This window comes from Raoultibacter timonensis, from assembly GCF_022845715.1.
GTDB lineage: Bacteria > Actinomycetota > Coriobacteriia > Coriobacteriales > Eggerthellaceae > Raoultibacter > Raoultibacter timonensis.
The window spans coordinates 2,652,885-2,710,555 of record NZ_AP025564.1 but is presented as its reverse complement, the minus strand read 5'-3'; the positions used below and the strand labels follow the sequence as shown (position 1 = coordinate 2,710,555).

42 protein-coding genes (2 of these 42 cut by a window edge) are annotated in these 57,671 nt (G+C 59.3%); 29 read left to right on the top strand and 13 right to left on the bottom strand.

The window, feature by feature from the left end:
• The 4 genes from MWL89_RS11135 to MWL89_RS11120 form a co-directional block, all read right to left on the bottom strand.
• Positions 1-243: the 5' portion of an acyl carrier protein gene (locus MWL89_RS11135; protein WP_244386044.1), read on the bottom strand. It extends 219 nt beyond the left edge of the window; only the first 243 of its 462 coding nucleotides appear in the window; it begins with the start codon at positions 241-243; the stop codon falls past the left edge of the window.
• 67 nt (positions 244-310) lie between these two features.
• A complete protein-coding gene (locus MWL89_RS11130) occupies positions 311-1,855 on the bottom strand; it encodes a hypothetical protein (RefSeq protein WP_244386043.1) in 1,545 nt (514 codons plus the stop codon).
• Positions 1,856-1,982: 127 nt separating this feature from the next.
• On the bottom strand, positions 1,983-3,545 hold the full coding sequence (locus tag MWL89_RS11125; RefSeq protein WP_244386042.1) for a hypothetical protein: 1,563 nt from the start codon (positions 3,543-3,545) through the stop codon (positions 1,983-1,985).
• Between the two features lie 42 nt (positions 3,546-3,587).
• A complete protein-coding gene (locus MWL89_RS11120; protein ID WP_244386041.1) occupies positions 3,588-3,992 on the bottom strand; it encodes a hypothetical protein in 405 nt (134 codons plus the stop codon).
• 130 nt (positions 3,993-4,122) lie between these two features.
• Between MWL89_RS11120 and MWL89_RS11115 the strand changes: the two genes are divergently transcribed.
• Entirely contained in the window at positions 4,123-5,754 is a 1,632-nt protein-coding gene (locus MWL89_RS11115) for a PucR family transcriptional regulator (protein WP_180994973.1), read from the top strand.
• Positions 5,755-5,814: 60 nt separating this feature from the next.
• On the opposite strand, the gene MWL89_RS11110 is transcribed toward MWL89_RS11115, so the two are convergent.
• From MWL89_RS11110 to MWL89_RS11100, 3 genes are all read right to left on the bottom strand, one after another.
• Positions 5,815-6,114, bottom strand: coding sequence for a hypothetical protein (locus MWL89_RS11110; RefSeq protein ID WP_244386040.1), 300 nt, complete (start codon positions 6,112-6,114; stop codon positions 5,815-5,817).
• A gap of 81 nt (positions 6,115-6,195) precedes the next feature.
• The gene (locus MWL89_RS11105) at positions 6,196-6,546 is read right to left on the bottom strand and encodes a 4Fe-4S dicluster domain-containing protein (protein WP_102377628.1); all 351 of its coding nucleotides are present in this window, start codon (positions 6,544-6,546) and stop codon (positions 6,196-6,198) included.
• Positions 6,547-6,556: 10 nt separating this feature from the next.
• Positions 6,557-8,980 (bottom strand): molybdopterin-dependent oxidoreductase, encoded by a 2,424-nt coding sequence (locus tag MWL89_RS11100; protein WP_244386039.1) that lies wholly within the window; start codon positions 8,978-8,980, stop codon positions 6,557-6,559.
• A gap of 896 nt (positions 8,981-9,876) precedes the next feature.
• Between MWL89_RS11100 and MWL89_RS11095 the strand changes: the two genes are divergently transcribed.
• The 9 genes from MWL89_RS11095 to MWL89_RS11055 all read left to right on the top strand — a co-directional run bounded on the left by MWL89_RS11095 (position 9,877) and on the right by MWL89_RS11055 (position 24,170).
• Positions 9,877-11,466, top strand: a complete 1,590-nt coding sequence (locus tag MWL89_RS11095; RefSeq protein WP_244386038.1) for a response regulator transcription factor — start codon at positions 9,877-9,879, stop codon at positions 11,464-11,466.
• A gap of 190 nt (positions 11,467-11,656) precedes the next feature.
• Complete coding sequence (locus MWL89_RS11090) at positions 11,657-14,194, top strand: molybdopterin-dependent oxidoreductase (protein ID WP_102377631.1); 2,538 nt, start codon at positions 11,657-11,659, stop codon at positions 14,192-14,194.
• A complete protein-coding gene (locus MWL89_RS11085; protein WP_102377632.1) occupies positions 14,195-14,533 on the top strand; it encodes a 4Fe-4S dicluster domain-containing protein in 339 nt (112 codons plus the stop codon). It begins immediately after the preceding gene.
• 335 nt (positions 14,534-14,868) lie between these two features.
• Positions 14,869-16,185 carry an MFS transporter gene (locus MWL89_RS11080; protein ID WP_102377633.1) on the top strand — a complete coding sequence of 439 codons (1,317 nt, stop codon included), beginning with the start codon at positions 14,869-14,871 and terminating at the stop codon, positions 16,183-16,185.
• 215 nt (positions 16,186-16,400) lie between these two features.
• Positions 16,401-17,705 carry an MFS transporter gene (locus MWL89_RS11075; RefSeq protein WP_244386037.1) on the top strand — a complete coding sequence of 435 codons (1,305 nt, stop codon included), beginning with the start codon at positions 16,401-16,403 and terminating at the stop codon, positions 17,703-17,705.
• A gap of 304 nt (positions 17,706-18,009) precedes the next feature.
• Positions 18,010-20,574 carry a molybdopterin dinucleotide binding domain-containing protein gene (locus MWL89_RS11070; protein WP_244386036.1) on the top strand — a complete coding sequence of 855 codons (2,565 nt, stop codon included), beginning with the start codon at positions 18,010-18,012 and terminating at the stop codon, positions 20,572-20,574.
• Between the two features lie 2 nt (positions 20,575-20,576).
• Positions 20,577-20,930, top strand: a complete 354-nt coding sequence (locus tag MWL89_RS11065; RefSeq protein ID WP_102377636.1) for an oxidoreductase — start codon at positions 20,577-20,579, stop codon at positions 20,928-20,930.
• Between the two features lie 960 nt (positions 20,931-21,890).
• On the top strand, positions 21,891-22,469 hold the full coding sequence (locus MWL89_RS11060; protein ID WP_102377637.1) for a helix-turn-helix domain-containing protein: 579 nt from the start codon (positions 21,891-21,893) through the stop codon (positions 22,467-22,469).
• 9 nt (positions 22,470-22,478) lie between these two features.
• Positions 22,479-24,170, top strand: a complete 1,692-nt coding sequence (locus tag MWL89_RS11055) for an AMP-binding protein (protein WP_244386035.1) — start codon at positions 22,479-22,481, stop codon at positions 24,168-24,170.
• Positions 24,171-24,238: 68 nt separating this feature from the next.
• Here MWL89_RS11055 and MWL89_RS11050 read toward each other — a convergent pair whose 3' ends face one another.
• The 3 genes from MWL89_RS11050 to MWL89_RS11040 form a co-directional block, all read right to left on the bottom strand.
• Positions 24,239-24,676: a helix-turn-helix transcriptional regulator gene (locus MWL89_RS11050; protein ID WP_244386034.1), complete on the bottom strand. Its 438-nt coding sequence runs from the start codon at positions 24,674-24,676 to the stop codon at positions 24,239-24,241.
• A gap of 237 nt (positions 24,677-24,913) precedes the next feature.
• A complete protein-coding gene (locus MWL89_RS11045; RefSeq protein ID WP_244386033.1) occupies positions 24,914-25,246 on the bottom strand; it encodes an oxidoreductase in 333 nt (110 codons plus the stop codon).
• 1 nt (position 25,247) lies between these two features.
• Positions 25,248-27,578 (bottom strand): molybdopterin-dependent oxidoreductase, encoded by a 2,331-nt coding sequence (locus MWL89_RS11040; protein ID WP_244386032.1) that lies wholly within the window; start codon positions 27,576-27,578, stop codon positions 25,248-25,250.
• Between the two features lie 734 nt (positions 27,579-28,312).
• Here MWL89_RS11040 and MWL89_RS11035 point away from each other — a divergent pair.
• From MWL89_RS11035 to MWL89_RS10985, 11 genes are all read left to right on the top strand, one after another.
• On the top strand, positions 28,313-28,552 hold the full coding sequence (locus MWL89_RS11035) for a zinc-ribbon domain-containing protein (protein ID WP_219724262.1): 240 nt from the start codon (positions 28,313-28,315) through the stop codon (positions 28,550-28,552).
• A gap of 105 nt (positions 28,553-28,657) precedes the next feature.
• Positions 28,658-31,186 carry a molybdopterin-dependent oxidoreductase gene (locus MWL89_RS11030; protein ID WP_102377643.1) on the top strand — a complete coding sequence of 843 codons (2,529 nt, stop codon included), beginning with the start codon at positions 28,658-28,660 and terminating at the stop codon, positions 31,184-31,186.
• A gap of 36 nt (positions 31,187-31,222) precedes the next feature.
• Positions 31,223-31,573 carry a 4Fe-4S dicluster domain-containing protein gene (locus MWL89_RS11025; protein ID WP_102377644.1) on the top strand — a complete coding sequence of 117 codons (351 nt, stop codon included), beginning with the start codon at positions 31,223-31,225 and terminating at the stop codon, positions 31,571-31,573.
• A gap of 150 nt (positions 31,574-31,723) precedes the next feature.
• Positions 31,724-33,094 (top strand): MmgE/PrpD family protein, encoded by a 1,371-nt coding sequence (locus MWL89_RS11020; protein WP_244386031.1) that lies wholly within the window; start codon positions 31,724-31,726, stop codon positions 33,092-33,094.
• Between the two features lie 43 nt (positions 33,095-33,137).
• Positions 33,138-34,430 carry an MFS transporter gene (locus MWL89_RS11015; RefSeq protein WP_244386030.1) on the top strand — a complete coding sequence of 431 codons (1,293 nt, stop codon included), beginning with the start codon at positions 33,138-33,140 and terminating at the stop codon, positions 34,428-34,430.
• A gap of 166 nt (positions 34,431-34,596) precedes the next feature.
• Positions 34,597-35,931, top strand: coding sequence for an MFS transporter (locus tag MWL89_RS11010; RefSeq protein ID WP_102377648.1), 1,335 nt, complete (start codon positions 34,597-34,599; stop codon positions 35,929-35,931).
• Positions 35,932-36,243: 312 nt separating this feature from the next.
• The gene (locus MWL89_RS11005; protein WP_244386029.1) at positions 36,244-37,791 is read left to right on the top strand and encodes a hypothetical protein; all 1,548 of its coding nucleotides are present in this window, start codon (positions 36,244-36,246) and stop codon (positions 37,789-37,791) included.
• 31 nt (positions 37,792-37,822) lie between these two features.
• Entirely contained in the window at positions 37,823-38,245 is a 423-nt protein-coding gene (locus tag MWL89_RS11000; protein ID WP_244386028.1) for a hypothetical protein, read from the top strand.
• A 304-nt stretch (positions 38,246-38,549) separates the two neighbouring features.
• Positions 38,550-40,184 (top strand): LuxR C-terminal-related transcriptional regulator, encoded by a 1,635-nt coding sequence (locus tag MWL89_RS10995; protein ID WP_244386027.1) that lies wholly within the window; start codon positions 38,550-38,552, stop codon positions 40,182-40,184.
• 130 nt (positions 40,185-40,314) lie between these two features.
• Entirely contained in the window at positions 40,315-41,529 is a 1,215-nt protein-coding gene (locus tag MWL89_RS10990) for an MFS transporter (RefSeq protein WP_244386026.1), read from the top strand.
• A 196-nt stretch (positions 41,530-41,725) separates the two neighbouring features.
• Entirely contained in the window at positions 41,726-42,109 is a 384-nt protein-coding gene (locus tag MWL89_RS10985; protein WP_244386025.1) for a 4Fe-4S dicluster domain-containing protein, read from the top strand.
• Here MWL89_RS10985 and MWL89_RS10980 read toward each other — a convergent pair.
• Entirely contained in the window at positions 42,106-42,789 is a 684-nt protein-coding gene (locus MWL89_RS10980; protein WP_102377654.1) for a TetR/AcrR family transcriptional regulator, read from the bottom strand. The two genes, MWL89_RS10985 and MWL89_RS10980, sit on opposite strands and share 4 nt — an antisense overlap.
• A 532-nt stretch (positions 42,790-43,321) precedes the next feature.
• Here MWL89_RS10980 and MWL89_RS10975 point away from each other — a divergent pair.
• From MWL89_RS10975 to MWL89_RS10950, 6 genes are all read left to right on the top strand, one after another.
• Positions 43,322-43,465, top strand: a complete 144-nt coding sequence (locus tag MWL89_RS10975; protein ID WP_180994975.1) for a hypothetical protein — start codon at positions 43,322-43,324, stop codon at positions 43,463-43,465.
• A gap of 123 nt (positions 43,466-43,588) precedes the next feature.
• The gene (locus tag MWL89_RS10970) at positions 43,589-46,195 is read left to right on the top strand and encodes a molybdopterin-dependent oxidoreductase (RefSeq protein ID WP_244386024.1); all 2,607 of its coding nucleotides are present in this window, start codon (positions 43,589-43,591) and stop codon (positions 46,193-46,195) included.
• Positions 46,195-47,001, top strand: a complete 807-nt coding sequence (locus MWL89_RS10965; RefSeq protein ID WP_102377655.1) for a 4Fe-4S dicluster domain-containing protein — start codon at positions 46,195-46,197, stop codon at positions 46,999-47,001. Before MWL89_RS10970 ends, MWL89_RS10965 begins: the two co-directional genes overlap by 1 nt.
• Before the next feature lie 126 nt (positions 47,002-47,127).
• Entirely contained in the window at positions 47,128-49,422 is a 2,295-nt protein-coding gene (locus tag MWL89_RS10960) for a molybdopterin-dependent oxidoreductase (protein ID WP_244386023.1), read from the top strand.
• Positions 49,423-49,430: 8 nt separating this feature from the next.
• Positions 49,431-49,769 carry a 4Fe-4S dicluster domain-containing protein gene (locus MWL89_RS10955; protein WP_244386022.1) on the top strand — a complete coding sequence of 113 codons (339 nt, stop codon included), beginning with the start codon at positions 49,431-49,433 and terminating at the stop codon, positions 49,767-49,769.
• Positions 49,770-50,170: 401 nt separating this feature from the next.
• Positions 50,171-51,406: an MFS transporter gene (locus MWL89_RS10950; RefSeq protein ID WP_102377658.1), complete on the top strand. Its 1,236-nt coding sequence runs from the start codon at positions 50,171-50,173 to the stop codon at positions 51,404-51,406.
• An 814-nt stretch (positions 51,407-52,220) separates the two neighbouring features.
• Here the strand turns inward: MWL89_RS10950 and MWL89_RS10945 are convergent.
• Complete coding sequence (locus MWL89_RS10945; RefSeq protein ID WP_244386021.1) at positions 52,221-52,556, bottom strand: 4Fe-4S dicluster domain-containing protein; 336 nt, start codon at positions 52,554-52,556, stop codon at positions 52,221-52,223.
• Positions 52,557-52,566: 10 nt separating this feature from the next.
• Positions 52,567-54,855, bottom strand: a complete 2,289-nt coding sequence (locus MWL89_RS10940) for a molybdopterin-containing oxidoreductase family protein (RefSeq protein ID WP_244386020.1) — start codon at positions 54,853-54,855, stop codon at positions 52,567-52,569.
• Between the two features lie 402 nt (positions 54,856-55,257).
• Here MWL89_RS10940 and MWL89_RS10935 point away from each other — a divergent pair, with 402 nt between their 5' ends.
• Positions 55,258-57,666 carry a molybdopterin-dependent oxidoreductase gene (locus tag MWL89_RS10935; RefSeq protein ID WP_244386019.1) on the top strand — a complete coding sequence of 803 codons (2,409 nt, stop codon included), beginning with the start codon at positions 55,258-55,260 and terminating at the stop codon, positions 57,664-57,666.
• On the top strand, positions 57,667-57,671 hold the 5' end (the start) of the coding sequence (locus tag MWL89_RS10930; protein WP_102377661.1) for a 4Fe-4S dicluster domain-containing protein. The gene runs 355 nt beyond the window's last position; the window shows 5 of its 360 coding nt (coding positions 1-5); the start codon lies at positions 57,667-57,669; its stop codon lies beyond the right edge, outside the window. It begins immediately after the preceding gene.

Here is a 57,671-nt window from a genome sequence, read left to right as displayed (position 1 = left end):
AATGCCGAGTCCCCGCGCGACGCTCATCTCGCCGAGGCGGTTGAGGTACGCGGTCTGCCGCATATCGGACGGCTCCAAGAGATACCGTATCCTCAGGTATTCACCGACGATTTCGCATGCCGTCGTTTCGCCGGCATGCTCGAGCGGATGAGCGGAGATGAGGGCATCGGCCCGAGCCGCTGCATCCCTCATCCGCTCCTTGAGCGCATGGTCGGGGTTTCGCGCGCTGACGTTGTATTCCATACCGTCCTCCGTTCAGATGGTTGCGGGCGGATCCGAAGCAGGTTTCGGATCCGCCCGATTCGGGAAGCTAATCGAACACGAGAACTTCGACGCCCATCATCGCGCCGAGCTCGACGAGCTGATCGGCGTAATCGCCGTATACAAGCGGCATATGGCAGCCGAACTCGAGCTGAGCGTGGAACAGGCCGTCGCGATCCTGAACCTTGAAGTAGATCCCCTCGGGGCACCCGTAGCGGTCGTAGCCGGTGCCGCCCACGATTTCGCCTTTGATCACGAGCATCTTGGTCCCTGCGGGGTTGAAGCGCATGAGCGTGACGACTTTGTCTTCGTCTTCGGCAAATTTGTAGCGCAGCGTTGCCCCGAAGCGCTCGTTCGCGGCAAAGGGCCCGATTGCATAGGGGGCGGGATCGGCGTCATAGCCTTCCATGTAGCGGTTCGGCACGGCATGCCAGGTGCAGTAGAGCTGGTTGGGATACTTCTGGATGCAGGGCTGGTCGCTGAACCAGTTCTTCGACACGATTTCGCCGTCTTCGAGCACGACGGGCGTCGTGTTGGACTGGTACGGCGCCTTGTGCGACAGGCAGCTGAGGATGGTGATGGCGTGCAGGGCGTTCATGTCGCCTTCGCAGGCCGACGCGATGCCGCACTCGTTGTTGAGGGAATGCCCGAGGCAGTAGGTGACCTGCTCCTCGTTAATGCGCGTCGTCGCACAGCATTCCTTGCACTGCGCGGTGAAGGCGTTGCACTGGAAGTGCTCCATGAGCTTGCGGGTAAGCACGTTGAAGCGGACGCTCTTGAGGATCTTGTCGCGGTCCATCCAGCACTCTTCGGCTTCGGCCATCAGCTCGTCGGTAACGCGGGCCGCTTCCGCCTCTTCCTCCTCGGTCAGATTGCAGACGGTCCGCAGCGGCAGCGTGTAGTTGCCGGTGCCGTCGCCGGGATGCAGCTGATCCATCATCTCGTGCATGTTGATCGACATGGCCTGTACGCCGAAGTCGGCTTCGACCTCGAAGTCGTCGGTCAGGAACAAGGGGCCTTCATGGCGCACCATCTTGAGCACGCGGGTTTTCTTGAGCGCTTTCATGGTCTTGAAGCAGTGGGCTTTACGTACGACTTCGTTCCAGTCGATGCAGCCGTAAGCGTGGGGGTAGTTGCGGTTTTTGAGTTCGGACAGTTCCGAAAGCGTGATCGCGCCCGAATTCGTGAGGATCATGATGGGCTTCTGATAGCGGCCGGCGATCTCGCGTACCAGACGGGGCATGGGGTTGCCGTACAGGAAGAACACGTCCACGTCGCCGAGGACGGCGTCGATCTTTTTGAAGTGGGCTTCGTCGAAATAGAACTCGTCCGAGCAGGCGATGCACATCGGCTCGAGCGTATTGACGTCAGGGTCGTCGCCGAAGGTCTTCTCGAGTCGTTCGCCGAACGCCTTGAAGCCGATGGCGGTGGCCTTCGTATCGAACTCCTTGGTGAGCTCGTCTTTGTCGCCGAATCGGCAGGGGCCCTCGTAGGCCACCTCGTGGATCAACGAGCCGAAAATAGGAAGGATATTCACCTTCACGTCGATCGGTTTCTCGATGGTTTCCAACGCCTTGGTTACTGCTTTGACCATACTAGTCTCCTTCTCGTCTAGCCACCGGCTTGTGCCGAGTGGATGGGGCCTTGTTTGCGCAACTCGCCGCGGGCATGCGGGGTGCGGCGAGTTGCGTCATGCTTGCGTGAAACCCGAAGCCTTTGGCTTATTCGCACGTGAGCACTTCGAGTCCGAGCATCTTTGCGAGATCGACCGCGTTGTCGTACACGTCGCCGTACACGAGCGGAATGTGGTTGCCGACCTGCAGGGAGCATTCGTAGAATTTCTTCGAATCGGCTACCTCGAAGAACACGCCTTCGGTGCAGTTCTCGTCTTTGTATCCGATGCCGGCGACGATGGTGCCGCGGGCGATGAACAGCTTCTCGCACAGCGGATCGAAGCGGCACATGGTGACGGTTTTTCCGATGTCGCGGTTGAAGTCGTAGCGGATGGTGGCTCCCCAGCGTCCGCCCATAGCGAACGGCCTGATCGCATACGGTGCCTTGTCGGCGTCGAATCCTTCGAGCAGACGGTTCGGGGTAGCGTGGAACGTGTAGGCGATGTTGTTCGCCTGAGCCATCGCGTCTGCCGCATCGGCGTAGGAATCCTTGTTGCGCATAAGCAGGGGAGACACTTCGAGCTCGGGGTCGTTCATCACCTTGCCGATGGAGGTGTTGCCCATATAGGGCGCACTGAACGAGAGGTTCGACAGAAGAACCATCGAGACGAGCGCCGAAAGGTCGTACTCGCATGCCGAGCATACGCCGTTCTCGTTGTTGAGCGAATGGTTGAGGCAGAGCGTGAAGCGGCCTTCGTTCAGGCGCCTTGTTGCGCACATGTCGGGGCAGGGAGCTGCAAACGCATTGCACTCGAGCTTGTTCAGAAGCTTGTTTACGAGGTAATGGGCCTTGACCGAGGGGAAGATGTCCTCGCGCTTCATGTCGCATTCGGCAGCCCCCGCAACGAGGGCGTCGACGATGGCGTGTATCTCCACCTCGTCCTCGTCGTTGATGTTGTCGCACGATCTACCGGGCAGCGTCGGGTTCGTAGTCGGATCGACGTTGTTGGTCTGATCCATGAACTCGTGGAGGTTGTAGTAGCGGAACTGCACGCCGAGCCGTTCGGTAACTTCGTCGTGATGGTAGAACGAATCGAGTGCGGAGAGCGAATTGTTCGAATTGTTCCGGGGAACGCAGAGCACCCTCGTGTTGGCAATTGCCTTGCGTGCACGCAGCACCTTCATGCCTTCGATTGCGTCTTCCCAGCTTGGCCAACCGTAAGCTTCGCATCCGCGCGGCCGCAGCGAAGCGACCATGCCCGAGTCGTTGCAGCATTGCAGAACCGAGGCGAGCGGTTTTTTGTATTTCTGGGCGAACGCGAGCGCGAAATCGATTCCGAAGGGATGGAATTTGATCAGGTACAGGTCGGCTATGTCGGCGTTTTTGCCCATTTCGTCGAGCAGTTCGTCGGTGACGGGAAACGTTTCGTCGCGCTTGATGACGATGGGCTCGAGGATGTTGACGAAGCCGACGCCGCCGAGCTCCTCGTTTACCTCATCGACGAAGCTCTTGTGGATCATGGCGATGCGCATGAGGTCGTACTCTTTGGTGAGCTGCTCGCCCTCGCCAAATCGGCAGGGGCCCTCGAACACGTACTCGTGGTAGATCGAAATCGTCACCGGCTGTACGTTGAGCACGATGTCCTTACCTTTTGTGAAGCTGTGTTTCATCGGCGTTGCTCCTGTTCTCGTCTGCGGGGCGCACATCCCGCGCTATCGGTGCGCTTTCAGCAGCGCCGCTCCGAGCAACGCTGCCAGTTCCCGTACGGTTTCTGCGCAAGCCGCTTCGTCGGGATCGAGGTCGATGCCGAGCCCTTTGCGCAGGGAGATGATGAGGAGAAGATGCTTGGTGGTTGCCGACGAGGAACCGGCGCAATTGACGCCGAGATCGCTCAGCTTTGCCGGATCGCCGGCCTGGTCGAGCGTTTTTCTGATGCTGTATCGGGTGAGGGCGGCTATGTCGTCATTCCAGTACGGATCGTCTTCGAGGAGGTAGCGCAGCCGTATGTAGCGTTGCAACCTGAGGTAGAAGCGTTCGGGATCCGCTTGCGTGCGGAGCTGATCGAGCTCTTCGCGTGCAAGCGCCTCGTTCCTCTTTACATGGGATTTGATGTCCACGATGCCCCCAAGCTATCGTCGATCTTTCTCGTCGCCGTCATTGTATGGAGCTTGCTAAGGGAATAGAATGGTACAAATGCCGAAAATGATGGCGTTATATGTCAAAATAACTGAGGGTTATGAGGTAACAATGTCGGTTACGATGCATATGCTGCTCGAGCATTGGGGAAATCGGGTTGTGAGCGCGCCCCGCATTGCGGATGCCCGTTTTTCCCAGGTTGCCCTTATCACGACCGATGCGGGCGGCCTTGCATCGGAGGACGGCTGGGAAAGCGCCGTAGAGGCGGAAACGATCTACTGCGGATACGAGCGCCAGGCAGCCGATTTTCTGGTGGCTCACCCCGAGGCGTTTGCGCTCGGCATCGGGGACGGATCGACGCTCGCCTCCATCTCTCCGAGTTGCGTTACCAGGTTCGTCATCGTGAAGGACGACCGGCCTTTTTCGGCTGTTTTCGAGGACGCGCGTCGCTTTCTTCTGAAATACGAGCGATGGACCGAACGCATGAGGGCTGTTTTGTTCGAACGCGGAGACTATCAGAGCATCCTCGATTGCGGTGCCGATGTCTTCGAGGACTTCATAACCATTACCGATTCGTCGTTTCGTCTGCTTGCCTACACGAAAGACGTGCCGATCGACGATCCGGTCGTGCTGCGTCTTATCGACGAGGGGTACCACGCGAAGGAGACGGTCGACAAGTTCAAAAGGTATGGAGCCGTTAAGCGCTGGCAGACGCAGGTCGGCATCGTGCGCGTCGAGCAGACGCGTATCGTCGAAAACCCTACGCTGAGCTACGTTTTCCGCATGCACGGAAGCTACTTCGTGCACGTAGTGCTGCAATGCACGAAAAATCCGATCAGCGATGCGCTCGTCGATACGTTTCAGATGCTGATCGACTATCTCGAACTGTACGTGCGCCACGATTGGACCGCTCGCCACCAGTTCGACAAAGATTACGCGGCTTTGCTCTCCGATCTGGTGATGCGGAGACCGCAGAACCGCGATCTATTGGGTAAGCGTCTCGAGCGGGCGCGGATACCCTACGAAGGCGAGTATCGGCTGTGCGTGATGGAGGTCGATCCCGAGGACGACGATGGGCAGCGCGTGCTCGGGTACTACGCCTGGAGGCTCCTTGAGATGGTTCCGCTCGGTAAGGCGAGCATATTCCAGGGACGGCTTCTGCTGCTTGTCGAGGGACGTGCAGTCCGGGGGGATGCGTACGGCGAGGCGCCCGATCCGGGAGACGGGCTCGCGTCGTTCCAGGAAGCGTACGGGGGAGTGTTCGGCGTTTCGGATCCGTTCCATTGCATCGTCGACATCTCCTTCGCGTATCGTCAGGCGCGTTTGGCTATCGAATACGGCCAGCAAGATGCCAAGACGCTGGGCGACTTTTTCTCCATCGAGCCTCCCGAGGTGCCGGTGTATCGGTTCAGGACCTATTTTTCAACCTACGTGTACGAGCACGGGAACCAAGACCCGTCGTTCATCGCGTACTGCGTGCGAAAGAGCGTCGTCGCCGACATCGTCCGTTTTGATTGCGAGCACGGCACCGACGACGCGAGGATCCTCTATACCTATCTGATGTGCGAAAGACGGGCCAACGAAGCGGCACAGCGGCTCCATATGCATCGCAACACGCTCGTCTATCGGATCGATAGACTGCAAGAACGCTTCGCCGTCGATCTTTCATCGGAAGGGGAGCGGGAGGAGATCATGCTGGCGTTTCGCTTGCTGCCGGCCGGTTTGGCGATGAAAGGCGAATAGGCGCCGAGCGGCCTTGCCCGCCTGACGCCTATTCGCCCGAACCGCAGAGCGGCGCGGCGCTTACATGAACACGATGGTGATATCCTTGCGCGCCGGTTCCTGCCCCTTATCGAGGTAGGCTTTGCCGCCGCCGATCTGGGTTCCTTGGGCGTCGTAGGTCAGGCAAACGCCCATGTACGCCTTGGTGTGCTCTTGGCCGTCTTTGGATTTGTCGGCTGCGAGCACGTACTTATTCGCCTTCTCGTCGGCGAGAAACTGCTCTTGGAGATCCTGCTTTGCCGCTTCAAGATCGATCGTTGCGTTCTCTTCGATAAACGCCTGAAACTTCTCTTCTCCCCGGATGACTACATTCACTTCCATAGTATTTCCCCTTATGTCGGTCTGAACGAGAGGATGCCCGCCGACCTTTCGGGTGATCGGCGGGCGAGGGCATTGCATATGCTAGCTTTGCAGCGGGCTGTAAAGCGCCCAGCGGGTTTTGCCGTCCATCTTTTTCGCAAGCTCCTCGATATCGTCGTAGTACATGCACCAAGCTTGGCACGCTTGGACGCACGAGGGGAGCTTGCCTTCGGCCGTGCGCGCCTCGCACAGGTTGCAGGCTTTGGTGATCGTGGGGTTGTACACCCATTCGTACGGGGTATCCGCTTTGATGTCGGTAGCGTATTCGTAGGGGCCGACTTCGGTCAGCTTGATGCCGTATTCGCCTTGCGCGAGGCCGAGCTCGTTGCGGCACGCGACTTCGCAGGAGTGGCAACCGGTGCAGTATTCGTAGTTGATGAGAATGCCTTTCATGGTTCACTCCTTAGTTCATCACGGTAACGACGGGTTCTTCGACCGGCTCGTAGGGCTTGCCCGGCTCGTATTCGGCGAAGTCGCCTTTTTCTGCAATGACTTCGTGGGGCAGCACGTCGCCCTCTTGGCACGGGTAGATTTTGCACAGCATGCTCTTGATCGCCGAGCCGATGCCGCCTTGGCCGGTGCGGAACGCTTCGGTCATGTTGTTGAGGTTCGATTCGTAGGTGCCGTAGAAGTTCGGCTCCGCGCCCTCTTGCTCGGGGAACCACCAGCCGTGTTCTGCATGGACGCGGCCGGGGCGTACCTCGATGGTCTCCTTCACCTTCTGCTTGAACCGTGCGCCTCGGCTGTTCTCGACCCAGATCCACTCGCCGTCACGCACGCCGTATTTCTCGCAGTCGACAGGGTTCACCATGATGAGCGGCCAGGGATGGAACTCGCGCATGGTGGGCAGCTGACGGTGCTCCGAGTGGAAGAACTCGAACGAGCGGCCTCCGCCGGAGAGGATGATCGGATATTCCTTATACGTTTCGGGCGTCGAGAGCGGGCTCTCGGGCGGCTCGATATGATAGGGAAGCGGGTCGACGCCCCAGTGATCGTATCCGAACGACCACAGCTCGATGCGCCCGGTGGGGGTGTTGAAGCCGGGCTGCCCATCGGGGCGCAGCATGCCTTTCTCGTACTTGCGGTACGTGGCGTCCCAATCCCAGTAGGCGGTTCCGTTGCAGCTGTTCTCGCTCGGGTTCTGGACCGTTTCCTCCCAGGTCCTGTCGTACTCGGTGCCGCCCGGAGTGAGCTGATCGGTCAGATACCAGGTGCACCACTCCTTGTCGTCTTTCCACGGCCAGTGCTCGGGTTTGATGCGCTTTCCGAGCTCGAGACATATCTGCTCGTCAGACTTCGCCTCGTAGTAATCGGTCACCTTGACCATCGTGCGAACCGGCGTCCACCACGTACGGCAGGAATTGCGCTCGCAGCTCATGGCGACGGGCAGGACGATGTCGGCAAGCGCTTGGGCGGTCGGGGTCATGAACGGGTCGGCAACCACGATGAAGGGGACTTTCATGAGGGCTGCGCGCGTGCGTGCCGGATCCATCGAAGCGCAGGCAAGCGCGTTGGAGCTTTGAATCCAGAACATCTCGATGGGATAGGGTTCGCCCGTCTCGACGGCCGCGAGGATCGCATCCGAATCGGCGCAGGAGACGATGTTCGATTCGTTGATGCCCGACTTATCGGGAATGAGCTTCTTCGCATACACCTCGGGATCGATGTACTCGTCACCCAGCCCGTAGCGCTTCTCGATGAGGTACGCGCACCGGTACAGCGCATTGCCGCCCGGATTATCGATGTTGCCGGTGATGGCCATGATATCGGCGACCGCCTCGGTTACGCCGAGCGCTGCGATCTGCTGCTCGAAAGCGAGGCCCCACTGGCATGCGCAGCTCGACGAGGTTGCGATGAGCCGTGCGGCACCGCGTATGGCTTCGGGATCGACGTCGCAGATGGGGCTCGCCCATTCGGGCGTCTTGTCGGCAACGCGCTCGGCGAGCAGCTCGAAGCCGTACGTCCAGCAATCGACGAAGTCGTGATCGTAGAGGTCCTCGGTGACGATGACGTTGAGCATGGCCATGGCCACGACGGCGTCGGTCCCGGGCCTGACGGGAAGCCAGTAGGCTGCGCGAGCGCCCCACCAGGTCAGGCGGGGATCAACGGAGATGATCTTCGATCCCATCTGCACGCACTGCACGAGCCAGTGGCCAAGAAATCCGTCGGCGTTCGACTTGATCGGCTCGTTGCCCCATACGAGGATGACGCCCGGCGCCTGCCAGTCCTCGTTCGCGTAGCGGTTGTAATGCGCCTGGGAAGCGTCGACGATGATCATATCGCCGTACTTCGCCGAGGTTCCGATCATACGCGGGAGGTAGCAGGCGAATCCCGTGAATCCGAACGTCGAGACGTTGGGCGTCTCCATGCATGCGGAAGCGAAATAGGGGACTTGCCAGCCGATGTTGCGGCCCGTTCCGTGTACGACGACGATGGACTGGGATCCGTGCTCTTCCTTGATCTTGAGCACTTTCTCGGTGATTTCGTCGTACGCCTCATCCCAGCTGATGCGCTCCCATTTGCCTTCGCCCCGTTCGCCTGCGCGACGCATCGGGTACTTCAGCCGATCGGGATGGTTGACCGCCTCGGGCATATCGAGACAGCGCATGCAGAGCTTTCCGTTGGCGACGGCGTTGAGGGGGTCGCCTTCGACTTTCTCCAGCTTGTTGTCTTTGGTGTACAGCAAAACGCCGCAACCCATATGGCAGCCGGGGGGTGACCAATGCGTCGTGCGCGTTACGGTGAAATCCCCCTCTTGCCACTGCCATTCGCCTTCATGGTAAGCTTTGCGGTCGAGCTTATCCATATACTCCTTGTAGTCGGCCATAGTGCTCCTTCCTGTCGTCTGGCACCATCGGACGATGCCGTGCGTCGCGATGCGTGACGGTTTGATTCTAGGAAGCAAGGGGTTTTGCCCGCATGCCGAACGAAGCCCTATTTCGCCTCCGAGGGCTCGAAAAGCATTAGCAATGACGGCCTATTTCTCGGGAGAAGCACCTGCTGGGCGTATGCGCGCGGGAGCGTCGCGCAAAGGAGGCATCAAAAAAAAGAGACCCGTGGGGGTCTCTTTTCAGACGCGTCGTGCGCGATACGCTATTTCGGGGCTCCGGGAGCTTTGGGAGCGCCGGGTGCACCGGGTGCGCCGGGGGCACCCGGCGCTTTGGGGGCTCCAGGAGCTCCGGGTGCACCCGGAGCTGAGGCAACGGCGGGAAGTTTTTCTCCGCAGGAGGGGCATGATTCGGCATCGGCGGGGCAAGTGGCACCGCACTTCGGACAGTTTCGATCGAGCGAAACCGCAGCAGGTCTAAAACACATACGTGCATCCTTTCTCAATAACGTTCCGTCTCCGGGCGGGCCCGGGTCGTCCACATTATGGACATTGGCGTAACGGGGAAGCATGCACAGAGATGCCCTATATTTGCCGACGGTCTAATACCTGAGGTATTATGGTTCGCTCCTTCGGACCGTTGATTAGGATGTTTTGCCCCTTTGCTTCTCTGATCGGATATCTAAACTTAACCATAGCGAAACGATCGCGCTTGGGGCACCCGGGTACTGCCGAGGTACGGAGGTAGAAACAGCAATACATTACTTTTAGATGAGAGTGTGGGACGCGACGGGAGTTTTTCTTCGCCTTCGGGAAAGGCCGACCAGGGCGATGATCGTATGGGGGTGATACCGTTGGCTGAAAACGGAGTGAAGACGATGGGCGAGGAACGGAGCATGCCGGAGTTTCGTGTCGACCAAGCGCCGTCGAATGACGCGGGCGGCGGATGGATTCTCGTCAATGCGCGCATTCTGGTCGGGCTTATAGGCGCGATAGCGTGCTTTTCGTGGCTGTTCGTCATGCTGGGAACGTCGATATTCATACCTTTCGCGGATCTCGAAGGCGTTGCGACGGGTGCTGCCCACCTTTCGTTCTTGGCCGGATGCTGTACGGCGCTTTTGGCTTGCTGGAAATTTTCGGACTGGTTCTCGGCGCACCGGGTCGCGCAGGTGTGCTGCGCCGCCGTCTTCACCTTCGTCGGCTGCGCGGGTCTCTCGTTTTACGAGCTTGCCGCGTCGTGGTACGGGGCTTTCGGCTTTGCGCTCGGATGCGGTTTCTCGTTGGTGTACACCCTGTACGGCGAGTACATCTGCCTGTTTTTCAAGACCGACGTCAAGCCTTACATCGTCGGCATTTTCGCTGCAAGCGTTCTCATGTGCACGGGCATTCTGTTCGCCGGCCCCGATACGAGCTTCGTATTCGCGATCATCTTCCCAGCGATCGCGATCGTTGCCTACATCGTCGCCATGGCTCTGTTGCGCATCGATAAGGCGGAGGCGGTTAAGGCGAAGGTTTCCGACAAGCGCAGCCAGGTGGTGTGGCGTTCGTATCTTGCGACGGCGACGTCGGGCATGGCCCTCGGGTTCGCGCTCGGGTGCATCCTGTCGACGCAGTCGGCACAGTCGGGCGTATTCGTTTTGATCGAAGTGGCGCTGTTGGTGACGTGCATCGGGTTGCTCATCGATTCGCTGCACAAGAACGTAGCGAACGAAACCGCAACCATGCGGCTGTTCTTGCCTTTTTCCGCAGTGGTCGTGTTTCCCCTCCTGTTCGTGCAGGAAGAGATCCGCTTTGTTTTCGCCGTGCTGCTTTTGTGCGGCGCCATCTTCCCGACCACCTGCTCTCTTTCGGCCATCTGCCGCCATGTGGTGCTGTGCGATCTCTCGGCCATTCGGGCGTTCTCGTTCGGTCGCCTTATCAGCTTCGGCGGAGTTGCCCTCGGCATGGTAATTTCGTTTGCCGGGTTCTCGGAATCGGCGGTCGAGCAGTTCGGTTCTACGGCAACGACGCTCTCGGTCATTCTGTTCATGGCGCTCGTCATCTTCTCGGCATCGTTCGTCATGACCGAGGACAATTATCCCGACAAAAGCAGATTCAAGCAGGCGGAGGCGAAAGCCAACGCGGGCGAAGAGGAGCCGGTGCTCGTCGCAGGCCCCGGCACCCCTATCCGGCGCATCGCGAGCGAACAGGGCGAGCAGAGCGAAGCCGAAGGCGGTGACGAGACGAGGTTGACGCGCCCGGGGATATTCTATCTTAAATGCGAAGCCGTGGCCGAGCGCTACGACCTGTCGAACAGGCAGAAAGAGGTATTGGTCATGCTGGCAAAAGGCCGCAATGCCGAGTACATAACCGAGAAGCTCGTCATCTCGTCGCATACCGCCAAGGCGCATATCTACAACATCTACCAGAAAACCGGCGTTCATTCCCGGCAGGAGCTGATGAACCTTGTCGAGGAAACGGAAGTGGACGTTTCGAACTCCGAATGAAGCGCGCTCGGCTTCCTGCGGGGCGTGCGATTCATCTAACCCTTGGGGGCTTAGCTCGGGATAATTAATCTTTCTCGCCCCATGAAAGCCCATCTCCCATCTTCTATCGTTGCGGAAAAGGCGTTGTTCGCATCCGATTCGCTCGAGCGGACTGCGACTGCGTTCGAAGACGAAAAGGGAAGAGGTGCTTATGCTATTTGATTATCAAGCCTTCTTAGACGGGGTGGACCGCAAGGCTTACCATGAGGGCGAATGGCAGTGGGAGGAAGACGGCTACACCGTTACGCGTACCTATACGTATTCCGCTCCGGGGTGCCACGATTCGTGCGGCGTGCTCATGTACACGAAGGACGGCAAGCTCGAGAAGGTCGAGGGGGATCCGCTCGATCCCTGCGCAAACGGCAGGCTGTGCATGCGCTGCCTGAACCTCGTTGAGGGGGTAAACTACGCCGATAGGCCGAAGTACCCGCTCAGGCGAGCAGGCAAGCGCGGCGAGAACAAATGGGAGCGCATCACGTGGGAAGAGGCTCTCGATGAGATCGCCGACTGGATTCGCGTCAACATCGACGAGGCGGGCTTCGGACGCGAGTCGATTTTCGTGAACCACGGAACCGGCCGCAACATCTCGTCGTGGGTTCCGTTCCTCGGAGGCGCATGCCTCGGTACCCCCAACATCGGAGCCATCGGCTTCTCGGGCTACTCCTGCTATCTGCCCCGCACGTGCGGAACGGCAGCGGGTATCGGAGATTTCCCGATCGTGGATGCATCCGAGGGCCACGAAGACCGCTACGCGAACCCCGAGTGGGAGCGCCCCGACGTCGTCGTGATTTGGGGTTGCGAGCCGTTGCGCTCGAACGCGGATGGATATCTGGGCCACTGGCTCAACGTGTGCATGCAGATGGGCACCGAATTCATCTCGATCGACCCGCAGCTTACCTGGTGGGGTGCTCGCGCCGAATACTGGCTTCCCATCAGGCCTGCCACCGACCTTGCACTAGCGCTTGCGTGGCTGAACGTCATCACGCAGGAGGACCTTGTCGACCATGAGTTCATCGAATACTGGTGCGCCTATTACGACGAGCTCAAGGAACACGTAGCCCAGTACACGCCCGAATGGGCCGCCGAGATATGCGAGGTTCCCGCCGAGGACATCGCTGCGGCCGCCCGCTTCTATGCCAACGCCGAGCGCGGTGCCATCCAGTGGGGTCTTGCGTTCGATACGCAGGTCGACTCCATCCAGCTTTGCCAGACGGTTTCCAACCTCATGAGCGTATGCGGTAACATCGACAAGCCGGGAACCAACATCCTCGTGCGCAACGGGTTCGAGATCAACCCCGGGTATGCGACGGCGCAGCTGTACTGCGATCCCGACACGTTCGCGAAGAAGCTCACGGTCGATCTCGTGCATCCCGGATGCGTCCAGTTCATCGGCATGGCCGACTGCGACGCGGTCAACCGCGCCTTCGAGACCGGCGAGCCGTATCCTATCAAGATGTTCTGGTCGCAGGGGTCCAACGGCATCTCGTGCTCCGCGACGGCGGCCCCCCGCGTTCATAAGATGCTCGAAAACGTCGAGTTCTGCGTCGTGGCCGATCCGTATATGACGCCGACCGCCGTAGCGTACGCCGACATCTTCCTTCCCCTGAAAACCACTGCCGAGCGCGATTCGATGCGCGTGTGGTGGACTCCCTTGCGTGCGATGAAGGCCGTGAGCGAGTGGTACGAAGCGAAGTCGGACGAGGAGCTTATCGTGGCGCTCGGCAACAAGCTCAACCCCGAGCTCTTCCAGAAGCGCTGGCCGACGCTCGATGCGTTGCTCCAGGACTACCTCGACGTGGGTTTCAACATCTACGATCCCGACACCGGAAAGAGCTACAAGAGCGCAGGACGTTCGAAGGCGGGCATGATCGAAGTCGACGACGTTCATACCGACTACTGGAAGAAGCATCACGACGACGGAAACTGCTCGTTCGATGCTCTCGTGCAGAAGGGCGGCTACGAGTACGACGACTTCTGCGCGACCTACCGTAAGTACGAAAAGGGCCTGCTGCGCCCCGACGGGCAGCCCGGGTTCGCCACTCCCTCGGGCCGCATCGAACTCGTACCGTATGCGACGTTCGGCGCTTGGGGCATTCCGCCGCTTGCCGAGCATGTGGAATCGCTTTCGGCCAAAAGGTGGCTTACCGATCCGGAATTCAAGAAAGAGTATCCTTTCATCTGCATCAACGGATCCCGTTCGTACGAGTTCTTCCATTCCGAGAACCGCCAGCAGGCTACGATGCGCGAATTCCATCCCATGCCGCTCGTGAAGGTGTCGACGAAGACGGCCGAAGAGTACGGTCTTTCCGAGGGCGAGTGGATTTGGATCGAGAACACCGAGGGCAGGTGCCGTCAGAAGGTCACCATCGATCCGACGCTCAATCCCCAGTACATCCACGCGGAGCACGGATGGTGGTTCCCCGAGGAGGAGCCGGCGTTCCCCCATCTGTTCGGTACGTTCGAGTGCAACATCAACAACCTCACCGCTTCCTTCGAAACGGGGCAGGGCGGCATCGGCAATCCCCTCAAGAGCATCGTATGCAAGATCTACAAGTGCACCGAGGATGTGGCCGAGCCCACGCCGGGCGAGGTTGTCACGCAATTGGGCGGTTTCCGCAGCGATTACGTAGCCGGGCAGCCCTTTGCATGGACAACCGACAATACGACACGCGAGGGAGGTCGATTCTAAATGAAGGGGATACTCATCAACTACGAGTTCTGCACGGGCTGCCATTCCTGCGAGGTGGCGTGCAAGAAGCATCTTGATTTACCCGCTGGCGAGTTCGGCATCAAGCTCACCGAGACGGGACCGTTCGAGTACGAAGGCAAGACGGGCAAGGACCGCTGGGAGTGGACGTGGCTCCCGGTTATCACGAAAGCGTGCGACATGTGCGCGGATCGCACCGAGAAGGGAAAGCTTCCCATGTGCGTGCAGCACTGCCAGGCGTGGTGCATGTACTACGGCGAAGTGGACGAGCTTGCCAAGAAGATCGACGGGACGTCCCGTTGCGCGCTGTTTACGCGCTAGGCTCCTGATTCTGTGGTTCGAAGCGCGGCGGCCTCGGCTGCCGCGCTTTGTTTTGCTGCGGCAAAATGCCGTAAAACACCAGTTCAGAAGATCACATAATACTTCATTGCTTAGCTTCTGAACCTTATTTTCGGGCGTTTTCATCCAGATAGGAAACCACGCCCCATGCAAAACCCGTCGAATCGGAACAGAATCAGCCCAATTCGATCCCGGGTCGTACGGAACGGTTCCGGTGGCGCGTGCGGAGCGAGTGCGGGAGGTGAGGCGAAGCGGAATCCGGACGGTCAAATCGATCGAGATTCAATCCTGGAGGAATCCTGGGGAAAGGTGAAACAATGACTGAAGAAAAAAAGGGGATGCATCGGGCTTGGCTCGTCTTCATCGGCGTCTGCATGATGATGGCCGGCGGCATGGGCTTGGTGCTCAACGTCATGGGCAACTACTTCGCACCGATGGCGATGGCGTTTGGCTTGGTGAACCCTGAGACGGGCGGACCTGATGTTACACAGGTGACGCTGCTTATGACTGTGTATTCGTACGTCATGCTTGTTTGGCTGCCGTTCTGCGGCCGCTTGTTCGACAAGGTTGACGCACGCATTCTGTTCGGCGCGAGCGGCATCCTCATCGTTGTCGGCCTTCTTTTGATGACGGTGTGGACCGAAGTGTGGCAGATTTACATCTCCGGTGCGCTGTTCGGTTTGGCTGGTCCTGTGATTTTCCTGGTGGGTCCATCGGTTCTCATCAACAACTGGTTCGCTCCGAAGCAGGCTGGCAAGTTCCTCGGCATAGCTTCCGCTTTCACCGGGGTTGGCACCTTCGTGTGGTCGCCTACGTTTGCGGGCATCATTCAGTCGAGCGGGTATAAGACGGGCTTTATGGTTGAAGCGGTCGTGGCTGCCGTCCTGATCCTCATCCCTGCGTTCTTCTTCTTCCGCACGCGTCCCGAAGATGTGGGACTCAAGCCGTACGGCATCGAGAAGGAAGAAACCGTCGGCGGTGAAGAGGCGAAGAAGAGCGGCGTTAGCGGTAAGTTCGCGCTCGGTACGATCGCATTCTGGGCCATCCTCGTCGGCGCGGGTCTGATTTCGCTCGGCGGCGGATACAAGTCGATGATGCCCACGGCTGTGCAGTCGGTCGGTGGTTCCGAGCTTGCCATCCTCGGCGCAACGATGATTTCTGCGGCCGCCGTCGGCAACATCCTGGGCAAGATCACGCTGGGCACTCTGGCCGACAAGATCGGCATCAAAAACGCCATGGTCGGCTTCTCCGTCGTCAGCATGATCGGCTTCTTGCTGATGGTGCTGTTCATGGGCGACAACCAGGTACCCATGCTCATTGCCGGCTTCTGCATCGGTACGGGCGACGCGATGATGTCGGTCGGTCTGCCGCTCGTGACCCGTGCGTGCTACGGCGATCGTCGCTACGGCGAGATCTACTCGTACATGAACATGCCGATCGCCATCCTCGGCGGCATCGGCGCCACGTTCGTTGCCATGGTTGCCGGCATGACGGGCGGCTTCCAGACCGCGTACGGTTGCGGCATCGTGTTCTTCGTCATCATTGCCGCCTGCATGGTTATCGCGTGCACCACGGCGAAGAAGTTCCGCGATAAGTGGACGGTCGAAGGCGAACCCGATAAAACCCGCGCGTAATTGCGGTAAACAGGTAACATTACACCTACTATGCGACGAGTGCCGGTCGCACGGATGGAATCTGAGCGCCCGCGCCGCTGCGATCGGCGGTGCGGGCGCAGCTCAAAGAATTGGTGCCTGCATGCGGTCGGATATGTGCGTGCAGGCTGAATCTAAAAGCCCCGCGATCTATGTAGGACGCGTTTTACGCGTCGCCCGATAGATAGGTGATTTCCATGGAAAAAAAGGCTCCGCGTTTGCATTACGCATGGGTGATCATGATCGGCTGCTGCTTCATGCAGGCTGGCGGTCTTGGTGCTGTGCTCGATGCTGCGGGCGTGTTCTTCGTTCCCGTCTGCGAGGATCTCGGTCTTCTGCGGTCGGAGATATCGATGTACCTTACGTTTTATTTCATAGCCACTGTGTTTGCCATGCCCATCGTCGGCAAGTGGATTACGAAATACAACATCAACGTTTTGCTGAGCGTTTCGTTCGCCCTCGTCGTGGTCGCCGTGGCCCTCATGGGAACGTATACCGCCGCATGGCAATGGTGGATATCTGGAATCGTGTTCGGTTTGGCGGGCAGCTTCATCTTCGTTGTGCCTGCTCCGATCCTTATCGGAAATTGGTTTAAGAAGCGCCGCGGCATAGCTCTCGGCATCGCTATGTCGTTTTCGGGCATCGGAGGCGCGGCGCTCTCTCCGCTCTTCACGATCTTCATCCAAGATTTCGGATGGCGCAATGCATATTTCATTGCGGCAATCATCATGGCGGTGCTCGTGCTTCCCTGGACGGCGTTCGTGTTCAAGCTGCGTCCCGAGGACATGGGCCTGCGCCCCTACGGGTGGACCGAGGAGGATGAGCGCGCCGAGCTCAGCCGGGAGAAGAAGCACCTGGCGCTTCCCGGTGTTCCGCTCAAGAAGGCGCTCAAGACCGTGCCGTTCGTCTGCATGTTCTTGTTCGCGGGCCTCATCGCGTACTTTGCCGGATTCAATTCTCATTTACCGGGATTCGCCCAATCGGTGGGGCATTCGGCGCTTGTCGGGTCGTCTCTCTTGACGGCGGTGATGATCGGAAACGTGGTCGAGAAACTCTTCGTCGGGTGGCTCAACGACAAGGTGGGAGTCCAGCTTACCGTCAACATTCAGTTGGCAATGGTGGCACTCGGGTTCATCGGTTTCATTTTCTCGGGCGGCAACCTCGTTATGCTGTATATCTCCGCTTTCTTGTTCGGAGCGCAGAATTCGCTTGTGTCGGTTTCGACGCCGCTTTTGATCAGACAGATTTTCGGGGAGCGAGATTTTCCGGCCATCTTCACCTACGCCCGTATAGGCACGGGTGTCATAGGGTGCTTCGGCCCGGTGACGGTGGGGGCCATCTTCGACGCGACGGGCAGCTTCATCCCTGCGTTCGTCCTCGGTATCGGCATCACGGCGCTCGGATTCATCACGACGCGGCTCGCCTACGTGTACCGCAGGCGGTTGCATTGGGTTGACGCCGACGGCTCGGTTCTGCCCGAGGCCCCGTCGACGAAGTGCTGACTGTCGGCATGGCGCGGGATGCGGGGCGCTTTTTCGTTGCGCGCGAAAGGCGAGCGCGCAGCGGCAAGAACTTCCGCGAGGGCTTCGAGGCCGGGTGCTTCCGGATTTCCCGCATACGCGTTGTTTTTACAAAAGACCTGAACAAAAGCTATTTCATAGAAAAATAAACACTCAATGCTTAGGCAAAAAACGCCTGCTGGAACAATAAGCATATTCGGTTCATGACAGGCGACCGGCACCGCCGTATAGTGCCCGCAAGCACAGCGTTTCGGTGTGCGCAAGCAGCGAGAGAGGAAGGAACGGTATGGAGTTTAAAAATGACCTGGGAAAGCCGTGGACGTACGAAGACGGCGATTTCACCGTCGTGCGCACCTCCATGTGGTCGCCTCCGGGATGTCATCCCGTAGGATGCGGCCTCAAGCTTTATGTGGATAAAGATGGTCGGCTCGACCACGTCGAGGGCGACGAGAACAATCCGATCACCAAGGGGCGGCTGTGCGCTCGGTGCTTGGCGTTGAAAGACTACGTGTACAACCCGAGCCGCGTCATCTATCCGATGAAGCGCGATCCGGAGTTCCGCGGCCAGCACGATAAGTGGGAGCGCATCACGTGGGAGGAAGCCTTCGCCATCGTCAAGGAGAAGCGCGACTACTTCCGCGATACCTACGGCGCGGAATCGATGGCCGTGTTCTCCGGCACGGGGCGTTCGGGCGGCATCCTCGTGTCCGATATGGCACAGGCGGTGCTCGGCACGCCCAACGCCTGCTACACCCAGTCTGGCTACGCCTGCTATCAGCCCCGTTCGATGTCCTGTTCGCATGTGCTCGGCGCCTACTATCCCGAGATGGACTACGCGGGCGGCCTCGAGGGCACCTACGACAACCCCGTTTATCAGGTTCCCGAGGTCATGGTCATGTGGGGCAAGATGCCGCTCGCATCCAACGGCGACGGCCTGTGGGGTCATGCCGTCATCGACCTCATGAAGCGCGGGGCGAAGCTCATCAGCGTCGACCCCCGCGTCAACTGGCTGGCCACGCGCGCCGAAGTACACTTGCGCGTGCGTCCCGGCACCGATACCGCCATGGCTATGGCATGGCTGTGGGTCATCATCAACGAGGATCTCTACGACCACGAGTTCGTCGAATGCTGGACGTACGGGTTCGCGGAGTTCGCCGACCGCATCAACGATCCCGAAATGGGCATGACGCCCGAGAAGGCCGCTGAGATCTGCGAGGTTCCCGTCGAAGACATCTACAAGGCGGCCCGCATGTACGCTGCCGCAAAGCCCGCCTCCATCGCATGGGGCCTCGCCTTCGACCAGAACCAGAACGGCAACCAGGCTGCGCACTGCGTACTCGCCCTCATGGCCATCACGGGCAACATCGATGTTCCCGGCGGCCAGATCGTCGCCGAGATCGACCCCGCACCCGGCGTCAAAGACGAGCTCGCCGTCGACGGGGAGAAGGCCGAATTCAACCTCGACAAGGCCGATGCGGGCGCCGACGACAACTCCGCCGAAGATGCGGCGCGCCCCACTCGCCGTATCGGCTGGGACAGCCTGCCCGAAGAGCTGCGCGACAAGACCATCGGCTACAAGGAGTATCCGCTCTACGTCGACAACATCCGCAACGCTCAGGCGGACATCATGTTCGATGCCATGACCAAGGGCGAGCCCTACCGGATTCGCATGGGCTGGATCCAGTCCACCACGCTGCTCGCGCCGACCTGCTGCGCGCAGCCTCACGGCTGGTACGAGGGCCTCAAGAACCTCGAGTTCTGCATGGCGACAGACCTGTTCATAACGCCTGCCATCGAGGCGGCGTGCGACCTGTTCCTGCCCTTGGCTTCCTGTGCCGAGAAGGACGACGTGGTCATGACCCATTACGGCGGATCTCCGGTCTTCTACGGAGCCGTCAACAAGGCGGTCGACGTAGGCGAGGTTAAGGCCGATATGGATCTCATCATCGAGCTCGGCGAGTACCTGGATCAGGATTGCCTGAAAGATGAGAACGGCGAGCGCATGTTCAAGGACCTCGAGGATTTCCTCACGCAGCGCCGCACTTCCGGCCCCATTCGCATGGACTTCGACAGCCTGCGCAAGAGGGTCGGCTATCAGCGCGGTGTGAACTACCGCAAGTACGAAACCGGCAAGCTGCGCCCCGACCGTCATCCCGGCTTCCTCACCCCGACGGGTCGCGTGGAGCTGTGGTCGACGGCGTATGCGCAGTACGGCGAAGACCCGCTGCCCTATTATCAGGAGCCGGCGTTCAGCCCGCATAAGGATCCCGAGTTGGCGGAGAAGTACCCCTTCATCCTCACCACGGGCGCGCGCAACTACGCGTCGTTCCATGCCGAGCATCGCCAGATTCCCGTGCTGCGTGAGCTGCATCCCAACCCGATCATCGAGATACACCCCGAAGACGCTGCCGAGATCGGCGTCGCGGAGGGCCAATGGGTGGAGATCAAAAACGACTTCGGCCGCGCGAAGTTCAAGGCCGTCGTTTCTCCCGTCGTGAAGAAGGGCACCGTCCAGACCGATCACGGTTGGTGGTTCCCCGAGATGCCCGCCGATGACGAGGCGCGCGACGAGATCGTTCCCGTTGGCGAGATCCTGGAAGACGGCCCCTTGGAGTTCGACGTCAACGGAACCCATATCCGCAACGGCTACGTCAAGACCGACCATGCCGATGAAAAGGGCCTGTACGGCTTGTGGCAATCGAACGTGAACGACCTCGTATCCAACCACTACAACTCGAAGCTCGGCTACGGCGGACCCTACAAGTGCAACTGCTGCAGCATTGCCCCGTTGAAGGAAAGCTACGACACTGACATGGACCTTGTCGTTGAAAAATTTGGGAAGTTGGTGTAACCATGGCTGATTATGGACTTCTGATCGACTACGAGTACTGCACCGGCTGCGAGAGCTGCGTGGTGGCCTGCAAAGAGGAGCACAAGCTTCCCGTCGGCAAATGGGGCATCCGCGTGCTCGACGACGGCCCTTGGCAGAAGGACGATTCCGGCGAAGGCGGCAACTGCTTCAACTGGAACAAGATTCCCGTCCCCACCGATCTGTGCGATCTGTGCGCCGATCGCGTGGCTGCCGGCAAGGATCCGTCGTGCGTGCACCATTGCCAGGCGTTCTGCATGGAGTTCGGCACCATCGAGGAGCTGGCGGCAAAGCTCGCCAAGAAGCCGAAGCAGGTGCTTTGGGCGCCCTGCGAGTAGGGTAGCGCCGTGTACGAGGCCCTCGGCGCTCGTGTGCTGAGGGCTGCATCGGATCATGCGATTCGTTGTGCGGGCACCGCGCGCAGCAAGCGTGCGGCGTCCGCCAGGCAATGAAGGATAATCATGCGCGCGGGAGGCGGTCTTGCGCGCATGCAACGAGTTCGGAAAGGCTGCATGCATGTGCTACTGCTGTAATCTGTGCAACAGGTGCGGACGGGCCGACGAGATGAAGGACAAGCTGGGCAAGCGGGAATGCCCGGCGTGCGGTCGTCTCGAACCCGACAACGACGTACGCATCTGCCCCGAATGCGGGGCAGCCCTGCCGCCGCCCTTTCCGCCGCTGCCGAGCAATCCGTCTCGTGGACGTTAGGGCAGCGTAGCGGCCGTATTCTGGCCGCGATGCCGATATGATGGGCAAAGGGGGTTCGCGAACGCGCAGAACCCCCTTTTTTGCGTTGCCGCGCTTTCGGGCGGCCGCCCGCGGTCGCCCTGCATGCGGACGGACTGCCGCTGGGCGACAGGGCTCGAAACGCCGAGCGCGCAGGTACCCGTTGCGGCGACCGGCGGGCCGGCGGAAGGGGTCCGATGACCGTCGACATTTCACAAATGCACGCTTTTGACAAGTAAACCACTGTGTTTCAGGCCATTTTACTTGTCAAAAGCGTGCATATAGGGCCAACTCGCATTCCGTGCGAGTGCTCTTCCTGTCCGAGTGAGGCCGGAGGCGCCTTGGCGGCCGGGTTTGCCTTCGGGGATCGCGCAAGAGCGCGCGCTTCCGGAAGGATGCTCTTGCGGTGCGCCCGCCGAACCCGCTTTTCGGTGCATCCTCCAAACCCGCTTTCCGGTGCGCCCGCCGAGCACATGCACCCGCTCTTCTGTGCGCTTCGCCCTGTGCTCGTTCTCGCGTTACAATAATCCGATGCGCCCAATGCGAGGTGCGGAAAAGAGACGGGAGTAAACATGGCTACGGAAAACAAACTCGGAGGCAAGATCACCACGTTGCGCGAGTCGCTGCATCTCACGCAGGACGAGCTGGCGCTACGGTGCAACTGTACGCCTGAGGTTATCCGTGACCTAGAGGACGGCAAGATGGCGCCCTCGCTCGCTCCGCTCATCAAGATCACCCGGGCGCTCGGCGTGCGGCTCGGCACCCTCATGGACGACGACGAAGCGCTCGGCCCTGTGTACGTGAAGGCCGATGAAATCGAGGAGGCCACGCGGGCGACGAGTCTCGAGACGATCTCCGATGCGGGAGATCTGCGCTTCTTCAGCCTGGCTGAGGGGCGTCCCTCACGTCATATGGATCCGTTCATCATCACGATCAAGCCGTCGGGGGAGACCGACCACGTGCTGTCGCAGCACGAGGGCGAGGAGTTTCTCTACGGCATGGAGGGATGCGTGGAGATCGAATACGGCAAAGAGATATTCGTGCTCCATCCGGGCGAGAGCATCTACTACGATTCCATCGTGCCGCACCAGGTGCGCGCGCACGACGGGCAGAGCGCGAAGTTCCTCGCCGTCGTGTACACGCCGATCTAAGGGGAGATCATGGAAACCGACAACGAATACAAAGGCGAGCCCGGCTCGCCCGACTACAAGCTCCATTCGGAATTGACGATCGGGCGCTATTTCCGCAACCAGGTTGCGATCGATCCCGATCACGAGTTCGTCGTGTATCCCGACCGCGACCTTCGCTGGACGTACAAGGATTTCGACGAGCGCACCGACAACCTTGCGCGCGGCCTTCTGGCCATCGGCATGAAGCCGGGCGATCATCTGGGCGTGTGGGCTCGCAACATCCCGGATTGGCTCACGTTCATGTACGCCACCGCCAAGGTGGGCATCGTCATGGTCACGGTGAACCCGGTGTACAAGAGCCATGAGCTCGATTACGTGCTTAAAGCTTCCGATATGAAGGCGCTCTGCGTGATCGACGCGTACCGCGATGTGGACTACCTCTCGATCATCCGCGAACTCGTACCCGAATCGCTCACGCAGCAGCGCGGCCACCTCGAATCGGAGAACTATCCGATGCTCGAGAACCTCATCTACATGGGACCCGAGAAGCATCGCGGGTTCTACAGCGTGCCCGAGCTGATACTGCTGGGCGAATACCTGCCCGACGATGCGCTGCCCGATGCCGAGGCCCAGTTCGACAACAACGACGTGGTCATGATGCAGTACACGAGCGGCACGACGGGCTTTCCGAAGGGCGTCATGCTCACGCACCGCAACATCTTGAACAACGGGTTCTACATCGGCGAGGGGCAAAAGCTCACGCCCGACGATCGCGTGGTTTTGCCGGTGCCGTTCTTCCACTGCTTCGGCTGCGTGCTCGGTGTGATGGCGAACCTGACGCACCGCTCGACCATGATCATCGTGGAGGACTTCAACGCGAGCCTCGTCTTGCAGGCGATCCACAAGGAGCGGGCGACAGCGGTGTACGGCGTTCCCACCATGTTCATAGCCGAGCTCAACCATCCCGATTTCGACCAGTACGATCTGACGAGCTTGCGGACGGGCATCATGGCCGGAAGCCCGTGCCCGCCCGAAACGATGCGCGAGGTCATGGACAAGATGCACATGACCGAGATCACCATCTGCTACGGCCTCACCGAAACGAGCCCGGTGTTTACGCAGACGACGGTCGACGACGATATCGAGCACAAGTGCGAGACGGTCGGCCGCAAGCACGAGCCAGTGCTCGTGAAGATCGTCGATCCCGATACGGGGCGCGTGTGCGGCGTCGGCGAGCCGGGCGAACTGTGCTGCAAGGGCTACAACGTGATGAAGGGCTACTACAAGATGCCCGAGGAAACCGCCAAGGTGATCGATGAAGAGGGGTATCTGCATTCGGGCGACCTCGGCACCGTCGACGAGGACGGGTACTACCGCGTGACCGGCCGCGTGAAGGACATGATCATCCGCGGCGGCGAGAACGTCTACCCGCTCGAAATCGAGAACTTCCTGCTCACCATGCCCGGCGTGCTCGACGCCCAGGTTGTGGGCATTCCCGATGAGCGACTCGGCGAGATCGTCGGGGCGTTCATCCGCACCCGTCCGGGATACGAGGACATGACCGAGGAGGACGTACGTGCTTTCGCGATTCCGCGCATTGCGCGCTACAAGGTTCCCAAGCGCGTGTTCTTCATCGACGAGTTTCCCATGACGCCTTCGATGAAAGTGCAGAAGTTCAAGCTGCGCGAGATGGCCGAGGAGTTTGTGAAAGCGGGCAAGTGAGACGGAAGAAACCAGGCATGTCAGCGGGGCGTCGATGCGGCGTCCCGCTTTGCGTTGGGGATCCGCTCCTATTCACCGTCGGCGGGGTGGGCTTCGGATTGCTCGAGCATGGCTTTAAGCTCGTCGGAGGTATGAACGCCGAGTTTTTTGAAGATCGAGTACTTGTGCGCCTTTGCGGTCGACGGCGATATGCCGAGCGCATTGGCGATGTAGGTGGGGTTGCGTTCGTTCGCCAGGTAGCGCAGGATATGGCTTTCGCGCTCGGTCAGACCGTATTTCTTTTCCAGGGTAAGGATAGCCTTCTTGCGCCTGCCGGGAGCGCTGCCACCGATGATGTCGTACAGGGGCGTGCCGGAGCGGGAATACTCGATATCGTCAAGTGCATCGATGAGTTCGACGAGGTAATGCCCCATCTGCTGCTTGCTCTCGGTTTGAGCGAGGTAGCCCGGGATAGCGTTGTAGAGGATTGCTGCGGCTTCGAGCACTTTCGATTCGCTTTCTTTCATGGTGGCGATGCTTTCTGTAAGAGATAATACTGATAAGTATTATAAATGGTAAATTAAAACTATGATTCACGAAAGCATTCTTTTTCTTGAAAAATGTTCTCCTCGGTAAATACCGAAGCCAATATACAGTTAAACAGGGATTATTAGGACAGAAAGACCCCTCATGATGCAAGGGATCTTTCTGTAGCGACTTCGATAATCTGATCTATGGAGTATTAGACCATGGAAAACCGAGTTTTAGGGGATGAAGCAGGTAACCTTGCTTCCATGCTCGGCCATCTTGACCGATAGCTCTTCGACGGGTACGAGTTCCATGCACTGGGCGAGGCAGTGGTGAACGCATGCGGGCTTTTTGCCCTCGGCCACGCGGTTTTCGCACAGATCGCAAAGGTCCGAGGGGACGGGGACGTAGTCCCAAAGCCATGAGCCTCCCATCTTCACGGGACCCATCTCGTTGAGCTTGATGCCCCATTCGTCAAGAGGGATATCGTGCTCTTTGCGGCATGAAACCTCGCACACGTGGCAGCCGGTGCAGTACTTGTAATCGATCAGCAAAGCGTACTCGTTCATGCTAGGCCTCCTTCCTTGTTGCGACGGGGCTTGCGGGGTCGGTGCCGATCGCGCCTTCGACGGTGTCGGGGCTCAGGGTACCGAGCGCGTCGAGGCCGTCCACCTTCGATATCTTGCATAAGACGTTTTTGAACGGAGCGCCGAAGCCGATGCGGCCGATGGCGCGATGGGGAATGAGGCTGTTGATGTTTGCTTTCCATACGCCGTTGAGGTTGGGCGCTTCCGCATCCTGTTCGGGGAACCACCAGCCGTGTTGCGCATGGATGACGCGAGGGTCGACGATGGTTGTGATCTTCGCTTTTTCGATGGCTTTGCCGAGCGGGTTTTCGATGCATACCCAATCGCCGTCTTCGATACCGTACTTTGCGGCGGTCTCGGGATGGATCTGGACGAGCGGGTTGGGCATGATGGCGCGAAGCGACGGGACCTGACGGTGCTCGGAATGGAATGACGTGGTTTCCCGACCGCCCGTGGTCATGATGAGCGGATACTCTTCTGCCAGATCGGGCCTGCTGTAGGGTGTCAGCGCGTTTTCCTCGAAGTAGGGCAGCGGATCCTCTCCCCAATCCTCGTACAGGCTCGAGCACAGTTCGACAAGGCCTGTGGGGGTGTTGAAGCCCGGCTCGCCATCGGGGCGGAGGAGACCCTTCTCGTACTTGCGGTATTCGAAATCCATCTGGAGCCAACCGTCGTTTTGGAGGTCTTCGAACGTCATGTCGACGCCGCCGTTATGCAGTTGCTCAGTGAAGAAGTCGGCAACGTTGTCCCACGGCCAAGCTTGTGGGTTCAGCCGCTTGCCCACCAAAAAGTCGATCTCGAGGTCCGATTTGCAGTCGCCCACTTCGACGCACTTGTTCATCGCCATGACCATGTGGGTGTTGCGTCCGAAGTGGGGGAGCACCATGCCGTCGTGCTCGGCAAAGGTGGTAACGGGCAGGAACAGGTCGCACAGTCCCATGGCGGTCGGTGTCATGAATACGTCTTGGCACACGTTGAATTCCATTTTCTCGAGCGCCTTGAACCAGCGCTTGCCTTGGGCGTTGGTGGTGTTGGCGATGCCGTTGGTGGCGTAGAACCATGCCATCTTGAGCGGATAGGGCTCGTCGGTTTCAAGCGTGTCGAGGATGCAGTCGGGATGTGCGATAAGGTGCGCCGCCCGGAAGCCCTTGTACTTCGGGTCGGTGATCTGCTTTTCGAGCATTCCCGGGGGCAGTTGCTGGGCGCATTCGTAGCGCCACTTGCCCATGAAGCTAGCGGGTACGGCAAGCGTGACGCCGCCGGGTACATCGAGATCGCCGAGGATGGCAGCGAGGATGAGTACGGTGTGGCCGGCCTGCACGCCGTTGCTGTTCGTGTCGATGGCGAGTCCCCACATGAACGAGGAGGGATGGTTGGTGGCGATGGCGCGCGTTGCCGCCGCAATGGTTTCGGCGGGAACCCAAGTGATCTCTTCGACCTTGTCGAGCGGATACTCGGCCGCGCGTTCCTTGAGCTCATCGAACCCGTAGCACCAGTTCTCGACGAAATCGTGGTCGTAGAGGTCTTCCTGGATGACGAGGTTGATCATGCCGAGGCCGAGCGCGGCGTCGGTGCCGGGACGCAGTTGCAGATGATAGTCGGCGTGCGCTGCCATCCAGGTGACGCGCGGATCGATGACGACGTATTTGGATCCGCGTTTCATGAGGTCGATAAGGGTATGGCCGAAGAAGCCGTCGGGGTTCGAGAAAAGCGGGTCTTTGCCCCAGAGCACGATGTACTTCGGCACTTCGTAACGCGGATCGTCGAATCGATCGGGGAAGAACGCCGCATAGTCGAGTTCGGGATAGCCCGCTCCTAGAATGAAGTCGGCCACCGAGCAGCGGGGCCCGTAACACGAATCGCCGCTCATCGGGAAGCATGAGTTGGGCGTTCCGAGCGCGGCATAGGCCAACGGCGTCTTGTAGAGCGTCGCCTCGCGACCGGTTCCCTGAAACGCGACGATGGATTCAGCGCCCCAGTTCTCTTTGACATAGGCCACCTTCTCCTCGATGATGTCGAGCGCCTCATCCCAGGTTATCGCCTCCCATGCGTCTTTCCCCCGGTCTTCGCGTTTGCGGGTGAGTGGGGTCAGAATGCGCTTTTCGTTGTACATGTACTCGGGAAGCGTCAGGCAGCGCACGCAGAGCCGCCCTTGGGTGATGGGGTGATCGGGGTCGCCTTCGACGTCGACGACTTTGCCGTCCTTTACCGTGAGGTACATGCCGCATCCCACCGGGTGATCGCCCGGCGGGGACCATGCGCAGGTGCGGCACTTGATAACGCCATCACCGCAATCGATTATCCTCTCCGACATAATCTCTCCTTCCTTCCTTGCTCTCGTCTGGTTGTATGCAATGCGTCTGAGGCGGGGCTTCTGGCTGGGATGATAAAACCCGGCTCGCCTCGGACGGGATGCCGATGGGCCGAGCCCCCGTATGCTAGGCGCCGGGGGCTTTCGGGGGCTGCGCCGTCGGAGCCGCAGGCGCGCCCGGCGCCTTGGGGGCCGTCGGCGCTGCGGGGGAAGCGGGGGCCGGTGCTTGGGAAACTGCGTCTTCAATCCCTTCCGTCGATGTTTTGCAGAAGGGGCATTTTGAGGGTAGCTGCCCCGCTACGCGGTTGATGCGCTTCCCGCATGAGGGGCATACGACGGGCGGCAGTTCTGTTTCGGCTGGTCTGAAGCACATGACGGTACCTTTCTCGCGGAAATTCCAATCAGGATGATCAAAGTCACATCTAATCCAATAAGTATTAGAGTATGAAATCTGATGAGATCAAAATAATACTAATCTTTCCTATTGAATAGTACTAAATAGGATTAGAAATTATTCTATTTTATGAATGATTGATATAGCCTAATAGTGATAGGTAGGATTGGATAATAGCCTTTAATCAGGGAATATAGTGTTTTAATTGATTACATATTCGATAAATTATTCTCAAAATAAAATAAATATACCTCTTGTGAAATCATACTAAAAGGTATTATTTTGATCACGTCAGCTAAGACGATTAAGACTAGTACTAAAAGGGTTATTTTAGGAGTTGTCTATGTGTTTCAGACCAGCAGCAGTTTCCATGAGCGTTACCTGTCCGAAGTGCGGCGCAGAGTGCGCGCTTGACGCGAAGTCGTGCTCTGCATGCGGAGCCGACCTTCCCGATGCCCCCTCGGTGCCCGGCGCTCCCGGAGCGCCGGGAGCCCCCTCGATGCCGGGCATGCCGGCAGCGCCCGGCGCTCCGGCGAAGCCAAGTGCGCCCGGCGCGCCGAAGGCTCCGGGGGCACCGCAGTAAAAAGCTCCCGAAAAGGCGCGGGCTTTACAGCTTGCCGACCTTCTTCGGTTGCCTTACGAGTTTCCCTACAACCATCGAAGACGAGTACGAGAGAAAGGGAGGAGCATGGATTATCAAGAATTCCTCGATTCGGTAGACCGCGAGGCCTACCATGAGGGCGAGTGGCGGTGGCAGGAGGGCGAGTACACCGTCACCCGCACCAACCACTGGTCGCCGCCCGGATGCCACAACGGCTGCGGCGTGTTGCTGTACGTTGACAAGGAAGGAAAGCTCGCGCACATCGAGGGCGATCCCTTGGCTCCGTTCAACGGCGGTAAGCTTTGCATGCGCTGCCTCGACATGGTGGAGGCCGTCAATCACCCCGATCGCCTGAAGTATCCCATGCGTCGTGCGGGCAAGCGCGGCGAGAACAAGTGGGAGCGCATCTCGTGGGACGAGGCCTACGACGAGATCGTCGAGAAGGTCAATGCCGTCAAACGCGATTTCGGATCGCATACCATCCTGTTCGTGCACGGCACTGGGCGCAACATCGGGTGGCAGCTGCCGCTCTTCGCTTCGACCGCCCTTGAAACGCCCAACGTGTGCAACTTCGGTTTCACGGGATTCGCCTGCTATCTTCCCCGCATGATCGGCGCTTCGGCGAAGATGGGCGAGATGACCATCATCGACGTGTCCGAAACGCACGAGCTGCGCTACGCCGACCCCTCGTTCAAACGCCCCGATGTCATCATGATATGGGGCAACGAGCCTCTGAAATCGAACGCCGACGGGTTCATCGGCCACTGGATCCTCGAATGCATGCAGATGGGCACGAAAATCATCTCGATCGACCCCCGTCTGACCTGGCTCGGCGCCAAAGCGGAGTACTGGCTGCAGGTGCGCCCCGGAACCGACGGCGCACTCGGCATCGCCATGCTCAACACCATCATCAACGAAGACCTCGTCGACCATGAGTTCATCGATCTGTGGTGCTACGGATACGAGCAGTTGGTGGAATCCGTGCAGGGCAAGGATGCCGATTGGGCGGCCGAGATATGCGGCCTCGATGCGGACGACATCCGCGGTGCGGCGCGTCTGTATGCGAACGCCGAGAACGCATCCATCCAATGGGGCCTCGCCTTCGAGCAGCAGCTGTCCGCACTGGGCGTCACGGCGGCGGCGTGCGACCTCATGGGCGTGACGGGCAACATCGATAATCCGGGCGGCAATCTGCTCATCAAGTGCGCGTTCGACATCGAAAAGCGCTACGGCTTGGGCGATTTCAAGATCCCGCGGGAAAACTACGCCGGCAAGATGACGCTTTCCGCCGGCATCGAGTCCTCCGACATCGTGGCCTGCGCGTCGTCGGACGCCTTGCTCCATGCGGTCGAGACGGGCGAGCCGTTCATGCCCCAGATCCTCTGGCTGCAAAGCGCCAACCCGCTTTCGTGCTCGGGCATGGATGCGCCCCGCATGTACGAGGCCATGAACAAGATCCCCTACTGCGTGGTGGCCGATCCGTTCATGACGCCGACGGCGGTCGCCCATGCCGATATCGTACTGCCCGTCGCCATGAGCTGCGAACGCAACTCGGTGCGCACGTGGTGGACCCCCGCGCGATCCATCTCCAAATGCACGAGCTTCTACGAGTCGAAATCGGACGAGCAGATCATCCTCGACCTCGGTCGGCGCCTCAAGCCGGAAAACTGGCCGTGGAAAGACGATAAAGAGCTTTCAACCTGGTATCTTACCGACCAGTACGCCGAGGGAGGTACCCGCTACGAGGGCGATTTCGAAGAACTGCAAGCCCGCGGCGGCTACAAGTACGATCCGTGGGACGCGGAGTACTACAAGTACGAAAAGGGCATGTGCCGGCCCGACGGACAGCCGGGATTCGACACCGCGACCGGGCGGTTCGAATTCTGGAGTTGGGGATACAACCACTGGGGCGTCGATCCCATGCCCTATCACATCGAGCCGAAGGACAGCCCCCTCTCCACGCCCGAAAAGCTCGAGGAATACCCGTTCATCGCCACGTCGGGAGGCCGTTCCTACGAGTTCTTCCATTCCGAGCACCGTCAGCTCGAAACCATGCGCGAGTTCCATCCGTGGCCGCTCGTTACCATCCACCCCGATGCGGCTGCCGAATACGGCATCGAAGACGGCGATTGGGTATGGATCGAAACCACGCACGGCCGTTGCCGTCAGAAGGCGTTTCTGTTCCCCGGCATCAAGCGCGACACCATCCATATGGAGCATGCGTGGTGGTATCCGGAGCAGGAGGCTGCCGAGCCGAGCCTGTACGGTACGTTCGACTCGAACATCAACAACATGGCGCTGAACTTCGAAACGGGCCAGGGCGGCATCGGGTCGGGCATCAAGAGCTTCTTGGCCAAGATATACAAGTACCAAGAAGGCGACCAGATGCCGGGCGAGAAGGTTACGCGCGAGGGCGGCTGGGGCGACTACATCCCCGGTGTCATGGCCGGCGACAAGGAGTCTGCCGAAAAGCAGGCTGCCGAGGGCAACGATGCGCTGCAAAAGCAGCTCGAGAACGCGCGCCGCGTGCAGAGCCTCAAGGTGAAAGACGCCGACATGCAAGGCCGCAACGCCCTCGAGTACGCGAAAGAACATGCCGACGAGGTTATCAAGTAGAGGACCGCACAACGTAAGAAAAGGAGGCGAACAGCTGTGACCAAGGCGATTCTCGTCAACTACGACTACTGCACCGGATGCCATTCGTGCGAAGTAGCGTGCAAGAAGATTCTCGATCTGCCGAAAGGCGAGTTCGGCATCAAGGTATGCGAGGTGGGCCCGTTCGAGTACAGCGGGCGCGAGGGTCTCAAGAGCACCTGGGAATGGACCTACATGCCCGTAATCACCCAGGCGTGCGATATGTGTACCGAGCGCACCGAGGCGGGCAAGATGCCCATGTGCGTGCAGCACTGCCAAGCGTGGTGCATGTACTACGGCGAGGCGGAGGAGCTCGTCAAGAAGATGGACGGCCAGAGCCGCTGGTCTCTTGTAACCGTCAAAGAATAAGGGGAACGGCGCGGGCGCGCGCTGCGCGCCCACGCTTTCGCAAGGGGGCTTCCCGTCGATGGCCGAGCAGATGCACGCAGCGCCGCTCGCTGACGCGGGAAGCGCGGGAAGCACCCGCGAACACAGCGGGGGAAAGGAATCCCATTGAACATGACAGACCAGGTCTGCGCCCATGTTGTCGGGGCGGACTATACAGTGCTCGACGACTTCACGGTATCCCGCATCAAAACGCGCGTGCTCGATGCGATCGGGGTGATCGCGGCGGGCGTCCATGCTCCGATGTGCGATGAGCTGTTCGATTTGCTGAAGAGCTATGGAGCCGCGAAGCAGAGCGCCGCGTTCTTCAGGGGCGAGCGCATCGACGCGCCCTCGGCGGCTATGATCAACAGCTTCTCCATGCGATCGTACGACTTCGAAGCCATCGAGGCGGAAAACGAGAACAGGAAAAGCAGCGCCGCCCACATCAGCGGCACCACGGTGCCGACGGCGCTCGCCTGCGCCGAGCGGGCGCATGCGAATGGCCGCGAGTTCATGTGCGCTCTCGCCTTGGGCGACGATATCGCAGCCCGTCTCGGGGCGGCCTCGGGATTCGACGTGTACGGCGGATGGGACAACACCAACACCATCAACGGATTGGGAGCCACGGTTATCGCCGGCAAGCTGGGAGGGCTCGACGAACGCCAGCTCAACAACGCGCTCGGCCTCGATCTCAACATGCTCGGCGGGTCGATGGACAACATCAACTACAAGACGCTCGCCTTCAAGCTGCCGATGGCGCTCGCGGCTCGCAACGCGATCTTCTCGGCCGATTTCGCTCGTCGCGGCATGACGGCGACGCACGACGCCTTCGGAGGCAAGAAGGGCTATTTCTTCTTGTTCTGCGGCGACAAGCAGCGTCCCGAACTGCTCTGCAAGGATCTCGGAGGGGTGTTCTACGGCGACGTGGTCGTCAAGCCGTGGTCGGCCTGCCGCGCGACGCACCCCTCCATCGACGCCTGCATGCAGATCGTCGGCGCTCACGATATCGATCCCGAGCAGGTGGCGAAGGTCGTTATCCACACGACGCCGCGAACCGCTCAGGGCTTTGTGGGCCAGCCGTTCGAAATCGGCGAGGACCCGCAGGTGAGCGGTGCTTTCAGCATCATCTATACCGCTGCCGTCGCGATAGCGACCAAATCGGTTCGCCCCGATTCGATGAACCGGGAAGCGATGGAGGACCCTGCGCTCAAGCGCCTGGTCGAGAAGATCGAGATTGCGCCCACGCTTGCGCCCGACGAGTACCAGACGGCGGAGGCCGACATCGTCATGGAGGACGGGGCGGCGTATCACGCCCGGTGCGATGTCCCGAAGGGCGACATCTACAAGAGCCCGATGAGCGAAGAGGAGGTGTTGGACAAGTTCTACAGAAACATCGAGTTCTCCCAGACGCTCTCGCGGGCTGATGCGGATCGCGTCGTGGGGATCGTTTCGCGTCTCGAAGAGCTCGATGACATCGGCGAATTGATCGCATTCATGAGGTAGATCGACAGGTTCATGGGATTAGGTCATAGACAAGGAGAAAGAAATGACCGCACAACAAAAAGCTCAAGCTAAAAAGGCGCTGGGCATAACCGTGCAGATCGCCGCACTGCTCGTTATTACGCTTCAGTATGCCAAGTCGTTTTCGACGCCAGCGATGTCGGCCATCGGTGCGGCGTACGCTCCTGCGGGCATAGATTCGCTCATGCTCAAAAACATAGAGGGATTGCCTTCGCTGATGGCCATCGTCGGCGCGTTCGCCGTAGGCATAATGGAGCGGTACATGAAGAAGAAGACCATGCTCGTTATCGCGATGGTCTGCACTCTTGTCGGCGGCGTTGCGGCCGGATTCATGCCTGAAACGACGGAAGGGTTCTACGGCATACTCGCTTGTCGCGTCATACTCGGTTTCGGTCGTGGCATGATCTTCCCGATGGCGTCGTCGTTCATAGCCGATTTGTTCGATGGCAAGAAGCGCGATCAGCTCATGAGCTTTAAAACTGCAGTAGGCGGCCTTTCCGGTTCGCTCTTCCAGTTGATCGGCGGCTTCCTAGCCGTTCTCTCATGGCGCTATTCGTTTATCGGCTACCTGTTCATCGTGCCTATCATCCTCATGATCGTTTTCTGGCTGCCTGAGCCCGACGTGAAGCCTGCGGGAACCACATCGGATGGCAAGAAGGGCAATGCGCTCAAGTCGATTACGATGGCAGCGTGGGTCGTTATCCTGCTCGCCGGCGTTTGGAACTTCTTCCAGTTCTCCTTCTTCACCAACATCTCTCTCTGCATCAAAGAGGCGGGGCTGGGCGATACTGGATTTGCGGGGATGATCAGCTCGACGCAAACGCTTGCCTGCGCTGCGGGGGCCATATGCTACGGTGCGTTCATCAAAGGACGCCTTCGCGGCTTCGATCTTCCGATCGCGCTTTTGCTCGAGGCTGTCGGTTTCTTTATCCTCACGCATGTGATCAGCGTTCCCGGTTACTATGCGGGCGCCATCATCTACGGTTTCGCCTTCGGCATGTTTAACCCTGCGCTCATACTGCAGATAGTAAAGGTTCTGCCCAAAGAGGGGGCAACGCTTGGTCTGTCGCTCTTGGCAGCAGCGCAGAATCTGTGTCAGTATTTTTCTGCGTACGTTCTTGCGTTTCTCGCAGGCGTCATGGGCGTTGCGGCAACGGGGCAGTTTGCTGGCTGGAACGTTGCCTGGCCGCTCGCTACGGGCATGGCCGTCGTTGTAGCCGTTATCATCGTAGCGACCAAGGCGAGGCATCCCGAATGGATTGCCGGATTGCGCGAACCGGCTGCTGCTGCAGAGTTGGAAGACAAGCGCGACGAGTAATACGAACGGGTAGGTTCGACCGCTTGGCGAATGCGTATGCCGCCGTTCGCCAAGCGGTGATTCCGCTGCGGCGGGCACAGGCTCGCCGCGTACTGGGTAATCGGCGTTGACGGGGGTCGGACGACGGTTCTTTTGCGCGACCCCCGCAATCGGGGAAGGAAATGCGATGGCACTTGTCAGGAATGGCAGGTTGTTCGGCAGAGTTCACTACGCGTTCGTCATCATGGCATGCTGCTGCTTGGTTCAGGCGTTCGGTATGGGCCTTATTCTGAATTGCGGCAGCCTGTTCTACGTTCCGGTGTGCGAGGATCTCGGATTCCTTCGCTCCGAGATATCCACGTATATGACCGGCTACTTTATCGGGACCACGCTCGTGACGCCCTTGGCGGGCAAGCTCTTGACGAAGTACGACACGCGTATCGTCATGTCTGCGGCTATCGTGATCTTGTCGGGAGCCGTAGCTGCCATGAGCACGTATACCGAAATATGGCAATGGCAGGTTTCGGGGTTTCTCGTGGGCGCGGCGGGAGCCGGTATCTTCGTGCTTCCTTCGGCATCCCTTATCGGCAACTGGTTCATCAAGAGGCGCGGATTCGTGTACGGCATCGTTATGGCATGCTCGGGGATTTCGGCAGCGCTCTTCTCGATGGTGATCAGCTCGATCATCCAGACGACCGGATGGCGCTCCGCGTATCTTTTTGTCGGCATCGTGTCGCTCGCGGTCATTTTGCCGTGCAGTTTGCTCATGCGCAAAAAACCGACCGATCTGGGCATCGCTCCGTACGGCTACGAGGAGACGGCTCGCGGCGAAGGGGGCGCTTTGCCGGTCATGCGCGGGGTCGCCGTCAGGGTAGCCGTCGTTTCGGTGGCGTTCTGGTGCTTGTTCGTATTCGCGGGCATCGCCTCATTCATCCACGGCGGCATCGAGCAGCATATGCCGGGCTATATCCAGTCCATCGGATTCACCGCCTCGTTCGCCGCCATTATCGTTTCGGCAGAATCGGCGGGATCGGTCATCGACAAGCTCGTCATGGGCTGGCTCAACGACAAGATAGGCGTGCGCAGGACGACCATCATCGAGCTGGCGCTCATCGTCATCGGCATCGCGGGGTTCATATACTTCAGGAACCCCGTGTTCCTGATCCTGTCGACCGTGCTGTTCGGCATTCAGGATTCGCTCATGTCGGTCAGCCTTCCGCTGCTCATTCGCGACATATTCGGATCGAAGAACTACACGCAGATCCACGCATGGATACGGACCGGGGTCGGCTTGTTCGGGTCGTTTTCGGGGGTGCTCGTGGGCGCCGTGTACGATTCGACCGGCACGTTCGTGCCTGCGTTCGCGGGTCTCATGGGCACATGCGTCGTCGCGATGGGATGCGTCGTCCTCGCATACCGAAAGCGGGGGAAGCTCGTTTGGGAAGAGGATGAAACCGACAGGCTCCCGACGAACGAATCCGGCTTCGGGGATCGCTCCCGCGACGCCTCGCCGTTGCCGTAAGGGGCGCCGCCATGTGCTATCAGTGTTCGGGCTGTGGGCGTTGCCTCGAATCGCGCGGGGGGTTGCCGAGCGTATCGGTGTGCCCCTGCTGCCGAAACGAGGTTGACTCATCCGTGCGGTACTGCCCTGCATGCGGCGCGTTCATTCGGCCGCGCGCGGGAAGCGTCAAGGTGGCGAAGCGCACGCCGCCGAACGAGAACGAGGGGCTTCCTCGGCGACAATGACGCGTGGCCGGGAGACGGCCGGGTCCGGGAGGCGGGCGAACCGCTCTCTGCGGGCGGTAAGGGTATAGGCGAGAAAGGAATTGGGAACATGATCGAAACGGCAAAAGACATCAAACTCAACGTTCTTCCCCTGGAGCTCTTCTGCGAGCACCTCTACTACTACGAAGGTCCTTGCAGATTCGGAAGCGGGGACGCTCTGCGGCCCGGATACGACGAGATCGTATTCGCGGAAAGGGCGAAGAAATTCATCGCCGACATCAAGGCCCACGTTCCCGAGGGCACGGTCGTGATGGATCCGGTCCTGTTTCGCAGGACGGACGACTGGGACGAACCCGAAGCGCAATGGGAGGCTATGGAGGCTGCCGTCAACGCTGCGGACGTGGTTATCCCCATGGCTGGCGCGGGCGTGCAGGACCTTGCGTTCAAGTTCGCGCAGCGCTTCAAGAAAACCATGTGCTACTGCCCCTCATCCGGTGCTTTCAACGTGCCCGACGTTCCGGCGGCGATAGCGGCCAGAAACGTCGGGTACGCATGCTATTCGGAATACCGATGGGAGGATTTCGTCCTGCGCATGGTGGCGCTTCGCGCGAAGAAGGTCATCGCCCGCACGAAGTACCTCTGCGTAACGAGATTCGACGGTACCCAGTCCGTCAGCCGACCGGACTCGTTTACGAGCCTCGACCAGATTACGCAGCGGTTCGGGACGCGATTCCATTTTGCCAACATACACGAATTCTTCGACTGCATGTCTGAGGCTGTGCCCGAAGGCAACCATACGACGCCCGGGCGAAAGACGCTCAACGTTGACGAATGCGATCTGAAGAGGGCGAACGATATCTGCGACGAGCTGATCGAGGGAGCTGAAAACGTTGGCATGAGCCGCGAGGCTATGCTTCCCTCAGTCGTGGCGTACGTGGTCACCCAGAAATTCATGGATCACTTCGACTGCAACGCCTTTTCCATTCCCTGCCCGGATGCATGCTCGACCAGGAGGCTCAACGAGGGCAGGTTTACGATGTGCCTCACGCACGCGCTCAATGCGGAAGCCGGCATTCCCTCGGCGTGCGAATATGATTTGCCCGCCGCCCTTTCAGAGCAGGCGCTGATAGCCGTTTCGGGAAGAAGCCCCTACATGGGCAACACCTGCCCGATCCCCGTGCTCGACGGAAAGTTCAAACACGTGTTCGGGGCAACCGAAGAGCAGCTCGAGGAATTGGCGCAGGACCCCGAGAACATCGACAGGCTCTGGATGACGCAGCATTCCGTCGCTCACCGCTGCCACCCCGATCCGAGCGCATACGCGCCCTACGGCATCACCCCGTTCGCATACGATCAGAAGTTCGGGGCGACGTTGCGATACGACTTCTCGCGTGACAAGGGCGAGTACGTTACCCTGTGCAAATTCTCGCCCGACGGCTCCAAGATGTTCATCGGTAAGGCGGAAATCGTCGAGAGCAGCGGCAAGGACAAAGAGAATTGCACCCAGCTCGTGTTCTACCGTTTCAAGGATTCGCTCAAAGCCCATCGCGCTCAATGCAAGGTGGGCATCCATGTCGCCCTGGTGTACGGGGATTACACCAAAGAGCTCATAGCTTTGGCCGAGGCGCTCGACGTCGAGCCGCTCGTCGTCGAATAAGACGGGACCGGTCGTTTTTCGGGGGTTGCTGGTGTCGCGAGAGGATATCCGTAAAAACGCCGAGAAGGCGCAGGATGAAATCGATCTCATCTTGAATCAGGAGGAGATCACGTACCCCTTTCTCCGCGATCATCTGCGCAGGTTCGTGCAGATACAGTACCACCTGAGCCCCCTTGATCTTGAAGAAACGGATGATTTGGACAAGCTGACCTTGATCAGCTTGTCCAAAGCCTTGCACGTGTCCCGCGAGCTGATAGCCGACTACGAAGCGGGCCAGAACTGCGAAGGGGCGACGTCGGCAACGGTGAAGAGGTCGCTGCTCCTCATGAAGATACAGAAGGCGCTTTCCGTCGAGTTGTCTTTGCAGGAATTGATGGGAATCGATACCTTGGAAGACGTCGTGCATGCCATATGGGCGCACCTTCGGGTACCGGGCGAGGTTTCGCGGCGATAACCTGCTTTCGGGAGGAAAGAAAACCGATTATCCGGCTTTATGCGTAGTCGAGGCGGAGCGCTCGGCTGGGGGGGGGTGCCCAGCGCCGCGTCTTCCTTCCAGCGAATCTTGTTGCTTGCGGATTCGGATGACCCCGGTTTTTCGAGCGCGCTTCTCCGCGTCTTTCTTGTTGTTAAAAACGTCGAAAAGCGCATCATAAATCGCTGAAATCGATGAACCAACGAAAAAGGCCGCCGGGAAACCGCATGGTACACTTGCGAAATGGAACCATCTGCGTTTATTAAGTCGAACGGGGGAGACTTAAATGCGGTACGACCATACCCAAGTGCTCGATGCGTCAATCAATCTGAGATTCCAGCAGGAGGATGCGCCCGCTCAGGAGAAACGGCGGGTGTTCACCATCCGCATACCGATCCTCTGCCTGATCGGCTTTTCTCTGTACCTCGGTTGGATATTCTGTTTGTTTTGGAGCCCTTCTTTGACTCCCGCAGCACTGATCGGCGATTACCAGGCGCATCTTGCGCGCATGGTGATGACCGTCGCCATGTTCTTCGCCTATGTCTTGTTCGGAGTATTCGCGCGTTTCTTCGCATCGAGAAAGGGCGAGGTGCTTCTTAAGACCCTCTCTTTGGTTTTGAGCCCCATGGCCTGCCTTATGGGGTTTCTGTCTCCCGGCTTCGAATTGCCGATCGCATTTTTGCTTTGGGCGGCAAGCGGAATAGGCTCTTCCGCCTTGCTGCTGGTGTGGTCGAAGAAGATCGTCGAGCTGACGAGGAAGCAGGTTATATTCTCGGTATCGAGCTCGTTTCTCATCGGAGCGTTTCTTTTTATTTCGACGGCTTTCATGCCCGGCGGCATCGCCTTTCTTGCGATCGGATCGCTTCCCGTCGTTTCGGTCGTTTTCGCTGTCTTCGCAATGTCGCGTTCTCTGACGATCGATTCGATGCCGACCGACGGTTCGGCGCGGTCCGTCTCTACATTGCGGGAAGAGGCACCGCACTCTTCGGCGGGCTCTCCATCGAAGGAGGAGGACAAGGGCGATCGCAAGATTGCCTTCATGCGCACGATTCTGCTCGCGTTCGCTTACAGCGTGAGTATCGGATTCGTCGGCTCGTGTGCGACCACTCAGCCGTTTTACCCAGGGGGTTTGTACGTGATCGCGGCAGGCAATGCGTTTGCCGCGGTGTTTACCGTTCTTTTCCTGGTGCGAAAGCCCAAAGACATCGCCGTCATCCTCATCGAGGTGTTTCTCCCCATCATGCTCGTGTGCATCTTCCTCTTCTCGTTCGTCGGGCATGCGGGGCAGCTCGCCTGCATTTTTATCATGCTCGCCCTCTTGGCCTGCCACGATATCGTCGATATCGCCGACGTATCGAAAAGCTCGCTTCTTTTCGGCGAGAACTACGTGAGAACGTTCGCGGTCGGCAGAACGTTGAACGGTTTGGGCTGCACGCTTGGCTGGGTCGTAGGCATGGTGCTGAGCTTCCTGCCCGGCATCGATGCGAGCGGGCGGCTGTTCGTCTGCTTTGCGCTGGTGGTTTTTCTCGTGGTCATTACGAGTTTCGCCGTGTTCCATCCGGGTCCCCTTTCGTATGTTCGCTCCGTGAAAATGGATGCGGTGCTCGAAGCGCGGCGCGCAAGCGCCATCGGGGGAGAGCCCGGTGCATTGCTCCATTCGAAAGTCGAACGCATTGCACAGGAATACGATTTGACGAGCCGTCAAGCGGAGGTGCTGCTCTGCTTGGCCCAGGGCCGCAATGCCGGCTACATCGCCCAGAAGTTCACCATCTCGACCCATACGGCGAAAAGCCATATCTATAATATCTATAATAAGTTAAATATTCATTCCCAGCAGGAATTGCTCGATATAGTCGAAGTTGCGCGTTGCGATGATCTTGCGCGCGAAACGACGGACCTGACTGCTGATTTACGCGCTTAATACCGAGAGTCTGATCTTGCGACCATCAGTATCTGAGAGCCTTGGCCTACCCTGTGTGCGTTGTTAGGCTTGCCGAGGATCGTTCGGTATGGAAAGATTCGATCTTTCCAGTGGGGGTAAAGGGGATTCCATGGCTAACGGAAAAGTCAAACATCGTTCGAAGCTCGGCACCAAGGCGACGCTTCTGCTGTGCGCGTGCGACAGTAATGCGCTTGGTTCGGAGATGACGCCTATACTGGCCGTCATCGCATTGGCCTTTCCGGGCGAGAACGTCAACCTGCTCGTAGCTCTGCCGCCTCTCTGCATCATCCCCGCCTCGCTCATTGCGGCGAAACTTTCGTACTACATAAGCCGTAAAACCATTTTAACCGTGGGGCAGATACTGTTCATCATCGGCGGCATAGGCGGCGCGTTTGCTCCCAACTTCGAGTTCCTGCTGGCAACGCGCGTATTCTTCGGACTCGGTTGCGGCTTGGTCTATCCCATCGTGCCGACGCTGATATCGTACTTCTTCGCGGGCAACGAGCGCGCGAGCATGATGGGCGGAGCGAACGCGGTTGGAAGCATCATCGCCATGGTGTTCTCGACCTTGTCGGGCACGCTGGCCGTCATCGGATGGCATGTGCCGTTCTTCATCAACATATTCTTCGTGTTCGTGCTCATCATGCAGATCATCTTCCTTCCGAAGGTTCCGCCTGAGAAGGATATGCCGTTTGCCAAGGAGGCGGCGAGCCTCGCTCCCGAGCAGAAGCGCATCGGCCATCGCGGATGGATGGGCATCCTGCTCATGTTCGTGACGATGACGATCAGCATGGTGTACCTGCTCAAGCTTGCGATCTTCATGCAGGAGACGGGTATAGGCGATTCGGTCATGGCCGGCCTTGCATCGTCTTCGACCACCTGCGTCGCGCTGATCGTCTCGCTTGCGTTCATGCTTATTTTCAAGGCGCTCAAACGCTATACCGTGCTCGTGTCGATGGCTTCGATCGCTCTGGCGTTCACGTTGCTTGCGACCGCCACCTCGATGGTCGGGGTGTTCGCCGGCGCGATCGTGTACGGCGTGTACCTCGGAACCATCATCCCGTATCTCCAAACCACCTTAAGCGGCCTGGTTCATCCGTATCGCCGTACGTTCGCCCTGTCGGTTTTGTCGATGGCCATGTTTGCGGGCCAGGCATGCTCGTCGATGTACGTACAGGTGGTCGAGGGCATTATCGGAACCAGCACGGCGGCGCTGTTCGAGGTCATGTCGGTTACTTTCATCATCCTGTTCGTTATCGTGTTTGCGTACCTGGTGGCTACGAGGAAAAACGCTCGGTTCCCGTATAGCGACGTGACGGAGTAATCGTGTGCTGCCCGTGCAACCATTGCGGGAAATGCGCAGATCGGCAGGGTCGCTGCGTCGTGTGTCACGAGAAGCTCGCGTACCTGTTCGCGCCGAGGTGCGATGTGTGCGGCGCCGCGCAGCCGCCTGCACCGGGCAGGCCGGTCAAGGTTGCGATCGAGAAGGGAAGCGCGTCGTGCATGCGGAGCGCCGATGAATGAAGGCCTACATTGGACGGGGGTACGATATGGGCGTGAAGAAGGCTTTGCTGATTGATTACGAGTTCTGCCTCGGATGTTCGGAGTGCGAAACGGCGTGCATGCAGGCTCATGATTGCGGGCCCGATATGATGGGCATAAAGGTGACGAAGCTCGGTCCGTGGAAAACGCGCGACGGCGCTTGGCAATACGATTTCGTTCCCATCCCGACGGACTGGTGCGATCTGTGTTCCGAGCGGGTCAACAAAGGAAACAGGCCCGCTTGCGTGCGCCACTGCCAATACGGCGTGATTACCTACGGGTCGATCGACGAGCTGGTTTCGTTCGTTAAAACGAAGCCGAAGATGATGCTGTTCACCCCGAAAAGCCCCGAAAACGTTTAACGCCGAATGCCGTCGACCGATCCGAACAGGTGCTTGTCGATGTTCGCGATAGGGGAGGCTCCTTTTTGGGCAACAGTGAGCTTCTCGTACAGGGAATCCCAGATTACATCGATATGGCTGCTGTAGAATGCCCGAAGGTCCTTCTCGTCGAGCGGCCCCTTTTTCCTGAACCGATACAGATCGTTGCAGTGCCGGTACAGGCCCATGATGACCGACGAGCATAAAACGACCATATCGTTGGGCTCTATTCCCCGATTGAGCTGCTCTTGCCTGAAGAGGTTGCAGTAGATCGATTCGGTTGCGAGGATGTTCTCGAGCTCGAAGCGTGCGAACATGCCGTGCTCGTCGCGTGCCGAGTGGAGGATGTAGCTGACGTCGAACAGGCAGAACATGGCTTTGAAATCGTACACCATGGTCTCGAGCACCTTCTCTTTTACCGGCATATTGGCCGGCAGGCTGCTCGCGAACGATTTGAGCGAGTAGATATTCTCTTTGCTGAACTTCCTCAGAATCGATTCTTTGGTGGGAAAGTACTTGTACAGCGTCCTTGTGGATACGTCCGCTTCGGCCGCGATGTCGGTCAGGGTTGTCTGCTTGTATCCCTGCTCGCAGAACAGGTCGATGGCCACATCGTAGAGGTGTTGCTCGGTCAATTGCTTCTTCTCTTCGCGATTTGCCATGGAACTCCTCCCGCCGAACGTGCGCGGCCGCTACTCGGATTGCACGGGCCGTACGTACATTATAGCCGCTTAGCGAGTTCGGCGTCGGTCGAGCGGTTTCGATTTTTCGTTTGCCCGGGCGATCCCCGCAGGAAGGGGGAGCGGTCTGCCGCAGTTCGGGCAGCGATTGTCGCTTGCTTCGACAGGTGTTTTGCACAGGGGGCACGCGTGCTCAAGATCCCTCATCCATTCCCTGCATTTTCCGCACCCGTTGCAGCTGTAGCAGGCGCCCATGGAACCTCCCGTTTGTCGATGGTTGCATCGAGGCAAGATGATACGTGAAGAAAAGTAAGTTCCCGTGCGGGTGCGCCTGTGCGCCAGACGCTGCTAGAGTCAGGCGTATCGCCTGATGAGGCGCTTTTCGTTCAGGTAATTCGCGTGCCTGCGGGGCGGGGCGAAAAGCGGCTTCCGACACCGTTCGGAATGAAAAACTTACTTTTTTCTTGCTAGACTTGCGCTAGCGGAAAGCAGGCGAACGGCAAGGAAGGTTGACGTGGTATCGATGGCTCTGCACATCGACGATGCGAAGCAAAACAGGAAGAACGTGGTGTTCTCCTGGCGCTTCGTCGAGCAGAGCTTCCATAACGACAACCGCCTCTCGTGGTGGCTTTCCCATCTTTCCTCGCCGCTTGATTGATTCGGTTCATCTTTCAAGACGGGCAATCGTTTATAGCGTTCACGGTACCGGCAACGAGCGGGTCTGCCTTCTCGCGCGCCGAGCACGTGTCTGTTCCTATAGGTGAAACAAGGGGGAAGCAACGTGACAGAAAACATCAGCACCACCATTAAGACCATGGGCTTTTGCGGGCCGTGCTCGGCTTCCGAGCCTGCCGAGGTCGATGTTATGGATGGCAGGATCGTTCGTATCAGGCCGTTCGACTACCAAGCGCGCGGCGCGGAAGGCGGCAAAGAGCCGCTTGTTCGATGGGCTATCAAAGCGCGCGGCCGCGAGTTCAAGGCTGCGGAGAAATCGGAAATCACGCCGTTTGCTTTGGCGACGAAGCACCGGGTGTATTCGCCGAACCGAATCCTCTATCCCATGCGACGCGTTGATTGGGATCCAAACGGCGAGCGCAATGCCCAGAACCGTGGAAAATCGAAGTACGTCCGCATCACTTGGGACGAAGCGACACAGCTTATCGCCGATGAAATAAGGCGCGTGCACGAGCAGTACGGCGTGAACTCCATTTTCGTCCAGTCGGACGGGCATCATCAGGTGAAGACTCTTCACGGCCCGCGCGGGTGCGAGGGCGCGCTGCTCGATGTTCTGGGGGGCTACTGCCTTCAGGCGCGCAATCCCGACAGCTGGGAGGGCTGGTATTGGGGCGCCAAGCACATCTGGGGATGCGATCCCGTTGGCGAAGGCGATCAGCAGAACCTGTTTCTCGATGTGGCGCGCCATGCCGATACGGTTCTTTTCTGGGGCTGCGACGTTGTTACGACGCCGTGGGGTTGGGGAGGCCATTTCCCGAGCCGCTACTGCTTCTTCTTACGCGACATCGGCGTTCGCCAGATATACGTGTGCCCCGACGTGAATTACGGTGCCGCCGTACACGCAGACAAGTGGATTCCGGTGCTTCCCAATACCGATGCCGCCCTGCAGCTGGCGATCGCCCATACGTGGATCAAAGAGGGTACCTACGACAAGGAGTACCTCGAGACGCATTCGGTCGGGTTCGATTGGTTCGAATACCATGTCATGGGCGGCGACGACGGCATCGAGAAGACGCCCGAATGGGCCGAAGGAATATGCGGCGTGCCCGCCCGCATCATCAAGGCCCTCGCTCGCTCCTGGGCGAAGCAGAACGTATCCATCGCCCACAGCAACGGCGGCTCCTATATCCGGTCCACCTATTCGCACGAGCCGGCGCGTATGGAGGTCGCCCTGCTCGGTATGCAGGGTCTCGGCGCTCCTGGGCGCAATCAGCTGAAGATGATGGAATATCAGCTGTTCAGCCTGCCCCAGCAGACGCCCATTCCCCGTTCCAAGTTCATCCCTAACCTGTTTGCGGTGCTGCTGCCCTACGCTGCCGATACGCGCGATTCCCTCGTTCCCGAGACGCTCGTTCCCGAGGCGCTTGCCGGCGACTACAGCCACGAGAACCCGCTTACGTGGTACGGATGCACCGTTGCGGGCGTACCAGTCGAGGATCAATTCCGTAAAATGCAGTACCCCGCCGAGGGATCCGAGCGTATCCATATGGTGTGGATCGACTCGCCCAAATGGACGTCTTCGTGGAACGGGGGCTACAAGTTCATCGAAGCGCTGCATTCTGATTTGATCGAATGCGTCGTCGCCCAGCATATCTGGATGGAGGACGATTGCCTGCTCGCCGATATCATTCTTCCCGTGAACACGAAATTCGAGGAGCGCGACATCAACTGCGACATCATGTCGGGCAACTACAACACGCTTGTGCTCGAAGAACAATCGATCGAGCCGCTCGGCGAATCGAAGAGCGATTGGGAGTGCGCGGTTGCCGTAGCCGAAAAGCTCGGTGTTGTCGATGAGCTGACGGAAGGCAAGAGCCTCGACGATAAGATGCGCATCGGGTTCGAGAGCTCCGGCGTCCAGGATTACCTGTCGTTTGACGAGTTCCTCGAAAAGAAGAGCTTCATCGTGCCTCCTGCCGAGGGGTGGGAGAACGATCCCGCGGGCTTCTTCGGTTTCTACACCGATCCCCAAAAGCACCCCCTCACCACGCCGTCGGGCCTGATCGAATACTATTCTTCGCGCCTTGCCGAAAAGTTTCCCGATGACAAAGAGCGCATGCCGTATCCGCGTTGGATCGAAAAGGGCGAGACGCATCCCGATGAGCGTCTGACTACGCCACGCGCCGAAAAGTATCCCTTTCTGCTCGTTTCGAACCATCCTCATTGGCGCTTGCATTCCCAGTTGGATGACTGCGCATGGTTCAGGGAAATCAAAACCTGCAAGGTCGCAGGCCCGGACGGATACGCTTACGAGCCGGTTTGGATCAACCCGGTCGATGCCGGGAAACTCGGGTTGGCGTCGGGCGACATCGTCAGGATTTACAACGACCGCGGTTGGACGATGGGCGGCGTGTACGTGACCGAGCGCATTCGTCCCCGAACCGTACTGCAGGATCACGGTGCTCGCATGGATCCCATCGAACTCGGCGTGTCGGACCGAGGAGGAACGAACAACCTGATCGCACCCAAAGCCATTGCGTCGAAAAACTGCGCAGGCGAAGTGACGAGCGGGTATTTGGTGGGTATTGAAAAAGTAGATGTTTTCGAGCTGGCAAAACAGTATCCCGAGGCTTTCTCTCGTCCGTACGACCCCGAGACCGGACCGCTGCACATCGTGGATGCATGGCTTGAAGATGGCGAGGAGGTGCGCTGATGAAGGTATTCATTGTCGATATTGCAAAGTGCAACGGGTGCTACGGGTGCCAGGTGGCATGCAAAGACGAGCATGTGGGAAACGCATGGGAGCCATATGCGCTCCCACAGCCCAACACCGGTCAATTTTGGATGCGCGTTAAAGAAAAGGATCACGGCCAAGTGCCCAAGGTGTGTGTGGAGTACACTCCCTGGCCGTGCATGCACTGCGACGATCCGTTGTGCAAGCAAGCGGCGCCCGATGCGGTCTATAAGCGCGATGACGGCTTGGTGATCATCGATCCCGTCAAAGCGAAGGGCCGCCGCGAACTGGTTGAAGCGTGTCCCTACGGCGCTGTTTTCTACAACGAGGAGCTCGATGTGGCGCAGAAGTGCACCGGGTGCGCCCATTTGGTAGACGAGGGGAAGGTGCCTCACTGCGTCGACCTGTGCGCCACCGGGGGCCTGAGGTTCGGCGACGAGGAAGATTTCGCCGAAGAGATAGCGCGCGCTGAAACGTTCGTGCCGCAGGACGGATGCAAGCCCCGCGTGTACTACTTGAACCTGCCGCACTTGTTTATCGCGGGGGATGTATGGGACCCCGTCGAAAATGAAATCATCGAAGGCGCCCGGGTGACGCTTACGATGCCCGATGGCTCGGTGCGCGAAACCGAGACCGATGATTTCGGAGACTTCTACTTCCGCCGCATCGACGAGGGCGCGTACAGCGTGAGGATCGAAGCGGAAGGATTCGAGCCGGCTGAGAGGTGCGGGATCGATTTGAGGGAAAGCCTCAATCTGGGCGATTTTCCGCTTGCGAAAGCTTAATGGAACGCGCGCCGCATCGGGTGCCCCCGTGCGGCGCGCAAGACGAGGACAGTGCAAAGCGCGGCTGCTCGATTCGTCGAACGGCGGTTCGCGTGGGACGAGGATAAGGAAGCGAGAGGAGTTGCAATGCCAACATTGCATTTCAACGAGCATGCATCGCCTGCGATGGCCGAGCTCGACGACGGCACGAAGGTGTACCGTACCTGCTCAGCCGGAATCGGGTGCCATAACCTAGGATGCGGTCTCAAGGTGTTCGTGAAGGACGGAAAGCTCGTCAAGGTGGAGGGCGACGAGGAGAACCCCATCAGCAAAGGTCGCCTGTGCGTCCGGTGCCTGACGGCCAAGGAGTATTACTACCATAAGGATAGAATCCTCCATCCGATGAAGCGTGCTCGCGAAGACCGAGGCAAGGATGCTTGGGAGCGCATCAGCTGGGACGAAGCGCTCGACACCATCATCGACCGCTATCGGGAGACCGTCGATGCGTACGGCATCGGCGCGGTGAGCGTATGGTGCGGTACGGGGCGCGAGGCAAGCCAAATCCACTTCCAGATGGCAAACGACGTATTCGGTACGGTGAATGCCGTCCATCCCAACAGCGGCTGGTCCTGCATCGTGCCGCGCATGGCGGCGATGCTCTGGACTATGGGAAGCTCGTATATCGAGGCAGACAATTCCATCGGATTCCCCGATCGCTACGACGATCCTCGGTGGGTGTGTCCGAATTACATGCTCGTATGGGGGCGTGACCCCTTGCGGTCGAATCCCGATGGGCTGTTCGGCCATTCCATCGTCGAGATGATGAAGCTCGGCATGAAGCTCATCGTTGCCGACCCCCGCGTGAACTGGCTCGCAACGCGTGCCGAAGTGCACCTTCAGCTGCGTCCTGGAACCGACGGTGCTCTGGCTTTGGGCCTGCTCAACGTAGTTATCGAGGAGGATCTCTACGATCACGGGTTCGTCGATGCATGGTGCTACGGTTTCGAGCAGCTTGCCGAGCGCGTAAAGGAGTATCCTGTCGACAAGGTCGCTGCGATCACCGAGGTCGACGCCGAAGACATACGGGCTGCTGCCCGCTGTATCGCCCAGAGCCCCTCGACGCTTTCGATGGGTTTGGCGGTCGATCAGAATCCCAACACGTTGCAGATAGGACATGCCCTGCTTTCCCTGTTCGCGATTACGGGCAGTATGGATGTGCCCGGCGGTTGCTTCATGGGCATCCCCCCGATTTTTGCGGGCATGGCGGAAAACGCGCCGACCGAAGAAGGCGAAGGCGAACCTGAGGGTCTTGCCCTCTACGGTAACATCGGCGTCGAGCCGCTCGGGCACGATCGGTACCCGGCGATGAGCGCCATCGTGAACACAACGCATCCCGATGCGACGCTCGACGTACTCGAGACGAACGTCCCGTACAAAATCCGCTTCGCCTACGTGTTCGGGCACAATGCCATTTCCTGCATGGTTCCCCAGCCCAAGCGATGGCTCGAGGCCATGCGCAAGATCGACTTCGTGGCCGTAGCCGATCTGTTCATGACGCCCACCATCATGGGCGTCGCCGATATCGTGTTGCCCGCAGCAACCTTCTTCGAGAAAGAGGGGTACGTTTCGAACAACAACGCCTCGCAACCCGGTCAGATGGGCGCCATCATCCCTGTTCTCGAGCCTCGGGGGGAGTGCCGCGCCGATCTCGAGATTATGCTCGAGCTGCACCGTCGGCTCTATCCGAACAGCGCAAAGCCCGGATGGGCGTCGCCCGCCGATTTTATCGACAGCCAGTTGGGAAAGATGCGCGATGTCGATGCGTCGTACGAGGACCTCTGCGAACACGTTATCGGCCAGTACGAGATCGAATACAAGAAGTACGAGAAGGGCCTGCTTCGGGCCGACGGAACGCCGGGGTTCAACACGCCGACGGGCCGCATCGAGCTGTATTCGACGGTGCTGCAAAACCTCGGAGACGATCCGCTGCCGTACTACATCGAACCGAAGTTCAGCGCCGTCTCGCGCCCCGATCTAGCTGCGGAGTATCCCCTTACCGTCACGACGGGCGGACGTCGCTTCACGTCGTTTCATTCCGAGAACCGCCAGATCGAAACGCTGCGCGAGATACATCCGTGGCCTACGGTGCAGATCCATCCCGATACCGCCGCCGACTACGGCATATCGGAGGGTTCGTGGGTGTATGTCGAAAACCACCTCGGAAAGGTTAAGATGCGCGCACATCTCACTCCCATCGTGAAGGGGGGCGTGGTGAACTGCGACCACGGATGGTGGCTTCCCGAGGCCGACCCCGAGAACCTCTACGACGTGTTCCAGGTGAACGTGAACCAGCTCATTCCGCATGAGGAGAACGGGCCGCTTGGCTTCGGAACCCACTACAAGAGCATGCCCTGCAAGATCTATCGGGCAGACGAGAGTTAGGAGCGACGATGACCCAATACGGTCTTCTGATAGACAACGAATACTGCACGGGCTGCCATTCCTGCGAGGTTGCGTGCAAGAACGAACGCAGCCTTCCCCGTGGCCAATGGGGCATCAAGGTGCTCGAGCTCGGTCCTTGGAAACTGCAAGACAACAAGCATTGGGAGTACCGCTACATTCCCGTGCCCACATCCTCGTGCGACCTGTGCGAGGACCGGGTGGCAGCGGGGGAGAAGCCGAGCTGCGTGCATCATTGCCTGGCGAGCGCGATGGAATACGGAACGCTTGAAAGCCTGGCGGCGAAGATGGCCGAAAAGGGAAAGATGGCATCCATTTTCATACCCTGACGGAAGGTCTGGCAGAAGGAAGGCTGTGTTCAACACCGCTTGAGAACCCGTCGCGCAGAGGCTGGCAGCGAGCGTTCGCGCGACGGGCGAACGCGGTACGCAAAAGTGGTTTTATCAGCGTGCGATCAGGTGTTTTTTACGATCCCGTTCGCTGTTCAAAACTTACTTTTTGTCACCCATACTCATAGGTAGCAGGTTTGATCGCGAGGACGTCGGCCCTGGGCTACCTGACTCCGGCGAGTCGTTTTTGCAAAGGCCTCTGAGCTTGGAAAGTCGTTTTTGCAAAGATCTCTAGTGATTGTCGGGAACCAGGGGAGATGCTGGCGTGATAGGGGGTGAGGGAAGGTTTCTCCGAGCGATCCAACAAAGGCTTAGTATCTTATTACAAAGGAGGAAGATCCATGTCTGAGAAAACAAAGATATCTGCCGGCCAGATCGGCGTCTTTGCTGCATTGATGTGCATGTACTTTATCGCGCCGACGCATAGTGCCGTGAACGTTGCTTCGACGGGGCTCATGAGCACGTACGGCGTCGATGCGAATGCCATTTCGTATATGGTTTCCATCACGAATCTTCTCGAGATTCCCGCTGCGTTCGTCATCGGCCTTGTTGCCGGCCGCAAGCTGAGCTATCGCGTATGCGCCCTGCTCGCTACGGCGCTCGTGTTCATCGGCGGCCTGCCCACGTTCCTCGGCGCGGCGCTTCCCTGGGAGGGCATTCTCGTCACGCGTGCGATCCTCGGCCTCGGCCTCGGTTGCTTTATGCCCGTTGTGCTCGGCGTTATCACGCTCATGTTTCAGAAGGAGTCCGTGCGCGCAACCATGATGAGCGTCGCATCGGTCATCTTCAACATCGGCATGATCGTGACCACCAATGTGGCCGGCATCCTCGGCGCCATCTCGTGGAACCTCGCTTGGGGCATCTACCTGTTCTCGCTCGTCCCGTTCGTGCTGTGCATTTTCCTGCTGACCCCCAAAAACGTTCCCGCTGTTCCCGAAACCGACGACAAGGGTGAGAAGGTTAAGATAAAGCTCCCCGTTTCCGGCTGGCTTCTGCTCGTTCTGTTCCTCGGCGGCATCATCATGAGCCAATCGCTGTTCAACCTCGGCGGAGCAACCATCGGTGCGGTCGTGGACAATCCGGCGGTTATCGGTACCATCTTCTCCCTGTTCTCCGTCGGCGCCATTGCGGCGGCTCTCCTGTTCGGCCCTGCGTACAAGTTCCTCAATGCCAGCGTTATCCCCGTATTCTGGATCGTCGGCATTGCGGGTTACGTTCTGTGGTACGTTGCTCACGTTACAGGCAACGTCGCATTGTTCTACGTGGCCATCATCCTTGCCGGATTCGGCACCAACACGATGACCGTCGGCGTGCCGATGCTGCTTTCGACGTTTGTGGCTCCCGCCATCGTCGGTGCGGTGATGGGCTTCAGCTACGTGTTTCAGAATGGCGGTGGATTCCTCGCTTCGCCGATCGACCAGCTGGTTTCCACGGTTGCTGGCGCAGATGCCATCATGAGTTCGGTGTGGATCTTCAATATAGTCATCGGCGTCATCGTGCTCATCGGCTTGTTCTACGTGGCCAAGAAAGCCAAGAAGATGAGCGCCGACAAGGCAGCCGAGCCTTCGGAGGCGTAGAGCGCGCATCTGAAGCATGCAGGCGCAGGCGCATGCGCAAACGGGTGGTCGCTTCGGCGGGCACCCGTTTTTTGCGCTTCGGAAGGCGACGGGTTTCCCGCCGTTTTTCGGCGACGCGGCGAACATCTTGAGAAGGAGATCGCGCAAGACGGCCTTAACGGGGCGATGAGGCGTCTTCGATAGGATGCAGACGGCATGGGCCCTTGTAGCTGCGTTGCCGCTGCGGGCATTGCGCGGCGATGGGATTCGGCCTCTGCCGAGACGATCCGCCGGAAGAGCGGGGCGGGGCGCTTTTCCGGCCGAGATGCTCCGGCTTTACGTTGTCCAGCGAGCGCCGAAATACGGGTTTTTCATCGTTGTGTTGCGCGCGCGAGCGCGGAATCGCCTCTCGCCTTTTCGCCATCAGGGAAAACGCATCGCGCGATCTTTCTCAACGAGAAGCGAGCGGCAGATTCGGGCTTCTAGCGCAACACAACGATGAAAAACCTGACATGCGAAGCCGTTAGGGCTTCCGAGTGCGGTGCTTCGGGAAACAGCGTGCATGCAAGGGCGTTTTCCGCTTTGAATCCGCGATGGGCGCGCCTTGGCGCAAGGGCCCTGATCGCAGCGGCGTTTCCGAGCCCAAGGCGAACGTGCTCCGATACCGGTTTCGGCAGCAGAGGCCCTCTTCGGTGTCGGCGGCGGCTCGGGTGCGTCGGAAGGTTCGAAAACGAGGAAGCCCCCGGCTTTAAGTGAGCCGGGGGCTTCCTGTCAGCATATCTACGCGGCTTTGCAGTCGGCCTTCGATATTCTCTCGTCGTCGATGCGCGGTGCCCTACGGCAAGAAGATCGCCGCCTTGGAACCCTTCTCATCGAGCTTCTTCGAGAGCTTCTCAACCGGTCCCCACTCGATGACGTTTGCGAGGCAGTGCAGCGCGCAGGTGGGGATTCCCCCCGCGTTCACGCGGTCTTCGCACATATCGCAGTAGCTCGTCGGGAACGGAAGGTAGTTCCATTCGAGCTTGCCTTCTTCCATTTCGAAGGGGCCGAACTCGACTACCTTGATGCCCCATTTGTCCAGGGGAAAATCGTGCTCGTTCTTGCATGCGAGCTCGCAGCTTTGGCAGCCGGTGCAGTACTGATAATCGATCAGCAGTCCGTTTTTACTCATGATCGCCTCCTTAGCCGAGCACGCGCTCTTCGTTCGGGGTCCTGTACACCTTTACCGGAACCTGCTTGTAGGGGGCTCCGAAGCCCATCTTGCCAAGTACGCGGTGAGGAATGAGGCTGTTGACGTTGGATTTCCAAACCCCGTACAGGTTCGGCTCCTCGCCGTCTTCCTCCGGATACCACCAGCCGTGCGCCGCGGCCACGACATCCTTGCGAACGACGGGGGTCACCTTGGCGATCTCGTGCGCGCTGCCCCACGGGTTCTCGATCGTCACCTCGTCGCCGGTCTTGATGCCGAGCTTCTCGGCGGCTTCGGGGTGGATTTCGAGGTACGGTTCGGGCGTGAGCTGCCGCAGGCTGGGGATCTGGCGATGCTCGGAGTGGAACGAAGCGAAGTAGCGGGCGCCCGTCGTGCACATGAACGGGTACTCCTTCGCGAGGTCGGGGCGCGCTTCGGCGCCGAGCTTCGGCGGGAAGTAGTACGGCAGCGGGTCGTCGCCGAGCGACTGGTAGCCGGTCGACCACAGCTCGACGCGGCCGGTGGTCGTTTGGAAGCCCGGTTGCCCGTCGGCGCGGATGAGCCCGCGCTCGTGCTTGCGGTACCCGCCGATGTCGTTGGTCGCAACGACCTTTTCGGAAAGTTCTTCCCACGTGGTGTCCATCTTGCCCACGTCGTCGGTCAGGTATTCCTCGACCGTTTTGAACGGATACTCCTCGCCGTAGGCCTTCTCGTAGAACGCGTTTCCGAAGTGGATGAGCATTTCGAGGTCGGATTTGCATTCGCCGACCTGCAGCCCCTTGTTGATGGCGCCTGCAATGCCCATCTGGCAGCCTTGGTTCGTCATGACGATGCCGTCGTGCTCGGCCCAGGTAGCCAGAGGCAGCACCACGTCGGCGAGCGCCATGACGGTCGGGGTCATGAACATCTCTTTGGCTACGGTGAACTCCATCTTCATGAGCGCATCGTGCCAGCGTTTAGGTTGTGCAGAGCAGGTGGGGGAGAGCAGGTTCGTGGAATCGAGCCATGCCATCTTGAGCTCGTAGGGGCGTCCCGTTTCGAGGGCTTCGAGCGTGATGTCGGGATGCGTTGTGTTCAGGAGCACTTTCACGATGGGGTAGGTATCCCATCCGATGCACTTGTTTTTGAGCTCGTCGCTCATGAAATCGGTAGCGCCAGTCATTTCGAATTGCATCTGCACGCCGACAACCGTTCCTCCGGGCACATCGAGGTTGCCGGTGATGGCGGCCATGGCGATGAGGCACTGCGTAACCTGGCAGCCGTTGGGGTTCTGATCGACGGCAACGCCCATGAGCAGGCTCCAGTGGTGCTCGCCGTCAAAGCCGAGCTTGCGGGCGCATACGCGGATCTCGTCGGCCGTGATGCCGCACGTCTCGGCAGCGAATTCGGGCGTATACTCCTGCACGCGCTCGGCGAGCTCATCGAAGCCGTAGCACCACTTGTCGACGAACTCGTGATCTATCAGATCCTCGTTGATGAGGACGTTCAATATGGCGAGACAGAGGGCGCCGTCGGTGCCGGGGATGATCTGCAGCACCTGGTCGGCGCGGGTTGCAAGCCAGTTTACGCGAGGATCGACCATGATGAGCTTGCTGCCGCGCTTCATGATCTCGATAAGCGCGTGTCCCCATAGGCCGTCGGGATTGGACTTCAGGGGCTCTTTTCCCAGGCAGAATACGTAGTCGGGGCGCGTCCATTCCGGATCGTCCCACACGTCGAGGGACCCGCCGTTGAAGTCGAGCTCGATGTAGGCGCTGCCGAGCATCATGGTCATGGCGGTTTGGCGCGGACCCATGCACGACCAGCCCGATTGCGCATAGCAGTTGTTCGGGGTCCTCAGCACTTTGGATGAAAGCGTGAAGCCGTAGCGAACGGCCTCGCGGCCCGTTCCCATGTACACGCAGATCGATTCCGATCCGTACTTCGCGCGAATCTCCTCGGTTTTCGAGACGATGAGCTCGGTCGCTTCGTCCCAGCTGATTCGCTCCCACTTGTCGAGGCCGCGGTCCTCGCGGGCGCGCTTCATGGGGTAGAGAATGCGATCGGGGTGATAGACGGCCTCTTTGAGCGCAAGGCACCGGGGGCACAGACGCCCTTGCGTAAGCTGATGGTCGGGATCGCCCTCCACCTTGATAAGCTCGCCGTCTTTGACGAACAACCGAATGCCGCATCCGACTGCGTGGCAGCCCGGCGGCGACCAGGCGCAGGTGCGGATGATCTTCGTGCCGTCGTCGAGCACTTGCTCTTTCGGCGCGGGATTGTCTTTGAAATGAAAAGCCATTCTGCACTCCTGTCTTTATGCATGCGCGCGCCCTGCCGGGGCTCTGCGCATTGGTTTGAAAGAGAGGTCTTCTGATTGCTTGGCAGGGAAATCCTAAAGGCAAACAAGTAAGTTTCCCAGAGCCCAAATCGGGTGCGGACGGCCTCGGCACCCTTGCCTGGCGTATGGTTCGGCACCTTAAAAACTTACTTTTTATCATCTATCTTGTGGGCAGCGCACACGCCGTAGACCAAGCGTCGGGTCGAGGCGGCCACCGCGCCGCGCTGTGCCGCACGGGTGCGTACGGGGCATTGCGCGGCAGATGTTTCAGGCGGTGCGATAGAAGCGATCTGATTGCTTGGCAGCCGCAGGACGTGCGGTGCAACGATTGCAGATACTTGAGGGCGACGAGAGGAGAAAGGTATGGTTAAACGCATCGAAATGGAGGTGGAGCAGGGCGGCACGAACGAGGTGCGCCCTGACTTCTTCCGCGAGCCGCCGGTCAAATACACCGGCGGCGACCTGCCGTGGCAATGGGAGGAAGACGGCATGATCGCCACGCGCACCGGCGCGTGGGCGGCTCCCGGCTGCCACGACGGCTGCGGAGTTATCGTCTATACCGATAAGGAGACGGGCAAGTTCGTCAAAGTGGAGGGCGACGAGGAGAGCCCCTACTACCAGGGCCGTCTGTGCGCGCGCTGCATCGCGCTCAAAGAGGCGGTGTACCATCCCGACCGCGTGCTCTACCCGATGAAGCGCGATCCGAAAGACCGTGGAAGAGCCGATAAGTGGGAGCGCGTCACGTGGGACGAGGCGTACGCGTTGATCAAGAGCAAGTTCGACGCGATCAAAGCGGAGTCAGGGGCGAAATCCGTGGTGTTCCACCTGGGGACGGGGCGAGGGACGGCTCCCTATATGACGCGCTTGCAGTACGCATTCGGATCGGTCCAGTACGCCTACATGCTCTCGGGCAACAGCTGCTACGTACCGCGCGTGGCGGCGTGCAACGTGCTTATGGGCACATACTGCGTCCCGGACTGCTCGCAGAACCACTTCGATCGCTACGAACACGAGGGATGGGTGCCGCCGAAGAACATCTTCGTATGGGGGAACAATCCGCTCGTGTCGAACGCCGACGGCAACCTCGGTCACTGGGTGGTCGATTGCATGAAGCGCGGCAGCAAGCTCGTGGTCGTCGACCCGAAGCTGACCTGGCTCGCCGCAAAAGCCGATCTGTGGCTGCAGATTCGCTGCGGCACCGACTCGGCGCTTGCGCTCGCCATGGGCAAGTACATCGTGGAAAACGATCTGTACGATCATGAGTTCGTGGAATCCTGGTGCTACGGGTTCGAGGAGTACTACGAGGCTACGCGCGAGTGGACGCTCGAGCGCGCCGCCGAAGTGACGTGGATCCCCGAGGAGAAGATTGCCCGCGCAGCACGGATGATGGCCGAAAAACCCACTTCGGTCCAATGGGGCCTCGCGCTCGATATGACCATGGAGTGCTTGGCGGGATCTGCAGCCGTCGTCGATCTGTGGTCCATTACGGGGCAGATCGATATCCCCGGCGGCATGGTGACGGTGCACCAGCCCTTTAACATCCAAACGTGGAATCCGCCCGATCCAGCCGAATGCCTGACCATCGAAGAGCAGAAGACGCGCATCGGCGGCGAAGATTTCCCCGCGCTCAAGTATTCGGGCGTGGTGCTGACGCAGGCGGACATGACCGTCGATCAGATGCTGACGAACCGTCCGTACAAGATCCGCGCGAACTGGATCCAGTCGACCAATCCGCTTTCGTGCACGGCGCAGGAGCCCAACACGCGCATGGAGCAGGCATACAAGAACGCCGAGTTCAACGTTATGGTCGATCCGTTCATGACGCCGACGGCGCAGGCGTGTTGCGACGTGTTTCTGCCGGTATGCATGTATCCAGAGCGCAACGGCATCCGTTCGATATACTACCATGTGCAAACGACGAACAAGGCTTGCCAAGCGCTCGGCGAGAGCAAATCCGACATGGAGATATGCTGGGAGCTCGGTCGCCAGTGGAACGATACGCTGTGGCCCGGCGAGACGCTCGAGGAGTTCTTCACCTTTACGATGAAGGAAACGGGCATGTCGTTCGAGGAGGCTCGCGAGGAGAACTGGATCTACCCCGAGTACCATTACGAGAAATTCCGTACGGGCGAGCAGCGCCCCGACGGCAATCTCGGCTTCAACACGCCGACGGGTCGCATCGAGCTGTATTCGACGCTGTTCGGGCAGTGGGGGCAGAAGCCGGTGCCGCACTACGCCGAACCCCCGTACAGCCCCAATCAAGTTCCGGAGCGCTTCGATCGAGACGAGTACCTCGAGAAGTATCCGCTTATCATGACGACGGGTGCGCGTCAGTGGGCGTCGTTCCATTCGGAGCATCGCCAGATCCCCCATCTGCGGGCGCTTCATCCGAATCCCGAGTTCGAAATCGCTCCCGAAACCGCCGAGCGCTACGGCGTCAAGCAGGGTGACTGGTGCTGGATCGAAAACCATCTCGGCCGCGTGCAGCTCAAAGCCAACGTGCAGCCTGTTTTGGATCCATCGACCATTTCGCTCGACCATGCCTGGTGGTTCCCCGAGCGCAATCCCGAAGACGAGGGTGCGGGGTGTTACGACACGTACGTGTCGAACGCCAACGTCATCATCGAAGCGGGCTGCGGCGAGAGCGGTTTCGGAAACAACTGCAAGTCGCACATGTGCCGCGTTTACCCGTGCGAACCCGAAGAGATCATCGGCGACACCGACATGGACAAGATCGTCGAGCGCTTTGCGATGAACGAGGAGTTGGTGTAAATGGC

Coding starts and splice junctions, on each gene's coding strand:
- MWL89_RS10990 (WP_244386026.1), top strand. CDS start 40,315: ATGGCTAACGGAAAAGTCAAACATCGTTCGAAGCTCGGCACCAAGGCG.
- MWL89_RS11035 (WP_219724262.1), top strand. CDS start 28,313: ATGTGTTTCAGACCAGCAGCAGTTTCCATGAGCGTTACCTGTCCGAAG.
- MWL89_RS10960 (WP_244386023.1), top strand. CDS start 47,128: ATGCCAACATTGCATTTCAACGAGCATGCATCGCCTGCGATGGCCGAG.
- MWL89_RS11040 (WP_244386032.1), bottom strand. CDS start 27,578: ATGTCGGAGAGGATAATCGATTGCGGTGATGGCGTTATCAAGTGCCGC.
- MWL89_RS11080 (WP_102377633.1), top strand. CDS start 14,869: ATGACTGAAGAAAAAAAGGGGATGCATCGGGCTTGGCTCGTCTTCATC.
- MWL89_RS11100 (WP_244386039.1), bottom strand. CDS start 8,980: ATGGCCGACTACAAGGAGTATATGGATAAGCTCGACCGCAAAGCTTAC.
- MWL89_RS11020 (WP_244386031.1), top strand. CDS start 31,724: ATGACAGACCAGGTCTGCGCCCATGTTGTCGGGGCGGACTATACAGTG.
- MWL89_RS10985 (WP_244386025.1), top strand. CDS start 41,726: ATGAAGGCCTACATTGGACGGGGGTACGATATGGGCGTGAAGAAGGCT.
- MWL89_RS10965 (WP_102377655.1), top strand. CDS start 46,195: ATGAAGGTATTCATTGTCGATATTGCAAAGTGCAACGGGTGCTACGGG.
- MWL89_RS10935 (WP_244386019.1), top strand. CDS start 55,258: ATGGTTAAACGCATCGAAATGGAGGTGGAGCAGGGCGGCACGAACGAG.
- MWL89_RS10995 (WP_244386027.1), top strand. CDS start 38,550: ATGCGGTACGACCATACCCAAGTGCTCGATGCGTCAATCAATCTGAGA.
- MWL89_RS10950 (WP_102377658.1), top strand. CDS start 50,171: ATGTCTGAGAAAACAAAGATATCTGCCGGCCAGATCGGCGTCTTTGCT.
- MWL89_RS11055 (WP_244386035.1), top strand. CDS start 22,479: ATGGAAACCGACAACGAATACAAAGGCGAGCCCGGCTCGCCCGACTAC.
- MWL89_RS11065 (WP_102377636.1), top strand. CDS start 20,577: ATGGCTGATTATGGACTTCTGATCGACTACGAGTACTGCACCGGCTGC.
- MWL89_RS11095 (WP_244386038.1), top strand. CDS start 9,877: ATGCCGGAGTTTCGTGTCGACCAAGCGCCGTCGAATGACGCGGGCGGC.
- MWL89_RS11015 (WP_244386030.1), top strand. CDS start 33,138: ATGACCGCACAACAAAAAGCTCAAGCTAAAAAGGCGCTGGGCATAACC.
- MWL89_RS11115 (WP_180994973.1), top strand. CDS start 4,123: ATGTCGGTTACGATGCATATGCTGCTCGAGCATTGGGGAAATCGGGTT.
- MWL89_RS10945 (WP_244386021.1), bottom strand. CDS start 52,556: ATGAGTAAAAACGGACTGCTGATCGATTATCAGTACTGCACCGGCTGC.
- MWL89_RS11090 (WP_102377631.1), top strand. CDS start 11,657: ATGCTATTTGATTATCAAGCCTTCTTAGACGGGGTGGACCGCAAGGCT.
- MWL89_RS11030 (WP_102377643.1), top strand. CDS start 28,658: ATGGATTATCAAGAATTCCTCGATTCGGTAGACCGCGAGGCCTACCAT.
- MWL89_RS10940 (WP_244386020.1), bottom strand. CDS start 54,855: ATGGCTTTTCATTTCAAAGACAATCCCGCGCCGAAAGAGCAAGTGCTC.
- MWL89_RS11050 (WP_244386034.1), bottom strand. CDS start 24,676: ATGAAAGAAAGCGAATCGAAAGTGCTCGAAGCCGCAGCAATCCTCTAC.
- MWL89_RS11045 (WP_244386033.1), bottom strand. CDS start 25,246: ATGAACGAGTACGCTTTGCTGATCGATTACAAGTACTGCACCGGCTGC.
- MWL89_RS11075 (WP_244386037.1), top strand. CDS start 16,401: ATGGAAAAAAAGGCTCCGCGTTTGCATTACGCATGGGTGATCATGATC.
- MWL89_RS11110 (WP_244386040.1), bottom strand. CDS start 6,114: ATGGAAGTGAATGTAGTCATCCGGGGAGAAGAGAAGTTTCAGGCGTTT.
- MWL89_RS11060 (WP_102377637.1), top strand. CDS start 21,891: ATGGCTACGGAAAACAAACTCGGAGGCAAGATCACCACGTTGCGCGAG.
- MWL89_RS11105 (WP_102377628.1), bottom strand. CDS start 6,546: ATGAAAGGCATTCTCATCAACTACGAATACTGCACCGGTTGCCACTCC.
- MWL89_RS11085 (WP_102377632.1), top strand. CDS start 14,195: ATGAAGGGGATACTCATCAACTACGAGTTCTGCACGGGCTGCCATTCC.
- MWL89_RS11005 (WP_244386029.1), top strand. CDS start 36,244: ATGATCGAAACGGCAAAAGACATCAAACTCAACGTTCTTCCCCTGGAG.
- MWL89_RS11070 (WP_244386036.1), top strand. CDS start 18,010: ATGGAGTTTAAAAATGACCTGGGAAAGCCGTGGACGTACGAAGACGGC.
- MWL89_RS10955 (WP_244386022.1), top strand. CDS start 49,431: ATGACCCAATACGGTCTTCTGATAGACAACGAATACTGCACGGGCTGC.
- MWL89_RS11125 (WP_244386042.1), bottom strand. CDS start 3,545: ATGAAACACAGCTTCACAAAAGGTAAGGACATCGTGCTCAACGTACAG.
- MWL89_RS11130 (WP_244386043.1), bottom strand. CDS start 1,855: ATGGTCAAAGCAGTAACCAAGGCGTTGGAAACCATCGAGAAACCGATC.
- MWL89_RS10980 (WP_102377654.1), bottom strand. CDS start 42,789: ATGGCAAATCGCGAAGAGAAGAAGCAATTGACCGAGCAACACCTCTAC.
- MWL89_RS11010 (WP_102377648.1), top strand. CDS start 34,597: ATGGCACTTGTCAGGAATGGCAGGTTGTTCGGCAGAGTTCACTACGCG.